General features: G+C 44.3%; 46 protein-coding genes, 2 tRNA genes and 3 rRNA genes (2 of these 51 only partly in view). 21 read left to right on the top strand and 30 right to left on the bottom strand.

The features are described from left to right. The 9 genes from O4M77_RS14250 to ahr form a co-directional block, all read left to right on the top strand. Nucleotides 1–542 carry the 3' portion of an FKBP-type peptidyl-prolyl cis-trans isomerase gene (locus O4M77_RS14250; protein ID WP_323713627.1) on the top strand. Its footprint begins 163 nt before the window's first position, so the window shows 542 of its 705 coding nt (coding positions 164–705); its start codon lies beyond the left edge, outside the window; its stop codon occupies nucleotides 540–542. A 48-nt stretch (nucleotides 543–590) separates the two neighbouring features. Beyond that, on the top strand, nucleotides 591–1,280 hold the full coding sequence (locus O4M77_RS14255) for an FKBP-type peptidyl-prolyl cis-trans isomerase (protein WP_005233205.1): 690 nt from the start codon (nucleotides 591–593) through the stop codon (nucleotides 1,278–1,280). A 163-nt stretch (nucleotides 1,281–1,443) separates the two neighbouring features. Next, on the top strand, nucleotides 1,444–2,178 hold the full coding sequence (locus O4M77_RS14260) for a dienelactone hydrolase family protein (RefSeq protein ID WP_312317804.1): 735 nt from the start codon (nucleotides 1,444–1,446) through the stop codon (nucleotides 2,176–2,178). Between the two features lie 79 nt (nucleotides 2,179–2,257). Next, nucleotides 2,258–2,617 carry an HIT family protein gene (locus O4M77_RS14265; protein ID WP_005233203.1) on the top strand — a complete coding sequence of 120 codons (360 nt, stop codon included), beginning with the start codon at nucleotides 2,258–2,260 and terminating at the stop codon, nucleotides 2,615–2,617. Nucleotides 2,618–2,784: 167 nt separating this feature from the next. Further along, the gene (gene mutY, locus O4M77_RS14270) at nucleotides 2,785–3,813 is read left to right on the top strand and encodes an A/G-specific adenine glycosylase (protein WP_125279707.1); all 1,029 of its coding nucleotides are present in this window, start codon (nucleotides 2,785–2,787) and stop codon (nucleotides 3,811–3,813) included. A gap of 90 nt (nucleotides 3,814–3,903) precedes the next feature. Continuing rightward, nucleotides 3,904–4,407, top strand: a complete 504-nt coding sequence (locus O4M77_RS14275; protein WP_171431287.1) for a M23 family metallopeptidase — start codon at nucleotides 3,904–3,906, stop codon at nucleotides 4,405–4,407. Between the two features lie 15 nt (nucleotides 4,408–4,422). Further along, nucleotides 4,423–4,668, top strand: coding sequence for a hypothetical protein (locus tag O4M77_RS14280; protein WP_180105007.1), 246 nt, complete (start codon nucleotides 4,423–4,425; stop codon nucleotides 4,666–4,668). A gap of 21 nt (nucleotides 4,669–4,689) precedes the next feature. After that, entirely contained in the window at nucleotides 4,690–5,271 is a 582-nt protein-coding gene (locus O4M77_RS14285; protein WP_034170752.1) for a DNA-3-methyladenine glycosylase I, read from the top strand. A 4-nt stretch (nucleotides 5,272–5,275) separates the two neighbouring features. Continuing rightward, a complete protein-coding gene (ahr, locus tag O4M77_RS14290) occupies nucleotides 5,276–6,298 on the top strand; it encodes an NADPH-dependent aldehyde reductase Ahr (protein ID WP_323713628.1) in 1,023 nt (340 codons plus the stop codon). 85 nt (nucleotides 6,299–6,383) lie between these two features. Here ahr and O4M77_RS14295 read toward each other — a convergent pair whose 3' ends face one another. After that, nucleotides 6,384–7,274, bottom strand: coding sequence for a LysR family transcriptional regulator (locus tag O4M77_RS14295; protein ID WP_323713629.1), 891 nt, complete (start codon nucleotides 7,272–7,274; stop codon nucleotides 6,384–6,386). A gap of 113 nt (nucleotides 7,275–7,387) precedes the next feature. Here O4M77_RS14295 and dkgB point away from each other — a divergent pair, with 113 nt between their 5' ends. Both dkgB and O4M77_RS14305 read left to right on the top strand, forming a co-directional pair. Then, nucleotides 7,388–8,194 carry a 2,5-didehydrogluconate reductase DkgB gene (gene dkgB, locus O4M77_RS14300; RefSeq protein WP_180179915.1) on the top strand — a complete coding sequence of 269 codons (807 nt, stop codon included), beginning with the start codon at nucleotides 7,388–7,390 and terminating at the stop codon, nucleotides 8,192–8,194. Between the two features lie 9 nt (nucleotides 8,195–8,203). Next, the gene (locus O4M77_RS14305) at nucleotides 8,204–9,379 is read left to right on the top strand and encodes an MFS transporter (protein WP_323713630.1); all 1,176 of its coding nucleotides are present in this window, start codon (nucleotides 8,204–8,206) and stop codon (nucleotides 9,377–9,379) included. A 50-nt stretch (nucleotides 9,380–9,429) separates the two neighbouring features. On the opposite strand, the gene O4M77_RS14310 is transcribed toward O4M77_RS14305, so the two are convergent. From O4M77_RS14310 to O4M77_RS14320, 3 genes are all read right to left on the bottom strand, one after another. Next, a complete protein-coding gene (locus tag O4M77_RS14310; RefSeq protein ID WP_034170748.1) occupies nucleotides 9,430–10,074 on the bottom strand; it encodes an START domain-containing protein in 645 nt (214 codons plus the stop codon). Between the two features lie 57 nt (nucleotides 10,075–10,131). Then, nucleotides 10,132–10,953: a 4-hydroxy-tetrahydrodipicolinate reductase gene (gene dapB, locus O4M77_RS14315; RefSeq protein ID WP_180033589.1), complete on the bottom strand. Its 822-nt coding sequence runs from the start codon at nucleotides 10,951–10,953 to the stop codon at nucleotides 10,132–10,134. A 539-nt stretch (nucleotides 10,954–11,492) separates the two neighbouring features. Next, nucleotides 11,493–11,690, bottom strand: coding sequence for a hypothetical protein (locus O4M77_RS14320; RefSeq protein ID WP_323713631.1), 198 nt, complete (start codon nucleotides 11,688–11,690; stop codon nucleotides 11,493–11,495). A gap of 856 nt (nucleotides 11,691–12,546) precedes the next feature. Here O4M77_RS14320 and O4M77_RS14325 point away from each other — a divergent pair. Then, on the top strand, nucleotides 12,547–12,732 hold the full coding sequence (locus O4M77_RS14325; protein WP_323713632.1) for a hypothetical protein: 186 nt from the start codon (nucleotides 12,547–12,549) through the stop codon (nucleotides 12,730–12,732). Nucleotides 12,733–12,903: 171 nt separating this feature from the next. Here O4M77_RS14325 and dnaJ read toward each other — a convergent pair whose 3' ends face one another. The 4 genes from dnaJ to O4M77_RS14345 form a co-directional block, all read right to left on the bottom strand. After that, nucleotides 12,904–14,019: a molecular chaperone DnaJ gene (gene dnaJ, locus O4M77_RS14330; protein ID WP_034703346.1), complete on the bottom strand. Its 1,116-nt coding sequence runs from the start codon at nucleotides 14,017–14,019 to the stop codon at nucleotides 12,904–12,906. A 103-nt stretch (nucleotides 14,020–14,122) separates the two neighbouring features. Continuing rightward, complete coding sequence (locus O4M77_RS14335; RefSeq protein ID WP_323713633.1) at nucleotides 14,123–14,500, bottom strand: hypothetical protein; 378 nt, start codon at nucleotides 14,498–14,500, stop codon at nucleotides 14,123–14,125. A gap of 130 nt (nucleotides 14,501–14,630) precedes the next feature. Further along, nucleotides 14,631–17,768: an efflux RND transporter permease subunit gene (locus O4M77_RS14340; RefSeq protein WP_323713634.1), complete on the bottom strand. Its 3,138-nt coding sequence runs from the start codon at nucleotides 17,766–17,768 to the stop codon at nucleotides 14,631–14,633. 2 nt (nucleotides 17,769–17,770) lie between these two features. Then, on the bottom strand, nucleotides 17,771–18,874 hold the full coding sequence (locus tag O4M77_RS14345; protein ID WP_323713635.1) for an efflux RND transporter periplasmic adaptor subunit: 1,104 nt from the start codon (nucleotides 18,872–18,874) through the stop codon (nucleotides 17,771–17,773). Nucleotides 18,875–19,022: 148 nt separating this feature from the next. Here O4M77_RS14345 and O4M77_RS14350 point away from each other — a divergent pair, with 148 nt between their 5' ends. The 4 genes from O4M77_RS14350 to O4M77_RS14365 all read left to right on the top strand — a co-directional run bounded on the left by O4M77_RS14350 (nucleotide 19,023) and on the right by O4M77_RS14365 (nucleotide 25,078). Continuing rightward, nucleotides 19,023–19,646 carry a TetR/AcrR family transcriptional regulator gene (locus O4M77_RS14350; protein ID WP_180012127.1) on the top strand — a complete coding sequence of 208 codons (624 nt, stop codon included), beginning with the start codon at nucleotides 19,023–19,025 and terminating at the stop codon, nucleotides 19,644–19,646. Nucleotides 19,647–19,796: 150 nt separating this feature from the next. Beyond that, on the top strand, nucleotides 19,797–22,481 hold the full coding sequence (gene ppc, locus O4M77_RS14355; RefSeq protein ID WP_323713636.1) for a phosphoenolpyruvate carboxylase: 2,685 nt from the start codon (nucleotides 19,797–19,799) through the stop codon (nucleotides 22,479–22,481). A 298-nt stretch (nucleotides 22,482–22,779) separates the two neighbouring features. Next, nucleotides 22,780–24,075 (top strand): solute carrier family 23 protein, encoded by a 1,296-nt coding sequence (locus O4M77_RS14360; protein ID WP_180025639.1) that lies wholly within the window; start codon nucleotides 22,780–22,782, stop codon nucleotides 24,073–24,075. A gap of 97 nt (nucleotides 24,076–24,172) precedes the next feature. Then, nucleotides 24,173–25,078 (top strand): LysR family transcriptional regulator, encoded by a 906-nt coding sequence (locus tag O4M77_RS14365; protein ID WP_302700641.1) that lies wholly within the window; start codon nucleotides 24,173–24,175, stop codon nucleotides 25,076–25,078. On the opposite strand, the gene O4M77_RS14370 is transcribed toward O4M77_RS14365, so the two are convergent. From O4M77_RS14370 to ilvD (O4M77_RS14390), 5 genes are all read right to left on the bottom strand, one after another. Next, nucleotides 25,075–25,812 (bottom strand): sulfite exporter TauE/SafE family protein, encoded by a 738-nt coding sequence (locus O4M77_RS14370; protein ID WP_323713637.1) that lies wholly within the window; start codon nucleotides 25,810–25,812, stop codon nucleotides 25,075–25,077. The genes O4M77_RS14365 and O4M77_RS14370 overlap by 4 nt on opposite strands. A 156-nt stretch (nucleotides 25,813–25,968) precedes the next feature. Then, nucleotides 25,969–26,256, bottom strand: a complete 288-nt coding sequence (locus tag O4M77_RS14375; RefSeq protein ID WP_004780403.1) for a chorismate mutase — start codon at nucleotides 26,254–26,256, stop codon at nucleotides 25,969–25,971. A 21-nt stretch (nucleotides 26,257–26,277) separates the two neighbouring features. Continuing rightward, nucleotides 26,278–27,558 carry a hypothetical protein gene (locus O4M77_RS14380; RefSeq protein WP_323713638.1) on the bottom strand — a complete coding sequence of 427 codons (1,281 nt, stop codon included), beginning with the start codon at nucleotides 27,556–27,558 and terminating at the stop codon, nucleotides 26,278–26,280. A 152-nt stretch (nucleotides 27,559–27,710) separates the two neighbouring features. Further along, the gene (gene ilvD, locus O4M77_RS14385; RefSeq protein WP_166137416.1) at nucleotides 27,711–29,396 is read right to left on the bottom strand and encodes a dihydroxy-acid dehydratase; all 1,686 of its coding nucleotides are present in this window, start codon (nucleotides 29,394–29,396) and stop codon (nucleotides 27,711–27,713) included. A gap of 189 nt (nucleotides 29,397–29,585) precedes the next feature. Then, the gene (ilvD, locus tag O4M77_RS14390) at nucleotides 29,586–31,415 is read right to left on the bottom strand and encodes a dihydroxy-acid dehydratase (protein WP_323713639.1); all 1,830 of its coding nucleotides are present in this window, start codon (nucleotides 31,413–31,415) and stop codon (nucleotides 29,586–29,588) included. A gap of 407 nt (nucleotides 31,416–31,822) precedes the next feature. Here ilvD (O4M77_RS14390) and fmt point away from each other — a divergent pair, with 407 nt between their 5' ends. Together fmt and rsmB are read left to right on the top strand one after the other, a co-directional pair. Continuing rightward, complete coding sequence (fmt, locus tag O4M77_RS14395; RefSeq protein WP_166137418.1) at nucleotides 31,823–32,785, top strand: methionyl-tRNA formyltransferase; 963 nt, start codon at nucleotides 31,823–31,825, stop codon at nucleotides 32,783–32,785. Continuing rightward, the gene (gene rsmB, locus O4M77_RS14400) at nucleotides 32,782–34,086 is read left to right on the top strand and encodes a 16S rRNA (cytosine(967)-C(5))-methyltransferase RsmB (protein WP_323713640.1); all 1,305 of its coding nucleotides are present in this window, start codon (nucleotides 32,782–32,784) and stop codon (nucleotides 34,084–34,086) included. The genes fmt and rsmB overlap by 4 nt, the downstream gene beginning before the upstream one ends. A 62-nt stretch (nucleotides 34,087–34,148) precedes the next feature. Here the strand turns inward: rsmB and zupT are convergent, their stop codons facing one another. From zupT to O4M77_RS14420, 4 genes are all read right to left on the bottom strand, one after another. Then, entirely contained in the window at nucleotides 34,149–34,964 is an 816-nt protein-coding gene (zupT, locus tag O4M77_RS14405) for a zinc transporter ZupT (RefSeq protein ID WP_323713641.1), read from the bottom strand. Nucleotides 34,965–35,047: 83 nt separating this feature from the next. Next, the gene (locus O4M77_RS14410; protein WP_004780392.1) at nucleotides 35,048–35,158 is read right to left on the bottom strand and encodes a methionine/alanine import family NSS transporter small subunit; all 111 of its coding nucleotides are present in this window, start codon (nucleotides 35,156–35,158) and stop codon (nucleotides 35,048–35,050) included. A gap of 10 nt (nucleotides 35,159–35,168) precedes the next feature. After that, nucleotides 35,169–36,644: a sodium-dependent transporter gene (locus O4M77_RS14415; RefSeq protein ID WP_125279821.1), complete on the bottom strand. Its 1,476-nt coding sequence runs from the start codon at nucleotides 36,642–36,644 to the stop codon at nucleotides 35,169–35,171. A 593-nt stretch (nucleotides 36,645–37,237) separates the two neighbouring features. After that, complete coding sequence (locus O4M77_RS14420) at nucleotides 37,238–38,686, bottom strand: aldehyde dehydrogenase family protein (protein WP_166137426.1); 1,449 nt, start codon at nucleotides 38,684–38,686, stop codon at nucleotides 37,238–37,240. A gap of 130 nt (nucleotides 38,687–38,816) precedes the next feature. Between O4M77_RS14420 and O4M77_RS14425 the strand changes: the two genes are divergently transcribed. Together O4M77_RS14425 and O4M77_RS14430 are read left to right on the top strand one after the other, a co-directional pair. Further along, complete coding sequence (locus O4M77_RS14425; RefSeq protein ID WP_323713642.1) at nucleotides 38,817–39,509, top strand: TIGR04219 family outer membrane beta-barrel protein; 693 nt, start codon at nucleotides 38,817–38,819, stop codon at nucleotides 39,507–39,509. 350 nt (nucleotides 39,510–39,859) lie between these two features. Then, the gene (locus tag O4M77_RS14430; RefSeq protein WP_179992893.1) at nucleotides 39,860–40,411 is read left to right on the top strand and encodes a type 1 glutamine amidotransferase domain-containing protein; all 552 of its coding nucleotides are present in this window, start codon (nucleotides 39,860–39,862) and stop codon (nucleotides 40,409–40,411) included. Nucleotides 40,412–40,469: 58 nt separating this feature from the next. On the opposite strand, the gene O4M77_RS14435 is transcribed toward O4M77_RS14430, so the two are convergent. The 11 genes from O4M77_RS14435 to tyrS form a co-directional block, all read right to left on the bottom strand. Next, nucleotides 40,470–40,793, bottom strand: coding sequence for an ankyrin repeat domain-containing protein (locus O4M77_RS14435; protein ID WP_323713643.1), 324 nt, complete (start codon nucleotides 40,791–40,793; stop codon nucleotides 40,470–40,472). A gap of 87 nt (nucleotides 40,794–40,880) precedes the next feature. After that, complete coding sequence (locus O4M77_RS14440) at nucleotides 40,881–41,810, bottom strand: DUF2971 domain-containing protein (protein ID WP_323713644.1); 930 nt, start codon at nucleotides 41,808–41,810, stop codon at nucleotides 40,881–40,883. A 111-nt stretch (nucleotides 41,811–41,921) separates the two neighbouring features. Next, nucleotides 41,922–43,271, bottom strand: a complete 1,350-nt coding sequence (locus tag O4M77_RS14445; protein ID WP_180131889.1) for an aromatic acid/H+ symport family MFS transporter — start codon at nucleotides 43,269–43,271, stop codon at nucleotides 41,922–41,924. 366 nt (nucleotides 43,272–43,637) lie between these two features. Further along, nucleotides 43,638–45,002, bottom strand: a complete 1,365-nt coding sequence (locus tag O4M77_RS14450) for an MFS transporter (protein WP_034171560.1) — start codon at nucleotides 45,000–45,002, stop codon at nucleotides 43,638–43,640. 327 nt (nucleotides 45,003–45,329) lie between these two features. Beyond that, nucleotides 45,330–45,444: ribosomal RNA gene (gene rrf, locus O4M77_RS14455) — 5S ribosomal RNA — on the bottom strand. 202 nt (nucleotides 45,445–45,646) lie between these two features. Next, a 23S ribosomal RNA gene (locus tag O4M77_RS14460) occupies nucleotides 45,647–48,538 on the bottom strand. A gap of 397 nt (nucleotides 48,539–48,935) precedes the next feature. Then, a tRNA-Ala gene (locus O4M77_RS14465) sits at nucleotides 48,936–49,011 on the bottom strand. A 46-nt stretch (nucleotides 49,012–49,057) separates the two neighbouring features. After that, nucleotides 49,058–49,134, bottom strand: a tRNA-Ile gene (locus tag O4M77_RS14470). 61 nt (nucleotides 49,135–49,195) lie between these two features. Then, nucleotides 49,196–50,733 (bottom strand): 16S ribosomal RNA (locus O4M77_RS14475). Together the 16S, 23S and 5S rRNA genes with 2 tRNA genes alongside form the textbook arrangement of a ribosomal RNA operon. Nucleotides 50,734–51,464: 731 nt before the next feature. Then, nucleotides 51,465–51,755 (bottom strand): hypothetical protein, encoded by a 291-nt coding sequence (locus O4M77_RS14480; RefSeq protein ID WP_180179784.1) that lies wholly within the window; start codon nucleotides 51,753–51,755, stop codon nucleotides 51,465–51,467. A 498-nt stretch (nucleotides 51,756–52,253) separates the two neighbouring features. Continuing rightward, nucleotides 52,254–53,486, bottom strand: a complete 1,233-nt coding sequence (gene tyrS, locus O4M77_RS14485; RefSeq protein ID WP_161792066.1) for a tyrosine--tRNA ligase — start codon at nucleotides 53,484–53,486, stop codon at nucleotides 52,254–52,256. A gap of 63 nt (nucleotides 53,487–53,549) precedes the next feature. On the opposite strand from tyrS, the gene O4M77_RS14490 reads away from it, so the two are divergent. Next, the gene (locus O4M77_RS14490; RefSeq protein ID WP_323713645.1) at nucleotides 53,550–54,677 is read left to right on the top strand and encodes an anhydro-N-acetylmuramic acid kinase; all 1,128 of its coding nucleotides are present in this window, start codon (nucleotides 53,550–53,552) and stop codon (nucleotides 54,675–54,677) included. A 107-nt stretch (nucleotides 54,678–54,784) separates the two neighbouring features. On the opposite strand, the gene O4M77_RS14495 is transcribed toward O4M77_RS14490, so the two are convergent. Continuing rightward, nucleotides 54,785–56,080 carry a lytic murein transglycosylase gene (locus O4M77_RS14495; protein WP_323713646.1) on the bottom strand — a complete coding sequence of 432 codons (1,296 nt, stop codon included), beginning with the start codon at nucleotides 56,078–56,080 and terminating at the stop codon, nucleotides 54,785–54,787. Between the two features lie 719 nt (nucleotides 56,081–56,799). Further along, nucleotides 56,800–57,671 carry the 3' portion of a 5-(carboxyamino)imidazole ribonucleotide synthase gene (locus O4M77_RS14500; protein ID WP_179993046.1) on the bottom strand. It continues 250 nt past the right edge of the window, so 872 of the gene's 1,122 nt are visible here — the last part of the coding sequence; the start codon falls outside the window, past its right edge; its stop codon occupies nucleotides 56,800–56,802.

Raw genomic sequence — 57,671 nt, forward strand, 5'->3', positions numbered from 1 at the left:
ATCAGACTCCTCCTGAGCTGGACATTAACAGTTTTGTGACCGGTGTACGTGAAGGACATGCGCGTTCTGCACCTGCCTATACGGAAGAAGAATTACAGGCAGCTTATGAGCAGTTCCAGAAAGAAATGCAACAAAAGCAGCTTGATAGTGCAAAACAGGCTCAAGCTTCAAGTGATACTTTCCTGACTGAAAATGCGAAAAAATCCGGTATTAAAACAACTGCTTCCGGCTTACAGTACCAAGTCACGAAAGAAGGTACAGGTAAACAGCCAAAAGCCTCTTCAATTGTGAAAGTACATTACACTGGTAAACTGGTAGATGGCACTGTATTTGACAGTTCAGTAGAACGCGGTGAACCGATCGAGTTTCCATTAAATCAAGTCATTCCAGGCTGGACTGAAGGTCTGCAGCTGATGAAAGAAGGCGGTAAGGCAACTCTATATATTCCGTCAAATCTGGGTTATGGTGAACAGGGTGTCCCTGGTACGATTCCTCCGCATAGCACTTTGATTTTTGATGTGGAATTAATCGAAGTAAAATAATACAAATAGGGAGAGCGACCAGCTCTCCTTTATTTTTGAGAATTGATAATGAAAATACAAATCAGTTTAATGGTTTTGCTGCTCAGTTCAGGCAGCCTTTTTGCTAAAGAGATCAATAATACAAGTAGTGAAGCTGAGAAGATTGGTTACAGCTTTGGTTATCTGATGGGTCGCAGTAATGCAGACACTTTAAAGGATCTTGATTTAGATGCATTTAGCCAGGGCTTAAAGACAGCCGCTGCTGGACAAAAATCCAGTTTAAGCGATGAAGAAATGACCCAAGTGCTGACTCAGTATAAACGTCAAAGTGATGCCAAAGAACTGATTGTGCTGAAACAGAAAGCTGAAGAAAATGCCAAAGCTGGCAAAGCATTCTTGCAGGAAAATGCGAAAAAGCCAGGCGTTAAAACTACCAAATCTGGTCTGCAATACCTGGTACTGAAAGAAGGTAAAGGGAAATCACCAAGTGCTAACAGTAATGTCCGTGTGCATTATGAAGGTCGCCTGATTGATGGTACCGTTTTTGACAGTTCGATTGCCCGCCAGCAGCCAGTCGATTTCCGTACCACCCAAGTGATTACTGGCTGGACAGAAGGCTTACAGCTCATGAAAGTCGGTGCTAAATACCGCTTCTTTATCCCCGCTGATCTGGCCTATGGACAGATTGGTTCGGGAGATATCATTGAACCAAATAGTACCCTGATTTTTGATATCGAATTACTGGAAATTATTAAATAAAAATTCCTTTAATTGTAAAAGTTAAAAAGAGAGGCAAATTATTTGCCTCTCTTTTTTTGTACTGATGAGAAACGAATTAGTTGGAGCTTTTCATGTATATTCATAGCAGTTTTGCTATTTTATAGTTTAATCAAAATATTCAACAACAATAGAGGACTTCAGTATGGCAGCAATCAAGACCCGCGAAATTCAATATACTGCGCAGGATGGCAGCACTTTGATTGGTTATTTTGCCGCACCGGAAACTGATGCACCTGTAGCCGGTGTTATCGTGGCACCCGAATGGTGGGGCCGCAATGACTATACTGAACAGCGTGCCCGTGAACTGGCGGAACATGGGTATGCCGCGCTGGCAATTGATATGTATGGTGACAAGAAAGTGACCACCAGCTCTGATCAAGCCTATCAATGGATGATGCAGACGTTTGAAGATCCAGACACTATTGTGAACCGTGCAAAAGCTGCTTTAGATACTTTAGCGGCACAGGATGAAGTCAATCCGGAAAAACTGGCGGCAATTGGTTTCTGTTACGGCGGTAAAGTGGCTCTGGATCTGGCTCGCTCAAATGCACCGTTAAAAGCTGTGGCTACTTTCCATGCCAACCTGTCTCCTAAAGCACCTGCACAAGAAGGCCAGGTACAGGCAGAAATTCTGGTTCTACATGGTGAAAAGGACAGTATGGTGAGCCTGGATGATGTCGCCAGCTTTAAAGAAGAAATGCAGGCGGCTAAGGTCGAGCATAATATAATTGTATTTGAAAATGCCAAGCATGGATTCAGTAACCCGCTTGCGGATGAGCGCGCCAAGGCCAATGGTGTCGATCTGGGCTACAATGCTGAAGCAGAGAAACAAAGCTTGGCTGCCATGTATGAATTACTGGCACGACAACTCGCCTAATAACAGATAAATTGATCCGGCTCATGATCGAGCTGGGTCATACATGAAAAAAATAAATTCAATGAAAGGAGCCAATATCATGACTGAAAATAACTGCCCGTACTGTAATTTTGACGAATACGATATTCTGGCTAAAAATGATTTTGCTGTCGTGTTACCTGAACCGAACTCGCTGTCCAAAGGACATTATGTAGTTACTCCATTACGTCATGTGGCGTCATTTTTTGAAATCACAGATAAAGAACGTAAGAGCATGATGTCCTTACTTGAACAGGCTCGTAATGAATTGCAATTACGCTATCAGCCTTCCGGTTTTCATGTCGGGTTTAATGATGGCGAAGTATTTCAGGAAAAATCAGAACATTTACACATTCATATTATCCCACGTTATGAAGGCAAGGTATTAAAGCTGGATGCACGCTGGGGCATTGAAGAATAAGAATTTAAATTTTTTTTCCCGAGTGAATGCTTTTCGAAGTGTTCACTTGTCCCTTCCATTTATTCATTTTTACTCTTTTTCAGTCTTGCTGTTTTAGCAGACTTTTCATCTTTTAGCTGGGTCTCTTCAGTTATACTAGGCCTCGTTTTCCAGTTTGTTCTATCTTCATGTTTGTATTTTCAGATGCCCTTTTAGAATGGTTTGATGTGCATGGCCGTCATGATTTGCCGTGGCAAGTGGCTGATGATCCCTATAAGGTCTGGGTCTCTGAAATCATGCTACAGCAGACTCAGGTCAAAACCGTGCTGCAATATTTTGAGCGGTTTATTCAACGTTTTCCGACAGTACAGGACTTAGGTACAGCTTCTTGGGATGAAGTCGCACCCTATTGGGCTGGGCTGGGCTATTATGCTCGTGCCCGCAATTTGCATAAGGCAGCCGGTATTGTAGCAAGGCAGGGGCATTTCCCGACGAGCCTGGAAGAATGGATCGCCCTGCCCGGCATTGGCCGCTCAACCGCGGGAGCCTTAATGTCTTTGGGTTTACGTCAGTACGGCGTGATCATGGATGGTAATGTCAAACGGGTGCTGGCACGATTTTTTGCGATCGAAGATGATCTGTCTAAACCGGTTCATGAACGTGCCTTGTGGGAGCTTGCTGAACAGCTTTGCCCGGTTGAACGGAATCATGACTATACCCAGGCGATTATGGATCTCGGTGCGACCGTCTGTACTCCGAAAAAGCCTTTATGCCTGTATTGTCCAATGCAGCAACATTGCAAGGCACATCAACAGGGTCTGGAAAATGAATTGCCCTTTAAAAAAGCCAAAAAGCCGGTACCGGTCAAAGCAGCTCAAGTGCTGTTGATCCAGTCAGGTGATGAATGGCTATGGCAGCAACGTCCTAATAGTGGTCTTTGGGGCGGGCTTTGGTGTCTGCCAATTATTGAAGACACTCATACATTTGAACAACTGTGCCAGCAACTGGGTCTGAAAAATCTCGTACAAAAGATCCAGATCAGCCACAGTTTCACCCATTTTACCTGGCAGCTTGAAGCCATGGTTTTTGCAGTCGATGCAGATCAGCAGGAACATCTGGCGATTGAGTTACAGGGCTTCTGGATGAACCCGGAAACTGCGGTCAATGCAGGTATTCCAACCGCCATGAAAAAATTGATTTCTACCGTAAATTTATGACATAGTCTGGAACAAGAAGAATCATACTGGCCTCATTTAAGGATAAATATTTTGCGCCATTCTCTTGCGTTTGTTGGGCTTTCTTTGGTGATGTTATTTCTGGTGGCGTGTAGTAGCGCACCGAAACATCCTTCTGCGGTTCAACTTAATCCGGCACTGGTCAAAAAACTGAATCATATGCGTATGCCCTCTTCTCTGCCGATTCCGGTAGATCGGGTTCAGGCTCGTGAATTGAAAGATACTTGGGGAGCTTCGCGTAGTAGTGGCCGTTTGCATGAGGGCATTGATATTCTGGCTCCACGTGGAACCAAGGTTCGTAGTGCGACGCCTGGTCTGATCGCGGATTTACGGAATAACAATTTGGGTGGTAAAGTAGTCTGGATTCTGGGTCCAGGTGGTGCCTGGCATTATTATGCACATCTGGATGGTCATAAGCGTGGCCTGAAAGTTGGTGACTATGTCAAAAAGGGCGATGTCATTGGTTATGTCGGTAATACTGGCAATGCCCGGCATACTGCGCCACATCTGCATTATGGTCTCTATTTAAATGGTAAGGGCCGTGGTGTTGTTAACCCTTATCCATATTTACGTTAATTTTAGGAAGTTTACATGTCAGAAGTGTTGATCAACCGTCTGGTCGAATTTGCTGAATCAGGCAATCAACAGAAAATCGTGCTCAATGGCCAGACCTATCAGGGCTGGATCATGGAAATTACCGAAGAGGCGCTTCTGATCAGTACTGGTTATGCCGATAAAAGTGGTAAGGATATGTGGATCCAGTTCAGTGATCTGCAGCAGGCAGAACTCTCCTACTGGGACAATCAGCAAGATCAGTGGACGACATTTAAATTATAAGATAATCAAAAGGAGCATCCCTTGACGATCCAACGCTGTGGCTGGTGCTCTGATGATCCTCTCTATACTGCCTACCATGATCAGGAATGGGGACAGGCGCTGCATGATGAAAAACGCCTGTTTGAAATGCTGTGTCTGGAAGGTCAGCAGGCCGGTTTAGCCTGGATTACCGTACTCAGAAAACGTGAATCTTATCGCAAACATTTCTTTCAATATTCGATTGAAACGATTGCTTCTTTTACAGATGAGCAACTCACCGCAAAACTGCAAGATGCTAGTCTAATCCGGCATATTGGTAAACTGACTGCAATTCGCGATAATGCCCGGGCCTGGCAACAGCTTAAATCTCAAGAGATTGATGTGGTCACATGGTTATGGTCCTTTGCCCAGCAGCCCCGGTTAAATAATGATGTGGCAGATTATCGTCAGGCTCCGGCACAAACCATTGAAAGCCAGAACATGTCCAAAGCCTTAAAAAAAGCAGGCTTTAAGTTTGTCGGTCCTACGATCTGTTATGCCTTTATGCAGGCAGTTGGCATGGTCGATGACCATGAAAATCACTGTCACTTTAAAACAATATCCTCCCATTCAAATAAGAGCTGAATCTATGTCCACTAATACTATTCAAGCCTATGCCGCAATGTCTGCCGGTGCTGCTCTGGAACCTTATCAATTTGATGCAGGTGAACTTCAGCCGCATCAGGTCGAAGTGAAAGTTGAATACTGCGGCCTATGCCATTCTGATATTTCAGTACTCAATAATGACTGGGGATCTTCAGTATATCCTGTGGTGGCCGGACATGAAGTCATTGGAACCATTACACAACTGGGTTCTGAAGCCAAAGGTCTAAAAGTAGGTCAACGTGTCGGTATTGGCTGGACTGCGGAAAGCTGCCAACATTGCGATCCTTGTATTTCAGGCCAGCAAGTGCTGTGTACCGGTGGTCAGGTTGCAACCATCGTCGGTCATGTAGGCGGTTTTGCAGATAAAGTCCGTGCTGGCTGGCAATGGGCAATTCCCTTACCCGAAGATCTGGACCCAGAAAGTGCTGGCCCCCTGCTCTGTGGCGGGATTACTGTATTTGACCCGATTCTAAAACATCAGATTCAGGCCATTCACCACGTCGGTGTCATTGGTATTGGCGGTTTGGGACATATGGCGATCAAGCTGTTGAAAGCGTGGGGTTGTGAAATTACCGCCTTTACTTCAAATCTGGATAAAACCGATGAGCTGAAAGCCATGGGTGCAGACCATGTAGTGAATAGTCGTGACCCAGCAGCGCTTAAACCGCTTCGTGGTAAATTTGACCTATTAATGAGTACTGTCAATGTCACACTAGACTGGCAGGCTTATTTATCAACACTGGCACCAAATGGTACTGTACATATGCTGGGCTTACCACTGGAACCCATGCAAATTTCTGCAGGTTCACTGATTGGTGGTGCTAAATCTGTGACTGGCTCGCCGACAGGTTCACCAGCAGCTTTACGTCAATTACTAAAATTTGCGGCACGTAAAAATATTGCGCCACAGATTGAACTGTTCCCCATGTCGGAAATTAATGCTGCGATTGAACGTCTGCACTCAGGCAAAGCCCGTTACCGGATTGTACTGAAAGCCGATTTCTAATTTTTACTAATCATCAGTAAATCTAGATCTGCCCTAGCATCATGTTAGGGCAGATTTTTTATGGCTATATTTACATATAATTGGTTTATAAATATTTAGCCAGCTTCTGAGCCAGAAATTCAATAAATAGATGTACCCGTTTAGGCAGATGCTCCTGACGGTAATAGACTGCATGAATTTTTTGATAATGTAGCTCAATCTGATCTTCAAATAACGCCTCTAAACGACCCGCCTGCAAATCGTCCTCGACCAGAAAGCGTGACAGACAGGTAATACCTACCCCGTATAAAGCTAATTGACGGACAGTTTCCCCATTGGGTGCTCGAATCTTTGGCTTTACAATGATAGGTTCGCCATCCAGCCGAATCGGCCAGGTGTTCAAATGTGTAGGCTGACTAAATCCCAGCAAAGTGTGCTCCGATAAATCTGCCACTGATTGCGGTCTGCCTTTCTGCTGTAAATATTCAGGACTGGCCACAATATACAAACGGCTGCGGCATAATAATCTGGCATGCAGGCTGGAATCATGCAGTTCTCCAAAGCGGATTGCGACATCGGTTTTATGTTCCAGCAGATCAATCACCTGATCATGATTATTTAGTTCAATTTCGATGTGGGGATAACGCTGCATAAACTCCTGAATTAGCGGCACGATTACATGCAGCACAAAAGGTGTCGCTGAATCGACCCGAATCAATCCTGACGTATCACTATCTGATTTCAGTAAGGCATCTTCAGCTTCTGCCAGATCATTGAGAATTTTGCGCGCCTTTTCTAGAAATAGCTGGCCTTCTTGAGTCAGTTTCAGCTTACGTGTGGTTCTTTCTAAAAGAGTAACATTTAACTTATTTTCCAGACGTTGCAATGCCCGACTGACACCCGAAGTGGTTTGTCCCAAACGCTCTGCCGCCATGACAATAGAACCACTATCCACAATAGTGACAAAAGCCTGTAATTCTTCAATCGTCGATTTCATTTGTCACTCTTTTATTGATTTTCGGTCAATAATATTTTGCAAATTCAGCTATTTTTTCGCAACAATAAAAAGCACAAAATACTCAACATCGAAAATACTTAAAGATTAAAGCTATGAATATTGTTCCTCAATTTGGTGTCGGTACCTTTCGCCTGTCTGGACAGACCGTCATTGATTCAGTCAAAACAGCCCTGGAAGTCGGTTATCGCGCCGTAGATACGGCACAGATTTATGCCAATGAAGCGGAAGTGGGTCAGGCTATTGCAGAAAGCCAAGTTAATCGTAACGAGCTATTCATTACCACCAAAATCTGGACAGATCATTACGCACCAGACAAATTAATTCCAAGCCTCAAAGAAAGCCTGCATAAACTACGTACCGATGCAGTCAATCTAACGCTCATTCACTGGCCTGCACCTCGTTTAGGCGTTCAAATTCCTGAGCTGATGCAGACTTTATTAGAAGCCAAACAGCAAGGTCTGACTGAGCATATCGGTGTGTCCAATTTCAATATTGAGCTGACCCAACAAGCCATTGATACGATTGGTCTGGAGCATATCGCAACTAACCAGATTGAACTGAGTCCTTATCTGCAAAATCAGCGTCTGGTCAATTTCCTACAATCTCAGAAGATTGATGTCACCTCTTATATGACACTAGCTTATGGCAAAGTGCTGAATGATCCTGTCCTGCAAGGGATTGCTGCCCAGCATCAGGCTTCGACTGCACAAATTGCACTGGCTTGGGCCTTACAAAAAGGCTTTGCAGTGATTCCATCTTCAACCAAACGTGAACATCTACTTGCCAATCTGGCAGCGCAGGAGATACAGCTGACTCAAGAAGAAATGGCCTTGATCAGCACCCTGGAGCGCAATGGCCGCGAAGTTGATCCGGACCAGCTTGCGCCTATCTGGGACTAAGCAGAAACCATGAAAATTAATTTTCCTTTGCTTGCACTGGCGGTTGGCGCCTTTGCAATTGGTACCACTGAATTCTCTCCTATGGGTTTTCTGCCAGAAATCGCCCGCGATCTGGAGATTTCGATTCCTCGTGCCGGGATGCTAATCAGTGCCTATGCCTTAGGGGTGATGTTGGGTGCACCGCTAATGACCCTCTGGTTAAGCCGTTATTCCAAACGTAAGTCTCTCATTTTACTGATGGCGATTTTTACGATTGGCAATATTCTGGCGACATTAGCGCCTAATTATCTGGGGCTGATGGGGGCACGCATCATCACCAGCCTGAACCATGGTGCTTTCTTCGGAATTGGTTCGGTTGTCGCGGCCAGTGTCGTTCCGAAAGATAAACAGGCCAGCGCCGTAGCCATGATGTTTATGGGCCTGACCATTGCCAATATTGGCGGGGTGCCACTAGCAACCTGGATAGGACAACATATCGGCTGGCGTATGGCTTTTCTGGGTATTTCCCTGCTTGGTTTGCTAACCATGTTCTCCTTATGGAAAGCCTTGCCTGAAGGCCAAAGCAGCCAGAAACCAGATGTAAGGCAAGAACTACAAGTATTGACCCGCCTGCCCGTTGTTTTAGCTTTATTGACCACTGTGATGAGTGCGGGGGCCATGTTTGCCCTATACACTTATATTGCGCCAAGTCTGCAAAGCTTTACTCAAGCCTCACCGGCATTAATTACCCTAATGCTTGTGCTGATTGGAGTAGGTTTCTCGATTGGTAATCATCTGGGTGGCAAGTTTGCAGATCTATCCTTAGATAAAACCCTGATTGGCTTTTTAATCTTGCTCATGCTGATGATGCTGCTCTTCCCGATTCTGGCAAGCACAGCTGTTGGCGCAGGTCTGGCATTAATCATCTGGGGTGCTGCTGCCTTTGCCGTAGTTCCACCTTTACAGATGCGAGTCATATCCGTGGCTTATGATGCGCCTGGACTGGCTTCTTCGGTAAATATTGGTGCCTTTAACCTCGGTAATGCTTTGGGGGCAATTGCGGGTGCCAGTGTGCTAAATCTAGGACTTAGCTATAGTGCGGTTTCATTTACCGGTGCTGGGCTCAGTGCTGTTGCTTTGCTTCTGGTCGTGATTCAAATGAAACTGGCTCCACAGCAAGATATGACTACGCAGCAATGCTCTTAAAATTTCCTTCACAAAAAAGTCCGCCTGATGCGGACTTTTTTATTGGCTATTTAGCGTAAAGCTTCAGGTAACACAGGCGTTGCCACAGGTTTAGCCAGTTCGGTTTTCATCTTTTGCAGCATCTGATAAGGCTGCTGCTGCACAAACATATTCACAAAGGTTAAAGGAATCGAACCTTCAGGATTGGCATAGCCATAAGTCGATACCTTAACCTTGTTATTCGCCAGTTTCTGGAAGGTCCAGTCTCCCTGATAATCAGTCAAACGTACATAATTCGGATTTAGGGCATACCCGGTCTGAATCGCTTTATTCTTAATGGTGATCTGGCCATTGGCATCCTTAATCATTTTACCCTGCACAATCAGATCACGGTCTTTTAAAGGGAATGGAAAATCCAGCACCATATACAAGGTGAAATCGCCTTTTTTATCATCACGCGACAGCACCTTGATACTGCCCATATAAGGCACCCATTTCACTGCATGATCAACATCCAGAATTAAAGAGACGGCATTCTCAATCGGGACATTGTAGGTGGTTTCGGCTTTATAGAGAAAAACGGGATTCCGCTCATCCTGATAGGTCCAGACTTTAATATTATTTTTATTAATGCTGAGTTTGGCATTCTGCACAGAGGTCGACTGTGCTGTAGCGGCAAAGGCTACAGCACACGCCATTAATATTAATTTCTTCATTCCATTGTCATCTTATTTTAGTTTTAAGTTATTTTTATATAGGATTTTGACGAAAATTTATACTTGAATATCGTTAAAACCAAGTACATCCTTCATGTCATATTTACGTGCATCACGACCAACGACCCAAGCTGCGGCACGTACAGCACCCGCTGCAAAGTTCATACGGTTGGTAGCTTTATGCGTAATTTCAACACGCTCGCCTTCGCCAATAAACATTGCAGTATGTTCACCGACGATATCACCGCCACGAATGGTCTGAAAACCAATACTTTTACGTTCACGAGGACCCGTATGCCCTTCACGATGATATACCGCATCTTTTTTCAGATCACGACCCAGTGCTCCAGCAATCGCCTCACCCATCATAAGAGCTGTACCTGATGGCGCATCTACCTTATGACGGTGATGCGCTTCGATCACTTCAATATCGACCGTATCACCAAAGACTTTAGAGGCAAGTTCTAACAGTTTGATCGAAACGTTCACACCAACTGAATAGTTCGCTGCATAGACCACTGGTGTTTCTTTTGCAGATTCATCCAGATAAGCCTTTTGTTCGTCATTCATACCCGTAGTACCAATCACGATCGCAACGCCATTTTCACGGCAGATTTTAAGATGATTCACTGTCGCAGCAGGCGCAGTAAAGTCGATCACTACGTCACAGTCTTTGACCACTTCTTCAAGATGGCCGACAACCTTTACACCCAAGTTCCCTACGCCAGCCAGTTCACCGGCATCTGCACCAATGAGTGAGCTTTCAGGGCGCTCAACAGCTGCTGCCAATTGGTAACCGGCTTCTTTCACCGCCTGAATAAGGATGCGTCCCATACGGCCGCCTGCACCTAAAATCCCAATGCGTGGTGTCGCTGACATAACATAGTCCTGATGTTGATTCGAAATTGCTCTTACTATAGCAAAACTCGCTCATAACACTAAGATTGATCGCATAAAAATCAATGAAAAGAATTAAAGAAGGTCATGAGGGATTTTGATATGCAGTCCATATAAACAATATTTTATGGACGAGTAAAAAGAAAAATAATTCTGTTAGAGAAATAATGATTAAATGCTTAGTCAGAGATAAACTTATTTAAAGAAAATTCTAGTTAATAAGAATTAATTTTAAATTATAAATAATTGAATTTAATAAGATAAAAAATATTTTTCTATAATACGTATGATCTTGATTTTTCATATTTAGATCATTTGCATTTAAGGGAAATATATTGAAAATCCAGTTTGACCGCCTCAGCAATATAAGTACCACTGATATTATTGAACTAAATACCCATCATCGCGTACTGAAGCATATGCCTTTAGCGCATGGCATTATTTTCGATGAAACACGATGGATTGCTTGGGTAAATGGAAGTGTAAATCCATACTTTTTTAAATTTAGGAATGTTTAAGGATCACGCATCAAGTAGTTGACCGACTTCCAAGCTGGTATATCCACGTTCTTTAAAGATCAAAATAATCGCTTTTTTATAATCTTCACAAATAGATGTTTTATATTTAGTGATGAGTTGAATCTCGGAATTCAGCTCCAGGTCATTTTTTAAGATCAAGACTTCGGTAGAGATCTTATTAAAAATCTTTAAATTGAACATACAGGCACCTGTTATCAGTTGTAGCGGCCCGACTACAACAAATACCTGCCTTAGCTCAGCTAGACACCCTTGGTCGCAAGGATTACAAATTAGAAAAAGTTCTGCAAGTTTTGAGGAATCGACAGATTAAATAACCTTCTAAATCCTGCCTATTTAGCAAGATTGTCAGCCTAAAAATTAATTTTATATATCAAATTCTTAATAATCTCATGATTGCTAAAAATTTAATAGGAACCAGTTTTTGTAACAATTCTTTTAATATTCCAGATTATTCATAATATTTTATTAGTCAAATGAATGGAGAGATCATTAACTCAGGATTTTCATATCCTGATGATGCGGTTTTAAAAGACAAAGTATTTTTCTCTGTCTGGCAAAGGCAAGAACCAGACTCTTTGTACGCTTTGGCTCACATCAATCTCGGCCTTTTGCTGCTATCCAGAATACTGGAAGTTTCCTATGATGAATTCATCAGGAACAGGAAGTTCCAAACAAGAATAACAATAGATCAGCACAAGGACAGTAAAGTACGACAGGAGTTATACCGAGCGAATCCATACGAAAAACCCCGGCAGGATGCTGGGGTTTTTCTTTTAGTATTTAAATTAAATTTCATCCTTTAAATGTGCAAATATGTGACATACATCACATTAACAAATCCATTTTCTTATATATTTTGCCACTTGCTCAATTTTATGAGATTAATGATTAATCTTATATTTCAGTTATTTAAATAACATCAAACTACATTAGTAAACATAAGTACATACAAAAAAACATCAATATCTACATTTTATGTCAACATTTTTGCCAAGTGTACTGAGTAGTACACTATTTTTAATACAAGGAAATTTATATGAAATTAGTTCAATTAACTTTTGCCGGGGTAGCGTTAATTGCTGCATCACAAACTTTTGCTGCTGAAAAAGTAGCACAAACAGCTCCTGCTGCAACTGAAACAGCTGCGTCTGAAGTTCAAGCTGCTGAAGCACCTGCAAGCGAAGCTCCAGCATCAGAAGCTCAAGCAACTGAAGCTCAATAATATGACAGGATTTATATTTCTCTGCGTGAGGGGTATAAATCCTTCTTAAAAAGCCAATATCATTAAAAGAATAATTTTCTCATTATTTTTATCTAATAATTAACTTATACATCTTTTCCGAATTTAAGCTATAAAAAAGGACGCCTGAGCGTCCTTTTTTATCTATCCAGATCAGTCAAACAACCGATCAAAGAAAGATTTTTTCTTTGGAGAAGACTGGCTGCCCTCATCTTCCATGGTCGCTTGCAACTCTTTCAACAGTTCACGTTGACGTGCAGTCAGGTTCACTGGTGTTTCTACAACAACACGGCAAAGCAGATCACCTTGCATGGTTGAACGTACTGGTTTCACGCCCTTACCACGTAGGCGGAACAGTTTACCGGTTTGCGTACCTTCAGGAATTTTCAGGCTGACACGACCATCTAATGTCGGAATCTGAACTTCTTTACCCAAAGCTGCATCCGCAATTGAAATTGGCACATCCATATACAGATCTGCACCGTCACGCTGGAAGATTTCGTGTTCACGTACCACGACTTCAACGTATAGATCACCTGATTGGCCATCACGAATCGCTTCACCTTTACCAGTCAAACGTACGCGGTCGCCATTGTCCACACCGGCTGGAATAGTAACTTCCAAAGTTTGCTGACGGTCAGATACACCTGAACCATGACATTTATTACATGGATTCTTGATAATCTTGCCCTGGCCACGACAGGTACTACAGGTTTGCTGTACCGAGAAGAAACCTTGCTGCATACGTACCTGGCCGGCACCATGACAGGTTGGACAGGTTTCAACATCGTTCGGATTTTTAGAACCTTTACCATCACAGGCGTCACATGGCGCAGGTGCAGTAAAAGTAATGGTTTTCTTAACACCTTTGACTGCTTCTTCAAGCGTCAATTCCATCACATAGCGTAAGTCTGAACCACGGCGTTGACGTTGCTGGCCACGGCCACCCCCACCAAAGGCTCCACCGAAAATATCCCCAAATTGGCTGAAAATATCTTCCGCACTGAAACCACCGAAGCCGCCAGCACCACCGCCCATACCACCTTCAAAGGCTTGATGGCCCATACGGTCGTACATGCTACGTTTCTCGCTGTCTGACAGAACTTCATACGCTTCTGAAGCTTCTTTAAACTTCTCTTCAGCTTCAGGATTGTCCGGGTTACGGTCTGGATGATATTTCATCGCCAACTTACGGTAGGCTTTTTTAATTTCATCATCACTAGCGGTTTTAGAGACACCCAAAACCTCATAATAATCACGTTTAGCCATGTCTGGCGATGCTCCTCACGGAATTCTATTTAATATTGACTGTGGTCTAAAATTGGGGTTAAACCCAGCTTTACAAGGGGAATTCTGAAAAAAAATTGAAAGCTTAGAATACGGCTTTGTTTTGAGAAAATTTGAAGATGCCTTTGAACCAGGCATTAATGAGGAAAATAATGGCAATAAAGCTGAATATCACACCTGCGACTGTGCAGGCTTTCACCCAAAGCTGGCTATCCCAGGCGAAGAAAAATAATGGAATAAACCAGAGCGCAGCAAAAATCGCGAGTACTGAATAAATCACAATATTGCGCATAATCCAGAGTGCCTGCGCCTGCAGCCATACTTCAGCATAATCAATCTGGGTAATTTTACGTGCATACCAGTAGGCGAATATGCCGCTCACCACTGTAAATAAGGCAAAAAACATGAAGACATAAGCCATCGCCACGGAACGTCGCATCTTGGTGAGTGTGTCTTGAGTCATGTTTAATCAACCTTAGTGTGCGGCCCAGCACAAGCGAGTTCCGCAGCAGTATGTCTTTTTTGAATTATTAAAAAATCAGGTAGTACTATATTGAAATTTTCAATATTTCGCACCTGAAATTATGACAAATTTAAACAGAATTTAAACTTTTTTTCACTTTAAACCATTGTGCATATAAGGCTGGCAGGAAAAACAGTGTTAATAGCGTTGCAACAATCAATCCTCCCATAATCGCGACCGCCATTGGCCCGAAGAAAATGCTTCTGGATAAAGGAATCATGGCCAGAACCGCAGCCAGTGCAGTCAGGACAATCGGACGGCAACGGCGCACTGTGGCATTGATAATGGCATTCCATTGCGATTCACCTGCCTGAATATCCTGTTCAATCTGGTCAATGAGAATCAACGAGTTACGCATGATCATGCCTGACAAAGCAATTGTGCCCAGCATGGCCACAAAACCAAAAGGTTTATTGAAAATTAACAGGAATAAGACCACGCCAATAATGCCCAATGGCGCCGTCAGGAAGACAATAAAGGCACGTGAAATACTTCTAAGCTGGATCATCAATAAAGTCATCACCACTGCCAGGAACAATGGCATACCCGCATTCACTGAATTCTGACCTCGCGCTGATTCTTCGACTGTCCCGCCTACCTCTATTAAATAGCCACTTGGCATTTCTGATCTAAGCTGCGCCAACTGATCTTTCAGCTCGTTGACCACAGTTGCCGGTTGCAGTTGCGTCCGGATATCAGCCCGTACCGTAATGGTCGGCAAGCGGTTTCGATGCCAGATCAGGCCTTCTTCAAAGCTGTATTCGATCTTGGCAATCTGAGCCAGAGGAACTGAACTCCCATTCGTGGTTGGTACAGCCAGACTACTCAGTGAACCGACATCGACACGTTCAGCCTGATCACCCCGTAAACGGATTTCAATCAGTTCACGTTTTTCACGGTATTGATCAATCGCAGTTCCAGAAATTGAACTATTCAGGAAATTGGCCAAATCGCGACTACTCACGCCAAGCTGACGGGCGCGGTCCTGATCGATATCCAGTTTAATCACTTTACTTGGCTCGCCCCAGTCCAGATGCACATTAGTAGTATTCGGATTATCTCCGACCGTTGCTGCAACTTTCTGTGCCCATTGACGGACTAATCCCAGGTCTTCACCCGATACTCGGAACTGTAATGGATAGCCGACGGGTGGGCCATTTTCCAATAGAGATACCCGGGTACGGGCTTCTGGTAACAGCACCCGAATCTGGTCGCTTAAGGATTTACGGATTTCATTGCGGTCTTCAAGTGATGAAGCCAAGACCACAAACTGGGCAAAGCTGGCTTGCGGCAATTGCTGATCTAGAGGTAAATAAAAACGCGGTGAACCGGTACCGACATAGACCACATAATTATCAATCCCCTCTTGTTTGGACAGGAAGTTTTCAACTTTTTTCACTGCCGCTTCAGTCGCTTTTAATGAAGCGCCCTCTTCCAGTTTCAGATCCACCAGAATTTCGGCACGGTTCGATGGCGGGAAGAATTGTTTAGGCACCAGATTAAACATCAAAATGGATAGCACAAAAATCCCGACAGTCGCCGCAATGACCGTTTTACGATAGGTGACACAGATATTTACCCAGCGACGAAAGCCCTGATAAAACTTAGTCTGATAAGGATCATGATGTTCACCGGCATGATGCACCAGCGGCTCCGGTTCAGGGCGTTTGCGTAAACGCGCCCAGAGACGCTGATACCATGGCGCTCTCTGTACCAGATCCTTATTGAAATCTGGCAGGAGTTTGTCACCCAGATAAGGCACAAACAGCACTGCGGCAATCCAAGATACTAATAGCGCCAGCGTCACCACCTGGAAAATCGAGCGGGTATATTCCCCGGTACTCGACGCTGCTGTCGCAATCGGCAGGAAACCGGCAGCAGTAATCAGGGTTCCAGTCAGCATTGGAAAAGCAGTCGTCCGCCAGGCATGACCGGCCGCCTGTAAGCGGCTAAAGCCTTGCTCCATTTTGATTGCCATCATTTCAATGGCAATGATCGCGTCATCTACCAACAGGCCAAGTGCCAGAATCAGGGCACCCAGAGAAATTTTATGCAGGCCAACATCAAATAATTGCATCCCGGCAAAAGTCATCGCCAGTACCAGCGGAATCGAGAAGGCCACCACCAGACCGGTACGAAAACCGAGTGAGAAAAAACTCACCAAGAGAACAATAATCACGGCCTCGGCCAGAACTTTCATAAATTCATTAATACTGCGTTTCACCGCTACCGGCTGATCGGAAACTTTTTGCAGATCCATTCCTAAAGGCAAAGTTTTCTGCAATCGGGCAAATTCCCGTTCCAGATTTTTACCCAAGGCAATGATGTCACCGCCTTTACGCATCGATACAGCAATGCCGATGCCATTTTCGCCCATAAAGCGCATACGCGGTTGTGCCGGATCAGTAAAGCCACGATAAACCTCCGCCACATCGCCAAGCTGGATGGTCTTGCCATTCACCAGTAAAGGTAGCTGCTGCAGTTCTTCGACATTATTCAGCGCACCACTGACCCGCACCTGAATCCGGTCAGAACCGGTTTCAAAAAAGCCCGCCTGAGTCATGGCATTTTGCTGCTGCAGTGCCTGCTGAATGGCAGTGACCGGAATACCGAGCTGGGTAGCTTTGGTGTTGGAGATTTCGATCCAGATTTTCTGGTCCTGCAGACCGATCAGTTCAACTTTGGCGACATCCTTGACCCGTTGCAGCTGTAACTGTAAACGGTCGGCATATTCTTTAAGCGTCGCATAATCGAAGTCATCGCCTTTAATGACATAGATGTTACCGAAGGTATCACCAAACTCATCATTGAAGAATGGACCTTGTACGCCTTGCGGCAATTCATGGCGAATATCATTGATTTTCTTACGGACGTTATACCAGACATCTGAGACATCCTTGGAAGCCAAGGAATCCTTGGCAATAAAAGTCACCATGGATTCCCCCGGACGGGAATAGGCCATGATCCGGTCATACTGTCCGGTAGTCATCAACTCTTTTTCAATCCGGTCGGTGACCTGTAAGGACATTTCTTTAGCACTGGCACCCGGCCAGTAGGTCTGGATTACCATCACCTTAAAGGTAAACGGCGGATCTTCACTTTGTGACAGTTTGGAATAGGACACGATACCTACCAAACCGAGCAGGATCATGAAATACAGTACCAGACCTTTATTCTTTAAGGCCCATTCAGACAGGTTAAAGTTCATGTTTAACTCCCTGCCTGAATTTTCACACTACGGTTTTCACGGTCAATCGGATTGATTTTTTGCTGATCACGCAGAAGATGCACCCCACCAATCACCACATAGTCATTAGCCTTTAAACCACTGAGGACTGGCACAGAATCACGGCCATAAGCGCCGAGCTGAACCGGCACTTTACGAATGGTATGATCCGGCTTGACTATCATCACATAAGCCTGCTGATCGGTCGCTGAAACGCTGGATAAAGGAACGCTAAGGATATTGTCCTGACTGTTCTGAAAGAACACCCGGGCACTCTGGCCGAGCTGAATCTGGCTATTACCCTCGCGTAAAGCCACTTTCACCCGGAAGGTACGCGATTGATCTGCTGCAGGTGAAATCTCACGAACAAAGGCGGCGAATTTTTCATTCGGTTTGGACCATAAAGTGACCCAGGCCGGCTGACCGGTTTTAATTTCGGAAATCGCCTGTTCAGGAACCCCAATCACGACTTCACGCTCACCAGCTATCGCCAGTTCAAAGGCAGCCTGCCCTGCTGCAACGACCTGACCAATTTCGATATTACGTGCAGTAATTACCCCACTTTTATTAGCAATGAGCTGGTTATAAGCGGTCTGGTTTTTAGCCGTATCATAATTAGACTGGGCCTGTTTCAGATTTGACGCGGCTGCCTTATATTGGTTTTCAATCGCATCATATTGCGAACGGCTCACGGCATTGGTGGGTAACAGCTGCTTGAAACGCTGTAATTCATCCTGAGCAATTTTACTGGCCGATTCAGCACTTTCCAGCTGGGCACGTGCTGCATTTAATTGAAGTTGAGCATCTTTCACATCTAGGGTCGCCAAGACCTGCCCCACTTTTACCTGATCGCCCACATCGACAAAGCGCTGGGTGACCTGCCCGCCTACCCGGAATGCCAGTGCTGTTTGCTGACGTGCCTGGACATCACCGGCATAGCTTTTCAATTCCTGATGTGAAGTTTTCGGTGTGGTCACCATGACAAATGGAACTTCCTGTTCTGCTGCAGCGCTGTCCTTGCTACATCCTGAGAAAGCCATACTGCATAGGACGATCATGCCAGCCAGTGCGCTCTGTATCGTGCTCATTATTGTTCGCTCTTATCTAATCATCATTTTTAGGGCAAAATAGGTAGATATATAAATTGCTTATTTTTTAATTAATATACCATTCGGTACACTAATTAGGATTCTGCAGTTAAAACAATGACCATATTGATTTGTTTTGGATGAAATTGTGCAAATACCGGTTGGACGGCCCAAGGATCTGGAAAAACGCCAGCGTATTCTGAACGCAGCGAAACAGCTGTTTTTACAGCATGGTTATCATGGTTCCAGCATGAACCAGATTGCGCTGGAAGCCGGGGTGACCAAACTCACTGTCTATAATCATTTTCAGGATAAGGCCACGCTGTTTAGCTGTGCGGTTGAAGAAACCTGTGAGGCAATTCTGCAAGAATCTCCTAAAGTTCTGCAGCCTGATAGTGATTTTCAGCAGGAGCTGTATCAGATCTGTCTGCGCTCATTCAATATTGCCAATCTGCCGGAAGCTCTCAAACTGGACCTGCTCATCATGCAACTGGCCTATGAAAAAAATCCGTTGGCGGAACGTTTTTATACAGCCTCACATATCAAGCTGAATCAGGCCTGGCATGATTTCTTTGAGCAGGCGCAGCAACATCAATTTATCCAGACTGATGATCCGCAGCATCAGACCGAACTGATGGTGTCCTTACTGTTAGGTATGCGACATCACAAAGTCTTACTGGATTTAAGCCCGTTACCTGACATGCAGCAACGCCATCAGATCATTCAGCAGGCCATCGAGATCTTTATGCTGAAATATGCAATTTCCCGTTAAATTTCTTCTATCTGGCCTGATCCTTGCAACAGCGTAAGGACTAAAATTCATCCAATTATCAACAAATGATATTCAACTTTTGTCTGCAAAAGACTTGGATTGTCATGCAGTCGGGGTATAGTCAAAGGAAGAATCGGAGGGATATAAAAAATGGTTCAACAGATTGATGCACCTCTACGCGAAGACGTACGTTTACTGGGTAATTTGCTGGGAGAAACCCTGAAGTTACATGCGGGTCAAGATTTGTTTAATCAGGTCGAGCAAATTCGGGCCTTATCGAAAGGTGCTCGCGATGGACAGGTTGAAGCAGAAAAACAGCTGGAACAATTATTCCTGACTTTAGAAGATCATGAAATCCTGCCATTAACCCGTGCCTTCACCCATTTCTTAAACTTTGCCAATATTGCCGAACAGTACCATGTGGTACGTCGTCGCCGTCAAAGCGAATTTGAGGAAAGCACAGAATCTCCAAATCCTCTGGTTCCTTTATTTGAAAAATTCAAACAGCAAGAAATTTCTGCAGAAACCTTATATCAGCAAATCTGTGAATTAAAGATTGAACTGGTGCTGACCGCACATCCAACAGAAGTCAGCCGACGCACCCTGATCCAAAAATATGATGGCATCAATAATGCCCTGTCCAAATTTGACCAGCAGAAACTGACCCCGCGTGAACGTCAGGCAGTTTTGGCTGACTTAAAACAGCTCATCAGTTCTGCCTGGCAAACTGATGAAATCCGTCAACATCGCCCAACCCCGGTGGATGAAGCCAAATGGGGCTTTACGACAATCGAACAGACCCTCTGGAATGCGGTTCCTAAATTCATCCGTGAGCTGAACGGCATGGTTGAGGAACAATGTGGCCAGACTTTGCCGCTAGATGTTGCTCCGGTACGTTTCGCTTCCTGGATGGGTGGCGACCGGGATGGCAACCCGAATGTGACGCATAATGTGACTCAGGAAGTATTGTGGTTGTCACGCTGGAAAGCAGCTGATCTGTATCTGCGTGATATTGAAAACCTGCGCTGGGAACTTTCTATTCAGCAATGCAGTGATGAAATTACACAGGCGTTAGGCCATCAACATCCTGAACCGTACCGTGAATATTTACGCGATATCCGTGAACGTCTAAAAATTACCCGGGCTTGGCTGGCCGAAAAACTACATGGCAAAGATGCGGATAATAGCCGGGTGATTAAAAGTAAATATGAGTTATTAAAACCTTTACTGACCTGCTATCGCTCATTGATGGCGTGCAATCTGGCAGAACTTGCCAATAGCAGTCTGCTGGACCTGATTTACCGGGTCAACTGTTTCGGAATTGAACTCCTCAAACTGGATATTCGCCAGGAATCTGGTCGTCATCGTCAGGCCATTTCAGCCATTACTGAATATCTGGGTCTGGGTAATTTCGAAACCTGGACTGAACAGGCCCGTCAAAACTTCCTGTTGCAGGAACTGCAAAGTAAACGGCCTCTACTACCTAAACACCTGAATGAACCAGCGGGTAGCCTGATTGAACATCCGGATGTACGGGAAGTGTTTACCACCATGCGCACATTGGCCGAACAGCCAAGTGAGTCTCTGGGCGCCTATATTATTTCCATGGCCGAATATCCAAGTGATGTGTTGGCTGTCTTGCTGCTGCAAAAAGAAGCCGGGATTAAAAAGCCTTTACGGGTAGTACCTTTATTTGAAACCTTAAAAGATCTCGACGGCGCTGCTGACACCATGTCGACACTCTTTAATATGCATTGGTACAAGCAGCATATTCAGGGTAAGCATGAGGTCATGATTGGTTATTCGGATTCAGCCAAAGATGCCGGCTTTATGTCAGCCAACTGGGCACAGTACCGTGCGCAGGAAGAATTGACCGCAGTTGCTAAACAGCATGGTATACAGCTGACCCTGTTCCATGGTCGTGGCGGCTCGATCAGCCGCGGCGGTGCACCCACCCAACAAGCCTTGTTCTCGCAACCGCCGGGTTCGATTTCAGGGGCCATTCGGGTGACTGAACAAGGTGAGATGATTCGCTTTAAATTTGGTCTGGAAGAAATCGCGCTACAAAATCTGGAAATTTATACTGCAGCGACTCTGGAAGCGACTTTATTACCGCCACCCGAACCGAAATCTGAATGGCGTGATCTGATGCATAAGATGACCGATCTATCGGTACAGGTCTATCGTCAGACAGTACGTGAAAATCCGCATTTCGTGAAATACCTGCGTACCGTGACCCCAGAACTGGAATTACAAATGTTGCCGCTTGGTTCACGTCCGGCCAAACGTAAGGTCAGCGGCGGGATTGAATCCTTGCGTGCCATTCCCTGGGTTTTTGCCTGGACTCAAATTCGTTTGATGTTACCAGCCTGGCTGGGTACCGGTGCCGCATTAAATGAGGTACTGGATCAAGGGCAACGTACAATTCTGGATGAGATGCTAACCGAATGGCCTTATTTCCAGACCCTGATTGATATGCTGGAAATGGTACTCTCCAAAGCAGATAGTAATGTTGCGCTCTATTACGAATCACATCTGACTCAGGATGAAGACCTGAAAGAGCTCGGCACGGAACTGCGTCAACGCTTGCAGGATGCCATCCAGACCCTACTCACTTTAAAAGGTGAATCAAAACTGCTGAGCAGTAATGGCGTCTTGGACCAGTCCATGACCGTGCGTAAACCTTATCTGTTGCCGCTCCATTTACTGCAAGCCGAATTGATGAAACGTCGTCGGTTATATCTGGAACAGCAGCAGGCTGAACACACTCCGGTCGATCATGCCTTGATGGTCAGTATTGCCGGCATTGCCGCCGGTTTACGAAATACCGGTTGATTTTTTTCTCTTCCATTTAAAGCACATCTACACGATGTGCTTTTTTATTGATCAGTCAATAGCCAAAAAAAGCTTTATTTATATATCAAATTAAAATTACTTATAGATGTTGAATATGAATTGTCCGGGAATTAATCCACTGATTTAACTTTAGTTTTGATTTAAAAAACTTTTACCGCACGGTAAAATCTCAAATAAAGTCATAGAATTAATTTGAACAAAAATTTTGTTTCAGTGATTAAATCTTCTAAAAAACAAGAGTATGATGTGCACAATTTATCTTTTGAGTGCTCATTTTATGTCCAATTGGTTTCCCAAGTGGCGCCCTTATGAGGGTAGTATCGATGCACGACCAGTAGGTACCGCAGAGTATTTACCGCCTGCCCAGACCCTGATCTTGGGGGTACAACATGCCTTTGCCATGTTCGGTGCGACGGTACTGGCGCCATTTCTAATGGGTTTTGATCCCAATCTGGCCATTTTAATGTCGGGGATCTGTACCATCCTGTTCTTCCTGATCACGGGTGGTCGTGTACCAAGTTATCTGGGTTCAAGCTTTGCGTTCATTGGGGTAGTGATTGCGGCAACCGGTTATGCAGGTGCTGGCGGACTGAATCCCAATATTGGTGTCGCCGCTGGCGGGATTATTGCCTGTGGTGTGCTTTATGCCTTGATGGGTGTTCTGGTCATGGCAACGGGAACCCGCTGGATTGAAAAATTGATGCCGCCTGTCGTGACCGGTGCGGTGGTGATGATTATTGGTCTGAACCTGGCCCCTGTGACTGTGAAAAACGTCATGGGCAATACCTTTAATATGTGGATGTCACTGGTGACCGTGCTGTGTATGGGTTCCATTGCGGTGTTTACCACAGGTCTGGTACAGCGTTTATTGCTCTTGATCGGTTTATTGCTGGCTTACTTCATTTACTACATTTTAAGTAATGTAATGGGCTATGGGACTGCAATTGATTTTGCGCCCATTCAGCAAGCTGGCTGGTTTGGTGTTCCGAGCTTCCATGCACCTGTATTTGATACCAATGCCATGCTGATCATTGCGCCAATTGCCTTGATTCTGATTGCAGAAAACCTGGGACATATTAAAGCGGTGGGTGCCATGACCGGGGAAAATCTGGATCCGCATATTGGTAAAGCCTTTGTGGCAGACGGGATTGCTACTACTCTGGCAGGTGGTGTGGGCGCACCGGGTATGACCACCTATGGTGAGAACATCGGTGTGATGGCAGTTACCCGTGTCTATTCAACGATTATCTTTGCTGTTGCGGGTGTATTTGCGGTATTCCTCGGTTTATCACCGAAGTTTGGTGCGATTATTCATACCATTCCGACGGCGATTTTAACCGGTGCCTCTATTGTGGTCTTTGGTTTGATTACTATTGCCGGTGCGAAAATCTGGATCGAAAATAAAGTCGACTTTTCACAGAACAAAAACCTGATGGTGGCAGCAGTAACGATTATTCTGGGTACGGGTGACTTTGCCCTGACCTTCGGTAACTTTAACCTAGGTGGAATTGGTACAGCGACCTTTGCTGCACTGTTCCTGAACTGGTTCTTTAGCCTGGTCGATAAAAAATAATGTGAAGACTTAAATTTTCAAGCAGCCTCCGGGCTGCTTTTTTTATATCGCAAGAATTGTTTAAATAGGCCTGATCTTTTATATGAGCATCCTGCCGATGCGTCTGGATTTTTTTGATTTACGTCTTTTTCTCAATATAGTCGACACAGGTAGTCTGACCAAAGGTGCTGAACGCTCTGCTATTTCCTTACAGGCAGCCAGTGAGCGGATTAAAAAGCTGGAACAGCAATATCAGGTCAGTCTGTTCAGCCGCCATTCTGCTGGGGTAAAAATGACTTTTGCGGGACAGGTCTTTGCTGAACATGCCCAAGCCCTGTTGCAACAGGGACAACAGTTGTCTCAAGCCATGGCCGGCTTTAGTGAAGGACTCAATTCCAATATCAGCTTATGGTGTAACTCTTCAGCACAAAGTGAGTACCTTCCCCTATTATTGCCCCAGTATCTGGTGAATAATCCAAATATCCAGATCGACCTCAAAGAAGCAGAGAGCAATGACATCATTGCGGCTTTGGCGAGTGGTACTGCCAAGCTAGGACTTATTTCCAGCTTTTTTCCTGCACCACAATTACAGACTCTGGAATTTTCAGATGATCCTTTAGTGCTGATCTGCCCTGAACAGCATGATCTGGCAGCTAATCAGGCATTAACATTAGCAGACTGTCTGAGTTATCCCTTTGTTGGTCTGATGCAATATCACTCTTTGCAGCAGTCGATTGAAACCCAGGCTCGCTTGCTGAACTGTGAAATTCAATACCGCTTACGCTTACCAAATTTTGCCGCCATTGCCCAGGTTGTGGCCAATGGTGTAGGTATCGCGATCATGCCAAAACGTGCTGCACAACGTTTGTCGAAGCTCTATGCATTTCAGCAAATCCAGCTGACAGGAGATTGGGCCAACCGCAAGTTATTGTTAGCTGCAAAGAACTTTGATGAACTAAGCACGGCCTATCAGCACTTTAGCCAGTTCCTCATTTCTGCGGATGTACAAAAAATCCTGAATTAAATCCAGCCGAATTGATATAGCATCATATAGCTGCCTAAGGCGATCAGGCCGATAAAAAATACTGTCCGGAATTTCTGTTCAGGGATACGGGAACGGATTTTCTTGCCGAACCACATCCCGATCAAAGCTGGAATCAGTGCAATCGCCGACATGGCATAATCAATCGGCATATCTTCCACCGGGTTTCGGTGCAGAAAAACTGCCAAACACACCGTTGAGGTAGTAAATACCAACCCTAAGGCCTGAACCAGATCATCACGTTTTAAATGCAGGGTTTGCAAATAAGGCACCACTGGAATTACCACTACCCCAGTTGCCACGGTCAAGGCCCCCCCGAGATATCCCATAATCGGAGAAAGCCACTTTTCATGCGGGCTTAAATCTGGCATCCGTTTTGCCAGTAAACCATATAGGCCATATAGAGCAAGCATCCCGCCCAATAAAGCTTCACTATAAAATTCAGAATGACCTAAAGTCGGGAAAATACTCCAGACTGAACCCACGATAATGCCTGCTAGCAACAGCCAGAAACGGCGAATCAGTTTCAGTACATGACCTTCGGCAAAAAGTTGCCAGAAATTGGTCAGCATCGAAGGTACTATCAGTAAAGTTGCTGCCTGAAATGGACTCATAAATATGGTCAGCAAACCCATGGACACCGCAGGCAAACCTAATCCAATGGTGCCTTTAATCAGACCAGCCGAAGCAAAAATAACAATAACAAAAGCAGTCATCTGATGACCCTAAATTGATTTAAGCCCATGCTATAGAAATCACGAATAGAGTAAAATCAGGGTTTTAAGAAGGAAGCCTCAAGTAAATATTGAGGCTTTAGATGGATGTGCTGAAACTCATCAGATTCATCAGCAAAAATCGGATTTAAAAGTCGTTTAAGGACGGAACTCTTTCAGTTCACGCTGAATGAAATACTGGAACATTTCCCGGTACAAATGCTCAATGAAGGCCTGATCCACGCCCTGCTGTTGTGCCAAGGCTTTGACATTTTCCACAATCTGCTCCATACGCTCCGGTGATTGCAGATCAGTTTCAGTTTTTTTAAAACGGGTGGTTTGATCAACATAAAATTGACGCGCAGCGATCAGCTCAACTAAAGCTGTATCAATGGCATCGATCTGTTGACGTGCATGTTGTAATGATTCAGCTTTGATTTTTTCCATGTTTATTCAGTCACTTTCAGTTTAGTTATCACTCTTATACTTTTCTTCTAACACATTACTGAAAATACTTTCAATCATCCAGACACGATATAAGCTATTAAATGTATAACTTTGCCCATCAATACGCAGTTCCAGCACCGGTAAATTCGGCTGGGACTTCATTTCACATAAGGTGTCATTATCCTGCAACTTGGCCAGAACGTCTTCCTGGGTCAGTTCAGTAATATTCAGTTCCTGCTGCATACGCTTGAAATGCGCTGCATAAGACAGATCATAACCACGAGTCCAGACCGCTTCCAGAATCTGGTACATGGCTTCAATCCGCCGCTCTTCCGGACAGCTATAAAACAATTGCGCCATCGGCATCACGGCCTGCTCGGTTGGTCGGCAGAATGGGGTAAATTTGACTTCAGTCCGCTTGGATAAGCGTGTCGCCAGACTCCAGTCAAACCAGTCCCGTCCCTGATAAGACAGCGGATAGACATTCAACTGGATATTATAAAAATCAGCCAGCTCTTCCTTAATATAGGCCAGCAACAACCAGGAAATCGGATCTTCCAGAGCGATATACAAATCCAATTCAGGATCCATGGACTGGATTTCATTCAGCTCTTCGGCATCACTGATCAGATGCTCGCGCCATTCAATATGATTGATCAGGAAAATCGGGTTGCCGGTCAGTAATCTCTGCTGTTTCAGGCGACGGGTCAGACGTAACAGATCATCTACCGCCTGATACTGGCGTCCGCCAAACTGGAAATAACTGGCCAGAATCGGACTATGCTCAAAAATTCGTTCCGGAAAATTCTGCGGCGAATGATGACGGCTGGCCATCGCATATAAAGTGCGTAATTTTCCGTTCTGTTTTTGCCAGAGCATATGAAAGACATCTTCCAGCAAATACAGAAAATCCTGTCCGCGTAACGGTGTATTTCTCAGGATAGTTTCTGCCTGCTTTAAGGCTTCAGCTGTCGGTAATTCTGGGGTCTCATGAAAGCTGAAACGATGCTGTTTAGATAAAATTTTGGCATCATTCAGGCAATAGTGCTGCCATTCATCAAAAGACATCTGATTAGGCGGCTCAGCCCGCTGATCTGAAATGATGACTTTGAGTGGCTTCAGTTCCGGACTGAGAATTTCTTCCAGTTGCGGTAACTGTTGTACCGCCAGATAACTATAAACATCATCCAGTCTTAAATGGATGCTCAAGCCATCTTCAATAGATAACACCGTTTGACGAACTGGTTTCTGGTAAAACCAACTCGATCGGATTGGATCAAACCAACGGCGTAGCAGGGACATGAGAGGTGCCTCGAAAAGATTTTGTCATGCCAGCCCTTGCCAGCAGGATCGTTTTATTCAACATCCTATTATGAGGATGTTTATGACCTGATATAAGTCTTGTGCAAAACTTATATCAAGTCAGCAACAAATGTTCAATGTTTTCTAGGACTTTAGATTTCAAGATTTAGGTCAGTCACGGCCCCGGTCTCCGCCCCAGAGGTCAGTTTGGCGAATTTCGCCAGTGCCCCGTGAGTGTAATTCGGTTTCGGTTTCACCCAGGCCGCCTGACGTGCAGCAAGCTCTTCATCCGAAATATGCCAGGTCATTTCACGGGTTTCCGCATTAATGGAAATTTCATCGCCATTTTGCACCAGACCAATCGGGCCACCCTCATAGGCTTCCGGTGTGACATGACCAATCACAAAACCATGACTTCCGCCTGAGAAACGGCCATCAGTAATCAGTGCGACTGAATCCCCCAGACCTTTACCAATAATAGCAGAAGTCGGTTTTAGCATTTCCGGCATGCCCGGTCCACCTTTAGGACCTACACCGCGAATCACGACTACCTCACCTGGCTGAACTTCGCCATCCAGAATCCCGCGCATCGCACCCTGTTCGCCTTCAAACACGCGGGCCGGTCCTTTGAAATATAGACCTTCTTTACCGGTAATTTTGGCCACAGCCCCATTCGGTGACAGGTTGCCTTTCATAATGATCAGATGCGAGTCTTTTTTCACAGGTTGGTCGAATGGCAAAATAATCTGCTGGTCTTCAGGATAATCTTCTACATCTGCCAGGTTTTCTGCCAGTGTTTTTCCGGTCACAGTCAGGCAGGAACCATCTAGCATGCCAGCATCCAGCATGCGTTTCATCAATGGCTGGATCCCACCAATGGCAATCAGTTCCGACATTAGATATTTACCGGATGGACGGACATCGGCGACTACAGGAATTTCTTTACCAATTCGTACAAAGTCATCTAGGCTCAGCTCAACACCCGCTGTATGCGCCATGGCTAACAGATGCAGCACTCCATTGGTTGATCCACCCAATGCAATCAATACTTTAATTGAATTTTCAAAAGCCGCTTTGGTCATGATGTCACGTGGCTTGATATCCAGACGCAGTAGATTCATCACTGCTTCACCAGCACGGGCACAGTCAATCTGCTTGTCTTCAGACACCGCTTCCTGTGCGGATGAGCCTGGCAGGCTCATGCCGAGAGCTTCAATCGCAGAGGCCATAGAATTGGCGGTATACATCCCCCCACAAGAACCCGGCCCTGGCAAAGACACTTCTTCAATATGTTTCACCTGAATCGCATTAATTTCGCCTTTGGCATGCTGACCCACCGCTTCAAATACCGAAATCATGTCGGTATGCCCTTCACCCGGCTTGATGGTGCCACCATAAATAAACAGACCTGGACGGTTTAAACGTGCCAAGCCCATGATGCAGCCCGGCATGTTTTTGTCACAACCGCCAATGGCAATCACGCCATCATAGGCCTGACAACCGACCACCGCTTCAATCGAATCGGCAATAATTTCACGCGACAGCAAGGAGTATTTCATCCCCTCAGTTCCGTTGGAGATCCCGTCGGAAATAGTGATGGTATTGAAGATAATGCCCTTACCACCAGCAGCATTCACGCCCTGCTCGACTGTACGTGCCAGGCCATCAATATGCATATTGCAAGGGGTCACATTGGCCCAGGTCGACGCGATCCCGATAAACGGACGAGTAAAGTCTTCATCCTGAAAACCGGTGGCACGCATCATGGATCGGGCCGGTGCATTTTCGATGCCTTCATAGACGGGAGCAGAATGTTCTCGGATATTGTCTTTACTCATTTTAATCGTCCTGGATGTAATTCTTGTGAAGCTTAAAAGCTGTCTAGGTTTTATTCGATTGTATAGAAAGCGATCTTTAGATAAAAGTAAGACTCTGTGTATCTGATTCGGTTATTTGAGGCAGTGCAATTATTAAAAATAAAAAAGCACCCCATCTGGAGTGCTTTTTTGCGCTATAAAATTTACAGCTTAGATTTCACGTACCGCTCCTTTTGCAGCACTTGTGGTATGCATGGCATAAGCTTTCAAAGCTTTAGAAATCTTACGTGGACGGTCTTCTACTGGATACCAGCCTTTTTCATCTTGAGCAGCACGACGAGCGGCCATAGTCGCATCATCCACAGCTAGGTGAATGGTACGGTTTGGAATATCGATTTCGATACGGTCGCCATCTTCAACCAGACCAATAGCACCACCTTCAGCCGCTTCCGGAGAAACGTGACCAATCGACAGACCTGAAGAACCACCAGAGAAACGGCCGTCAGTCAGAAGTGCGCACTCTTTACCAAGACCTTTAGATTTCAGGTAGCTGGTTGGGTACAGCATTTCCTGCATACCAGGGCCACCACGTGGACCTTCGTAACGAATCACAACTACATCACCTGCTGTGATTTTACCACCCAGAATCGCGTCTACCGCAGAATCCTGGCTTTCAAATACACGTGCAGTACCGTTAAATTTCAGGATTGATTCATCTACACCGGCAGTTTTGACGATACAGCCATCAAGTGCGATGTTGCCATAAAGTACAGCCAGACCACCGTCTTTAGAGAAAGCATGTTCTGCATTACGGATCACACCATTTTCACGGTCGCCGTCCAGACGTGAGTAGTAACGATCTTGTGAGAATGCAGTTTGAGTCGGTACACCGCCTGGTGCTGATTTAAAGAATTTATATACTTCTTCATCTTCAGTACGGATGATGTCCCACTTGTCCAAAGCATCTTTGAGGGTTGCTTCGTGAACCGTACCGACAGAGGTATCTAACAGGCCTGCACGATCCAGCTCGCCGAGGATCGACATGATCCCGCCGGCACGATGCACGTCTTCCATGTGCACGTCATTTTTCGCAGGAGCCACTTTACATAGTACTGGTACTTTACGAGACAGACGGTCAATGTCATCCATAGTGAAGTCCACACCCGCTTCGTTTGCAGCAGCTAATAAGTGCAGAACAGTATTGGTTGAACCACCCATTGCGATATCCAAAGTCATGGCATTTTCATACGAAGCTTTAGTCACCATTGAACGTGGTAATACGCTATAATCGTCTTGTTCATAATGACGTTTTGCCAGTTCAACAATGAGAGAACCAGCGCGTTCGAACAGTTTTTTACGGTTCGCATGAGTTGCCAAAGTTGAACCGTTACCTGGAAGTGATAGACCCAATGCTTCAGTCAAACAGTTCATTGAGTTCGCAGTGAACATGCCTGAACATGAACCACAGGTTGGGCATGCAGAACGTTCGTATTCCGCAACTTCTTCATCAGTATAGTTATCATCTGCAGCGACGATCATCGCATCGATCAGGTCGATCGCTTTGTCATTACCACGGATTTTTACTTTACCGGCTTCCATCGGACCGCCAGACACGAAGACCACTGGAATGTTCAGACGCATTGCTGCCATCAACATCCCCGGAGTGATCTTGTCACAGTTCGAGATACACACCATGGCATCGGCACAGTGTGCGCTGACCATATATTCTACCGAGTCAGCAATCAGGTCGCGTGAAGGCAGTGAATACAACATACCGTCATGACCCATCGCAATGCCGTCATCAACAGCAATGGTATTGAATTCTTTTGCTACACCGCCTGCCTGTTCAATCTGACGTGCCACGAGCTGGCCTAGATCTTTAAGGTGAACATGACCCGGTACAAACTGGGTGAATGAGTTCACCACTGCAATAATCGGTTTACCGAAGTCTTCATCCTTCATCCCAGTTGCGCGCCATAAGCCACGCGCACCCGCCATGTTTCTTCCGTGTGTCGATGTTTTTGAACGATAGTCAGGCATTTTATATTTCCAACAAAGTTTGAGCTTGAAATGAACCGAAAAAGGTTCACTCTGGCTAGATCATACTGACAATGAGCTTAAATCAGTCGAATGTTAGACCTATCATACTACAAGCCATTGTTTTACAAGATGACCTATTCGTTGTAGATGCAGACAAAAATGTCTATAGAGAGGTCTCGGTGAGCTGACAATAAAAATCTCTTAATAAAGCTACTATACCGCCATCATGGATCGGACAATACAAAACTTTCATGAATAATTTTTAGAATTTGCATGAGTTTTTTTTATATAAAATTTAATTAAAAGTAGGAATCTATAATCGCTGTAACAGTTAAGTGCATTGTAGATTAGGCGGCCATTTGGCTTTTAGCTTATAATAGCTGCCAAGTTTATTTGGAATTTCATGTGTGAAAATCATATTTGCAGGCACACCAGAATTTGCAGCAACTGCATTGGCTGCGCTTCTCAAAACCGATCATGAAATTGTGGCGGTCTATACTCAGCCGGACCGTAAAGCCGGTCGTGGTCAGAAACTTACCGCTTCTGCTGTGAAACAGCTGGCGCTTGAACATGACATTCCGGTATATCAGCCACTTCATTTCAAGTCTTCAACTGAAGAAGGTCTTGCTGCTCAGGCTGAGTTAAAAGCGTTGAATGCTGATGTGATGGTTGTAGCTGCCTATGGTCTGATTTTGCCGCAAGTGGTTCTGGATACGCCTAAATATGGTTGCCTGAATATTCATGGTTCACTGCTGCCACGCTGGCGTGGTGCTGCGCCGATCCAACGTGCAATTGCAACAGGTGATCACGAAACTGGCGTGACCATCATGAAAATGGCTGCCGGGCTGGATACTGGTGACATGATGTATAAAACCTTATGTCCAATTACTGCAGAAGATACCTCAGCCAGCCTGCATGATAAACTAGCTGCTCAAGGTGCTGAAGCAATTGTAGCGGTACTGGAATCTGAAGAAAAATTACAACAGTATTTAGCTGCCCGGGAAGTGCAGGACGAAGAACTTACCGTCTATGCTCATAAGCTGTCTAAGGCAGAAGCCCGAATTGACTGGAGCTGTACTGCCTCTAATATTGACCGTAATATCCGTGCCTTTAATCCTTGGCCAGTCGCTTTTATTCCTCTGGATGAAAATAACAACCTGCGGGTTTGGGGTTCGGTACTTTCAGAAAAAAATGCACACTGTCATGTCGCTGGCACGATTCTAGCGATTGATAAACAGGGTGTACATGTGGCCTGTGGTGATGAAAAAGCAGTGTGTCTCACTTCACTACAATGGCCGGGCGGCAAACCGCTCAATCCGGTACAAATTAACCAGACCCAAAAATTACATGTAGGACAATTATTGGCATGAGTCATTCTGAATCAGGCACATCTCACCTTAACTTGCGTGCCCAAGTGATTCGTACCTTACTTGCTGTACAGCAAGGACAATCTCTGGCCAGTATCTTGCCGCTGCATTTAAAGAAAGTGGCCGACCGTGACCGTGCCCTGTTCCATGAACTGGTTTTGGGTACTTTGCGTCAATGGTATGCGCTTAAAAGCATTACCTTGCCTCTGCTGGTGAAGCCTTTAAATAATGATACGGTCGAAACTTGTCTCTATGTCGGTTTATACCAGTTACTGGAAACCCGGATTGCACCACATGCTGCCATTTCTGAAACCGTGACTGCAGTAAAGCAACTTGGTTATCAGGCTTTAAGTGGTGTAGTCAATGCCATCCTGCGCCGTGTTTCACGTGAAACATCGGAATTTCAAGCAGCATTGGATCAAGCTCATGGTTTGCCAAGCTGGCTCTTTAAACGCCTGAAAAAAGACTGGCCAGAACAGCTTACTGAACTGAGTCATGAGTTAAAGCAGATTGCTCCACTGACCTTGCGCGTAAATGAACGTCAGGTTAGCCGTGAAGACTATCAGGAAATTCTGGAAGAGCACGAAATTCCTGCCCATGCCTGTGCTGTTTCCAAAGTCGGGATTATTCTTGATGCCAATGTGCAAGTGCCTGATTTACCCGGCTTTGATGTCGGCGGTTTTTCGGTACAGGATGAACATGCCCAGCTCTGCGCTACCTTGTTGCCAAATCTGGATGACAAGTATGTTATTGATGCCTGTGCAGCACCGGGTGGTAAAACGGCGCATATCCTAGAAAAATATCAGCCGCGTAAACTAATTGCGCTTGATCAGGATGCCAAGCGTTTAACACGTGTCACTGAGAATCTTGAACGTCTGTTACTTGAAGGCGAACACGTTGAAATTAAAGCCGCAAATGCCATCACCTGGCAGGCACCGGAACAGCCGGACTGTATCGTACTGGATGCGCCATGTTCAGCTATCGGTGTAATGCGTCGCCATCCCGATATTCGTCTGTTACGTCATTCAACTGATATTACCCAGACAGTAGAGCTGCAAAAGCAGATTCTGGAAAATATGTGGCAGCAACTGAAAGTCGGCGGTACCCTGCTCTATATCACCTGTTCAATTCTTAAAGCGGAAAATGAACAGCAGATGGTCGAATTCTTTAGCAAGCATGCAGATGCTAAGGAAATCAAAATTGAAGCCGATTGGGGAATTGAACAGATCCATGGTCGTCAGCTACTCCCTAAAACCGGTCAAGGCGATGGCTTCTTCTATTGCCGGATTGAAAAAACTGCTTAAATGATATTGCTAAAAGAGAAGGTAGCTTGGGCTGCCTTTTTTATTGTTTTGACTCGAGATTACTATTGTACAAATTTAAAAATCACTAGACTGGTCGCCAGTGCAGCCATACCGCTGACTAGACCATACACGGTTTCATGACCTTTGGAAAAACGTTTCGCAGTCGGTAATAATTCATCTAGTGCCAGATAAACCATCACTCCACCGATAATCCCAAACACCATGCCATAAATAGTATGGCTCATATACGGCGCCAGAATGAAATAGCCCAATGCTGCTCCCAGAGGTTCAGCAAGGCCTGAAACTAGACTGGCCACAAGTGCATAATCTTTACGGCCTGTTGCACCATAAACCGGTAATGCAATCGCAACACCTTCAGGGATATTATGAATCGCAATGGCGACCGCTAGAGGTGCACCCAGTGCAGGGCTTTCCAATGTCGCAAAAAAAGTGGCCAATCCTTCTGGCAGGTTATGCGCACTAATCGCAAATAAAGTCAGCAGGCCGGTTCTTAGCAATTGCGGCTGACTCAGATCCTGTTTCGCTTGTGCCTCAATGGTTTCATGCGGATTAGGAACGAATCGATCCAGCAATAAAACCAGTACCACACCCAATAAAAAGGCAAAGGTGCCATAAGCAAAACCAGATTTTTCATCAAAGGCCAGGCTAAATGAACTGATCGATTTGTTTAAAATTTCTGTGAGCGAGACATAGATCATTGCTCCGGCAGCAAAGGCCAGTCCAAAGGCTAAAACCCGATAATTCGGTTTTTTCAAGAACAGCACTAATCCCCCACCCACCAGGGTAGCCAGACCTGCCAAAAATGTCACTGCAAAAGCAGTATAGACTTGTGCATCGGTAACGGGAGCAATTCCCATAAGTCTGCCCATTAAAAAAGTCATTATCAGCAAAGATGATAATGACTTTCATTTACAGCAACAATGTGTTTATGTGAAGATTTTTAGTCTTCTGGTTCTTCTGGATTTTTTGCCAGATGCATAACAGCCAGTGCCAGACCACCCCATAATAAAACCATGGAGAAAATCATCATAATCAATGCAGATGTATTCATATTCGTTCTCCTAACTATGACGATCTTTAACTAGACTGAACAGAATGGCACCCAGAATAAAGAATGCAATCGTGCCCCCACCAATCATCCATAGCGTACTTGCAGGATAATCACCATAACCTTCTGCCATGATTGATTTTAAGGTTAAACCCAATGCCGATAATAAAGATAAGGGCGTGATCACAGTCAGCATGAATTTCCAGCTGCCACCCAGTTTCAGACTGGCAAACTCGTTCACATGTGTTTCCAGCTGTTTCATCAATGGACGACGGAACCAGGACAATAAAATAATCGAGAACAGACCACCACCCACAATACCAATGTTGTTAGCGAAGTAGTCAATGATGTCGACAAAGGTAATGGCACTATGCGTTGAGAACATCAAGGTGGATACAACTGCTGAACCACCCGCAATGATGGTCACTGACTTATTCTTCGACCAGCCAAGTTTGTCCTGGAATGCCGCAATTGGCACCTGCAGGATACTCACCATGGAGGTAATACCTGCCACTGTTAATGAACCGAAGAACAGGAAGCCGAACAGGTCACCACCTGCACCTAAACTGGAAATAATTTTCGGGAAGGCAATAAAGGCCAGACCGATACCACCAGAGACCACATCTTCAACCTTCGCACCTGAACTGAACGCCATAAAACCAAGTGCTGCAAAAACCCCAATACCTGCTAGGATTTCAAACGACGAGTTAGCCAATGCCACCACGACACCTGAACCGGTCAGGTTAGTTTTACGTTTCAGGTAAGAGGCATAGGTCAACATAATCCCGAAACCTACTGAAAGTGAGAAGAAGATGTGACCGAAAGCAGCCAGCCAGACTTTATAATTGGTCATGGCTTCCCAGTTTGGGGTAAAGAAGGCATTTAAGCCATCGACTGCACCCGGTAAACGTACTGCCTGAATCACCAGGATTGTGAATAAAATCACCAGCAAAGGCATAAAGATTTTATTCGCCAGTTCCACCCCACGGCGTACCCCACCGTAGAGAATCAGCATCACGGCTGCCCAAACGATCACCAGACCAAAGAACAGTACAGGGACGAAACCGAAGGTTAGGCCCTCACCATTTTGCAGGTAGCTATTGAAGAAAAAGGCTTGTGTATCTGTGCCCCACTGCTGTCCAAAAGAATAAATCATATAGCTGCCGGCCCAAGACAGGACACTGGCATAATAAATCCCGATGATCAGAGTCACCATGACCTGCCACCAACCCAGAGATTCTGCATTCATGAGTTTTTTGTAGGCCATTGGTGGTGCTTTGCGGAACTTATGTCCGACTGCATAATCTAAAAATAATAAAGGTAAACCTGCTGCAAAAATCGCAATCAGATACGGAATCAGGAATGCCCCGCCACCGTTTTCATAGGCAACGTATGGAAAACGCCAAATATTCCCCAAACCAACGGCAGAGCCAATGGCTGCAATAATAAATCCTGATCGTGCCGACCAATTCTCTCGAGTATCTGTCATAGAACACCTAAACTTTAAACTTCATTCAATACTGCTTGTTATGGTTATGTCGCGAGCACTAAAGAAGCATTTCAATTATTTCGGGTGTTTGAATTAGAGTTATACCTTTTGGGCATCGAATTCTAATATACAAACAGGTCAGCTAGCCGGACAGCTTGCTTAAAGCCTGAGCAGAAAGCCGACCTTGTAGATGGTTCAACAATACTGACTTTTTCAAATTTTTTCTGTAATTTCTGCTTAAAACATTCTTTTTTTATAATCTATTCTTATCAAATGCTCAATAATTCTACGCTGATCCCTTGATTTTATTGGTTATATGTATATAAACTTTTTGGAATATATTGTTTTTAAGTTTTACTACAGTTTTCAAGCTATTTTTCGCTCTTAATTCATCAAGTATTAAATAGAGATTGAAAAAGTGTTTTTAAATCTTCTTCGTTCATTTTCTTCTGAATAAAAACAGAGCTGTGTCTTAGTTTATTCAGCTTATCTTTTCTATCTAGCCTGCTACCTTTTTAAGCAATAAAAAGCAAAATTCCACAACCGACCTGCCTTATGCCGATTGTGGAATAGTACTGATTGATTCGGTCAGCTTAACATTTGATGACAAGCATACGTTCTTCCTGCATGTCACGAATCGCAGACTGAATGCCTTCACGGCCCAGACCGGAATCCTTGACACCGCCATAAGGCATATTATCAACACGGAATGATGGAATATCATTGATAATCACACCGCCGACATGCAGATGATCCCAGGCATACATCATCTTCTGCAGATTCTGGGTATAGATGCCGGCTTGCAGACCAAAGCGACTGCTATTAATACAGGCAATTCCTGATTCAAAATCGCTATAAGCCTCAATAATAGCGACCGGACCGAAAACTTCATTACGATAAATTTCCAGTTGATGATCTACCTTTTCCAACAGGATCGGTTCAAACATCGCACCCTTCACTTCACCACCAGTCAGTACATTGGCACCTTGCGCTACGGCATCTTCCATCCAGCGATGCAAACGTTTAGCTTCAGCTTCCTTGATCATTGGCCCTAGCAAAGTTGTTTCCAGATCGGGATCACCGGCTTTCAGATGTTGTAGTTTCTGAACCAGCTTGTCTTTCAGTTCTTCAAAAATATCCTGATGCACCAGAATACGTTGCACACTGATACACACCTGCCCTGCATGACCATAAGCGCCACCAATCAGACGGTCAATCAGCTGTTCACTGAGTTCAGTATCTGGCTCAATCATCACTGCGGCATTGCCACCGAGTTCCAGAGTAACTTTTTTGCGGCCGGCACGGGCTTTCATATCCCAGCCCACGACATCGGAACCGGTAAAGCTTAGCAATTTAAAACGGTCATCTGTAACCAGTACATCTGCAAGATCGCGTGGACACGGCAGAACTGAAAAAGCATTCTTCGGTAAATCAGTTTCTGCCAGAATCTCGGCAATTTTTAAGGCTGAAACTGGAGTCAGACTCGCCGGTTTCAACACGAATGGACAACCTGCAGCAATTGCCGGCGCAATTTTATGTGCAGTCAGATTTAATGGAAAGTTAAACGGACTAATCAGGGAAACAGCGCCAATCGGTACCTGTTTCACCATGCCCTGATAACCGGAAGCTGCGGCGGTGACTGCCAGAGGCAAAATACGCCCCTGATCCATTTGGGTGACCGCATCTGCCGCAATCTGGAAAGTATTGATCAGACGTTCTACTTCTGCGCCAGCTGCTTTACGTGGCTTGCCACCTTCCGCAATCAGGATTTCAGTCAGTTCTTCACGGATTTCATTAAACCGCTTCACACAATGCAGCAGAATTTTTTGTTTCTGGAAAGGTTCCAACGCTGCCATTTCTGCTTCTGCCTCAGTCGCAGACTGAATCGCCTTTTCTAAAGTTTCAGCATCTGCCAGCGCGACACGTGCATAAAGCTCCTGACTATATTTATGTTTGACCTCCAGCCATTCACCCGTTTGTACCGGCTGTCCTGCCACATATAATGGATAGTCTTGATGATGTTGTGCTGCTGTCGATCCCATTATTCTGCCCTTCACATTAGCATATACATTTTAGAAATTACCTATATCATGCACCTACTGATTACGTTTAAGAAGATGTATTTAGGTAACAAAATCGCTCAATTTAAAGAAAGCGTAAGGAAAATTAGAAATGCGTACACAATTATTCACTGCATTATTACTAGGATTAGGGCTGAGCAGCATAGGCCATGCGGATGTGATTGGTCTTAAAGCAGATGCCAGCTACTGGAATTTTGACGGTTATAGCCAGTCTGCCAATGCCAGCAAACAGGACCTGGATCGCCAAGGCACGGCACAACTCTCTGTCGCATTTGAACATCCAGCACCACTACTGCCAAATGCCAAAATCAAATATGTGAATCTGGACAGCAATAGCGAACAAAGCACCCCGCTGAATGCTGCCGATATCGAACTTAATAATATCGACTATATTCTGTATTACGAACTGCTGGATACCATTGTGCATGCTGATATCGGTGCTGGTCTGACCAATCTGGATGGTACAGTCAGAAATCTGAATGCAGGTGCCCTGACTCAGTACGATCTAGATGAATACAGTCCATTACTCTATGCTACAGCTGGGGTAAAACTGCCATTTACTGGCATGAGTGCTAAAGCTGAAGCGGTTTACAGTCATGGTAGCGATATTAAAAAGACTGATGTTCAGGCTGAACTGCAATATGACTTTATTGATAACCTGCTGGTCGATGTAGGGGCTAAAGTCGGCTATCGCATCATGAATATTGATGCCGAACAAAATAATGCGCCAGATTTGGAACTGGAATTTAAAGGTCCTTATATCGGCTTAGATATACACTTCTAAATAATATAATGACTTATGAAAATTAGTCTTCACCCTGTAAGCCCAGACGTACAAAGATAGATGTCATCGACGTCTATGCCAGTTTTTAGGTTCAGACTATTCTATAAACATACAAAGCAGGAAGCTCAAATACCTAAAAACAAGAAGAATAAAGCAGTGCACCAGGACGTGAGGTACGACAGGAGTTATACCTAGACACGAGATACGAAAAAAGCCCCAACAGGATGTTGGGGCTTTTTTTATCTATAAATTCTTAGCATTGTTTAACAGTTCCGAGCTAAAAATCCAACATTGTAAGAATCACTTTGTTGTTAATCTGAAAATCCTCACATTTTTTGGGAACAGCAATCATGGTAAAAAAGGTCCTCTTTATTACTTCAAACCAAGGCGTTGAACATGATGAACTGGTCGAGCCTTTAAATTTTCTAAAATCCAAAGGATTTGAAGTGATTCATGCGGCAGAAAAAAATGAGGAGGTGGCAACAGTAAAAGGCGATACTAAAGCTGCTACCTCATATACGCCTGATACCAGTTTTGATCATGTCACACTGGATGATTATGATCTCTTGGTTGTTCCTGGTGGCACTGTGAATGCAGATACGCTAAGAATCAATGAATCTGCCCAGAAAATCGTGCAGCATTTTGCTGACCAGCACAAACCGATTGCCGCAATCTGTCATGGGCCATGGGTTCTGATTGATGCACAGCGAATTAAGGATAAAAACCTGACCTCGTATAAGAGCATCAAACTGGATCTGGAAAATGCCGGTGGTAAATGGGTCGATGAACAGGTTCATCGCTGCAATACCGGTGACTGGGTTCTGATTACTTCACGTAATCCGGATGATATTCCTGCTTTCAATGACGCCATCTTAAAAGAACTGGAAGGCGATGCTGCCTAAGTTCAAACCATAAAAAGCCTCCAGATGGAGGCTTTTTATTTTCTTGATCTTATTTTATTTAAATGCCGCCTTTCAGGCTTTTTAGATAAGCCACTACATCTTTATTACCGGCCATTTCTGCCAGTTCCAACGCGGTATAGGTACTGCGATGATCGACATCTGCGCCTTTGCTAACCAAGAGTTTGACTACTTCCAGATGATCGTTTTCAGCCGCGGCTTGCAAAGCGCTATAGCCTTCTTCATCGGCAGAATTGACGTCCAGACCTTCCAGCAGACCCTGCTCAACCTGATCAACATCACCGATTGAGGCCCAGTACACCAGTTCAGGAAGATGCAGCTCGTCATCATCTTCAGGGATTGGGGAGAATGAGTTCAGTTTCATATTTTCAAACCTTTTAATATAACGTAACCGCTATAAAATTATACTGTGGAAAACAATTGCTTTAAGTAAATAAAAATTAAATTAATTCTACCTATTTTTAGATATTTCCCTAAAACCCTCAATATAATCATCAAGTAAATTATAGTGGGCAAGCATTCTAAAAGCATTTCGATTCGCGGCATCTTGTCTATGAGCTTCCGTAATACTGCAAATTTCACATGTCTCAGATTCAGTATTTGATAAAGGCTGGGGACATTCTTTACAAACTTTATGAGCTAAAATAATTTCTTTTTTATCAAAAATATAAGATCTATTATCTAAATCTGTAAAAAATGGAGAAGAAGAAGTCTTACTAATATTAAGATAGTAAACCTTAATATTATACTTCTCTGAGATTTCCAATAATTTCGTTTTATTTGAATCCGATATATTTTTTCCTAAAACAATAGATTTAATAGCCTCAATAGGAATAAAGAGAAGATCATTTATACCTATTTTTTCAATGTAATCCCCTGTAGCTACAAATCGACATTCTTGTTCATAACTCCATTCTTTATATTTGGAAAAATATGCATTGTATCTTACTGTTTCATATAAAAATCCTAAGTATCTAGGTTTCCCAATTCTAGAAGCCATTTTTAAAATTTCTGCAATATTTTTATCAGGCTCTGAAATGTACTTTACATCCTTGATAGAAGCCTCTGCAAAATGTTGTTGTAATACCTCAAGATCAAATTCGATAACATAGCCCGCATGATTACTTGCATAATGTGCCCACATTGGTAATGAGAGTAATGATCTTGAGAAACAAGTAGTTGGAATCTGTGGAATTTTTTGTATTACATCATAATAAAAAGCTAGATCTTGAGTCTCTACAGAAGTATCTAATCCTAAAAATAATTCGTATGGATCATTGTAATCTTGAGGCAAAGTGCACTTTACAGCACAAAAATCATCTCTAATAAAAATCTTCTCAATTAAATCATCATCTTTTGGAAAAAATTTGAATAGTGACATAGCTAAAACATTCGTTGATTAAAAGTTAAATTTTTTCTCTTAAATTATATTATAAATTAATAGCATATAAAAAAGCCCCCTTTCGGGGGCTTCTTATTTCAAACTTAATATTTAAGCTTTTGCAGGAATCGTATCTGCTGAACCAATCTTTTCAGATTCATCATCATGCATGATCAGAGCAACTGCAATCGCTGTAATCAGTACCGGTAAACCCACTGCCATAAAGTTAAAGTGTGCAGGCAGGTTCATACCCAGTAAGCCACCAATCAGGATCGGGCCAACAATCGCGCCCATACGACCAATCGCAGATGACCAGCCAATACCTGTTGAACGTACTGCTAATGGGTAGAATTGTGCAACATAGCTGTATAGCAACATTTGCGAACCGATTGATGCTGCACCTGCTAAGAACACCAGGATGTAAAGCAGGAACTGGTTAGATGCAAAGCCCATTGAGCTCATCACAATCGCACCCATCATACCGAGGAACATCAATACCGGTTTCAGGTGGAAACGGTCAGCCAAAATACCACCACCGACAATGCCAACCACTGCACCTACGTTCATCGCCATCATGAACATCAGGCTGTTGTCCATTGAGTAACCCGCTGCCATCATCAGCTTCGGTAACCAGCTGCTCAGCGCATACATAGTTAGTAGACAAGTAAAGAAAGCAACCCAGAACAATAACGTATTTACCGCACGGCCACGACGGAACAGGCTCACCACGTTTGCTGCTTCAGGTACATTTTCCTGTGGTAGTTTAAAGGTGGTAGTGTCTGTAACGCTTAGATTTGGAGCCAAACGACGCACAATTTGACGTGCTTTTTCCTGTTTGTTGTCTTTGACGATAAAGGCTAAAGATTCAGGCAGGAATTTCCAGATCACAGGCAATAAAAATAATGGAATACCTGCGATAAAGAACATGATTTGCCAACCAAAACTTGGGGTAAACCATGAACCCAATAAGGCAGCCATCACACCACCTACCGCATAACCACTGAACATGGTCGTCACTAAGGTACTACGCATTTTTTGTGGCGCATATTCAGAGGTCAGTGCCACCAGGTTTGGCATTACACCACCAATGCCCAGACCGGCAAGGAAGCGTAAAATACCGAACTCAGTCGGGTTTGAGGCAAAACCACCGGCAAAGGTCAGACCACTAAATAATACGATACAGATCATGATGACTTTTTTACGGCCAATTTTATCTGCCAGAGAACCAAAGATCATCGCACCAAACATCATGCCGGCAAGCGCAGTACTGGCAAGCATTCCCGCTTGAACGGCACTTAAGCCCCAGTCCTGCATTAATAAAGGTAAAACAACACCATTGATTGCTAGATCGTAGCCGTCAAACAAGATAATGAGTAAACACCAAGCAACTACATTGAAGTGAAAAGGCGTAAATTTCGCATTATCGACTACAGAATTTATATCTACTGTTTCCGTTGTCATCGTTCTCATCTCCCATGAGTACTTGTCCATAAAATCCTTTTGAATATCTAGGGGAATATTCAAGTTTTAGCAATATACGCAAGTGGGATTTAGTGCACAATAAGACCAAATGATGGAGCAATTTCAGCCATAAAATAGCGGCTATTTGTGTGATTTATCACATTTTTATAAAACTAAATAATTGAATAATTAGACATTTATTATTCTCATTAAAATGCTTATATAAATAGTCTATAGACCAATGATTTTTTGATTTATTCAATTTTTTATGAATGATTTTTATACTTTAAACAAAAAATCCCTTTCTTATGAAAGAGATCTTTTGACTTAATTCAGATTTATAGCAAGTGGATTGGCAAAAAGTGACTAGGTTTTAATAGAATTCAGCTTCTGTTTCGCCAGTAAGGTCTCAGCATTTCGTTCTGCATTTAGATCTTTACGTACAATCATCGCCACTGAAATCGCGCCAATAATGGCTGGAATCGCAACTGCCAGGAAGTTCATTTTATGTGGCAGCTCCATACCCAACAGGAATCCAATAATAATTGGACCAACAATTGCCCCTACCCGACCGACTGCAGACGCGCAACCAATACCAGTAGAACGGATTGCCAATGGATAGTACTGAGCCACGAAACTATAGAGCAGAATACTGCTACCAATTGCCGAAGCACCTGCAGCAGCGACCAGCAGATAGATCACAGCTTGTGGAGAGTTAAAGCCTAATCCAACTAATGAAACTGCACCCAACAGGAACATGCCAATAATGACGGGTTTCAGATGGAAACGATCCGCCAGAATACCACCACCAATGGTTCCAACCACTGCACCAATATTCATGGCCATCAGGAACATCAAACTGTTACCCAGAGAATAACCCGCTGCCATCATCAGTTTTGGTAACCAGCTACCCAATGCGTAGACCATAAGCAGACACATAAAGAAGCAGCACCAGAATAATAAGGTACTCATGCTACGGCCCTGCTTAAATAAAGCAGCAATTGAAGCATCGGGTGCATGCACTTCATTCAGTACAAACTGGGTACTTGCAGTGACATTTTGCTCAGGACTGATCTGCTGAACAATTTTACTGGCCTTCTCATTTTGCTGTTTTTTTACCAGGAAAGTTAAAGATTCCGGTAAATACAAATACAGTATAGGCAGCATCAATAATGGAATACCTGCGATATAGAACATGATTTCCCAACCAAAACTTGGGGTAAACCAGGCACCTAATAACGCCGCCATAATCCCGCCGACTGCATAGCCACTAAACATGGTAGTGACTAAAGTGCTGCGCATTTTTTGTGGCGCATATTCAGAAGTTAATGCGACCAGATTCGGCAATACACCGCCAATACCTAAGCCGGCAATAAAACGCAGGATGCCAAATTCAGTCGGACCAGAGGCAAAACCGCCCCAGAACGTAAATCCACTGAATAAGGTCACACAAATCAGGATGACATTTTTTCGTCCAATTTTATCTGCCAGCATACCGAAGAGCATGGCACCAAACATCATGCCGGCCAGAGCGGTACTTGCAAGCATTCCGGCCTGAACTGCCGTCATATTCCATTCTTGCATCAGTAGGGGTAAAGCAACACCGTTGATTGCCAGATCATAACCGTCAAAAATAACGACAAATACGCACCAAAGTACGATCTTTAAATGAAAAGGTTTAAACTTTGCTTCATCCACTACAGCATTCACATTCACTGTTGTTGCTGTCATTTTTCCTCACCTCCAATTGTGAGCTTTTTTATTCTATGAAAAAATGAACGTTCATTCACTTTTGTATATAAAATGGATGATTCTTTAAACCTTGTCTACTGCAAAACTTACCAAGTTAGATTTTTTTAATAAAATTTAGGCTAAAGTCGTAGATCGAATATTTTTTAGACAGACCAATAAGAAAATAAGGCTAATTGAATTAATTATATTTTTCACGTTATTTATATTTTTATTATTTAGGCATGATTAGGAGGTTATTTACTTCTTTTCCTAAAACCCCACGCATAAAAAAGCCCCCTGCGTGAGCAGAGGGCTTTTGGAATAATGAGCTGGCGATGACTTACTCTCACATGGGAGACCCCACACTACCATCAGCGCTAAGAGGTTTCACTTCTGAGTTCGGGAAGGGATCAGGTGGTTCACTCTTGCTATGGTCGCCAGCACAACTGGTATGCTTACTCGCTATGGTCTTATCTACGTTGCTTGCGCTTCGTTTGCCTAGCTTTCTTCAAATAGAATGCATTAACAGATGTATCTGAGTCGTAGTAGTTTGTTCGATTAGCTTAACTAAATCAAGGCTTCGTCTGATCGTTAGATCAATATGAAATCAATTGATGCTTTATATACAACTGCTTGGGTGTTGTATAGTCAAGCCTCACGAGCAATTAGTATTGGTCAGCTTCATGCATCACTGCACTTCCACATCCAACCTATCAACGTCGTAGTCTTCAACGGCTCTTTAGGAGACATAAAGTCTCGGGGAAATCTTATCTTGAGGTAGGCTTCCCGCTTAGATGCTTTCAGCGGTTATCCCTTCCGAACATAGCTACCCGGCGATGCGACTGGCGTCACAACCGGTACACCAGAGGTTCGTCCACTCTGGTCCTCTCGTACTAGGAGCAGATCCTCTCAAATTTCCAGCGCCCACGGTAGATAGGGACCGAACTGTCTCACGACGTTCTAAACCCAGCTCGCGTACCTCTTTAAATGGCGAACAGCCATACCCTTGGGACCTGCTTCAGCCCCAGGATGAGATGAGCCGACATCGAGGTGCCAAACACCGCCGTCGATATGAACTCTTGGGCGGTATCAGCCTGTTATCCCCAGAGTACCTTTTATCCGTTGAGCGATGGCCCTTCCATACAGAACCACCGGATCACTAAGACCTACTTTCGTACCTGCTCGACTTGTGGGTCTCGCAGTTAAGCGCGCTTTTGCCTTTATACTCTACGCGTGATTTCCGACCACGCTGAGCGCACCTTCGTACTCCTCCGTTACTCTTTAGGAGGAGACCGCCCCAGTCAAACTACCCACCAGACATGGTCCTCGCTCCCGATCAGGGAGCAGAGTTAGAACCTCAATATTACCAGGGTGGTATTTCAAGGACGGCTCCATGGCAACTAGCGTCACCACTTCAAAGCCTCCCACCTATCCTACACAAGTAAGATCAAAGTTCAATGTCAAGCTGCAGTAAAGGTTCACGGGGTCTTTCCGTCTAGCCGCGGGTACACCGCATCTTCACGGCGAATTCGATTTCACTGAGCCTCTGCTGGAGACAGCGCCGCCATCATTATGCCATTCGTGCAGGTCGGAACTTACCCGACAAGGAATTTCGCTACCTTAGGACCGTTATAGTTACGGCCGCCGTTTACTGGGGCTTCGATCAAGAGCTTCGCTTACGCTAACCCCATCAATTAACCTTCCAGCACCGGGCAGGCATCACACCCTATACGTCCACTTTCGTGTTTGCAGAGTGCTATGTTTTTAATAAACAGTTGCAGCGGCCTGGTTTCTGAGGCTGCCAACAGCTCAAGGAGCAAGTCCTATCACCGCCGGCAGCGTACCTTCTCCCGAAGTTACGGTACCATTTTGCCTAGTTCCTTCAGCAGAGTTCTCTCAAGCGCTTTGGTCTACTCGACCTGACCACCTGTGTCGGTTTCGGGTACGATTCCAGTGTAACTGAAGCTTAGAGACTTTTCCTGGAAGTATGGTATCAGCCACTTCACCAGTAAACTGGCTTGCTATCAACTCTCAGCATAGAGTACCCCGGATTTGCCTAAGATACATGCCTACAGTCTTCCACCTGGACAACCAACGCCAGGCTGACTTAACCTTCTCCGTCCTCTCATCGCATTACACTGAAGTATTGGAATATTAACCAATTTCCCATCGACTACGCCTCTCGGCCTCGCCTTAGGGGTCGACTCACCCAGCCCCGATTAACGTTGGACTGGAACCCTTGGTCTTTCAGCGAACGGGTTTTTCACCCGTTTTGTCGTTACTCACGTCAGCATTCGCACTTCTGATACCTCCAGCATGCTTCTCAACACACCTTCATCGGCTTACAGAACGCTCCCCTACCACTTGCAATAAATTGCAAATCCGCAGCTTCGGTACATAGTTTTAGCCCCGTTACATCTTCCGCGCAGGCCGACTCGACTAGTGAGCTATTACGCTTTCTTTAAAGGGTGGCTGCTTCTAAGCCAACCTCCTAGCTGTCTATGCCTTCCCACATCGTTTCCCACTTAACTATGATTTAGGGACCTTAGCTGGCGGTCTGGATTGTTTTCCTCTTGACTACGGACGTTAGCACCCGCAGTCTGTCTCCCGGATAGTACTCATTGGTATTCGGAGTTTGCATCGGTTTGGTAAGTCGGGATGACCCCCTAGCCGAAACAGTGCTCTACCCCCAATGGTATTCGTCCGAGGCGCTACCTAAATAGCTTTCGGGGAGAACCAGCTATCACCGAGTTTGATTAGCCTTTCACCCCTATCCACAAGTCATCCCCTGGCTTTTCAACGACAGTGGGTTCGGTCCTCCAGTTAGTGTTACCCAACCTTCAACCTGCTCATGGATAGATCACCCGGTTTCGGGTCTATACCCAGCAACTAAACGCCCTATTAAGACTCGATTTCTCTACGGCTCCCCTATTCGGTTAACCTCGCTACTGAATATAAGTCGCTGACCCATTATACAAAAGGTACGCAGTCACCACACAAAGTGGCTCCCACTGCTTGTATGCATGCGGTTTCAGGATCTATTTCACTCCCCTCACAGGGGTTCTTTTCGCCTTTCCCTCACGGTACTGGTTCACTATCGGTCAGTCAGGAGTATTTAGCCTTAGAGGATGGTCCCCCTATATTCAGACAAGGTTTCACGTGCCTCGCCCTACTCGACATCATCATATCAGCCCTTTCGTGTACAGGACTATCACCCACTATGGTTGCACTTCCCAGAGCATTCCACTAAAACTGATATGACTTAATGGGCTGTTCCCCTTTCGCTCGCCGCTACTGAGGGAATCTCAATTGATTTCTTTTCCTACGGATACTGAGATGTTTCACTTCTCCGCGTTCGCCTCATAAACCTATGTATTCAGTTTATGATACCGACCTTATAGCCGGTGGGTTTCCCCATTCAGACATCTCCGGATCACAGGATATTTGCCGCCTCCCCGGAGCTTTTCGCAGGCTATCACGTCTTTCTTCGCCTCTGACTGCCAAGGCATCCACCACATGCACTTAATTACTTGACTATACAACCCCAAACAGTCGTTTATCCCACAAGTAGGATAAACAACATAATCAACCAATCACTCAGTTAATTACACAGTTAGAGTCTCGTGAACTTAATCACTGTACAGCTTCAATTAGATTCATATACCAAAACGCTTGATTCAGTTAATTTCGCTAGTTCTCATTCAATCACTTCAACAGTCAATCTTGCGATCTCTCGTTTCCGCTCTTTCATGAGTATGAACAAATTATTTCAACTCAAATATATTCTGTTAATGATTTAATGCATCCTCGTCGGATTGCATTACTGTGATAAATCACAGAGCTTAATAACAATGCCGCGCATTATACGCCGCTTTCTTACTAAGCTCTATAAGCTATCAAACCGTTTGCTTATTACGTATTCGAACGAATACGTGGTGGAGACTAGGAGAGTCGAACTCCTGACCTCCTGCGTGCAAAGCAGGCGCTCTACCAACTAAGCTAAGTCCCCAGCTTATCAATAAGTCAATGTTTCTGTTTTTCTGTTTTCTGGCAGATGGTGGGTCTGACAAGACTTGAACTTGTGACCCCACGCTTATCAAGCGTGTGCTCTAACCAACTGAGCTACAGACCCTCAGATACATCGTCATGAAGAACAACTTGTTGTGGATTCTTACCAATCGTCAATCTTTCGTTAAGGAGGTGATCCAGCCGCAGGTTCCCCTACGGCTACCTTGTTACGACTTCACCCCAGTCATCGGCCACACCGTGGTAAGCGTCCTCCCTAAGGTTAGACTACCTACTTCTGGTGCAACAAACTCCCATGGTGTGACGGGCGGTGTGTACAAGGCCCGGGAACGTATTCACCGCGGCATTCTGATCCGCGATTACTAGCGATTCCGACTTCACGCAGTCGAGTTGCAGACTGCGATCCGGACTACGATCGGCTTTTTGAGATTAGCATCTGCTCGCGCAGTAGCAACCCTTTGTACCGACCATTGTAGCACGTGTGTAGCCCTGGCCGTAAGGGCCATGATGACTTGACGTCGTCCCCGCCTTCCTCCAGTTTGTCACTGGCAGTATCCTTAAAGTTCCCACCCGAAGTGCTGGCAAATAAGGAAAAGGGTTGCGCTCGTTGCGGGACTTAACCCAACATCTCACGACACGAGCTGACGACAGCCATGCAGCACCTGTATCAGAGTTCCCGAAGGCACCAATCCATCTCTGGAAAGTTCTCTGTATGTCAAGGCCAGGTAAGGTTCTTCGCGTTGCATCGAATTAAACCACATGCTCCACCGCTTGTGCGGGCCCCCGTCAATTCATTTGAGTTTTAGTCTTGCGACCGTACTCCCCAGGCGGTCTACTTATCGCGTTAGCTGCGCCACTAAAGCCTCAAGGGCCCCAACGGCTAGTAGACATCGTTTACGGCATGGACTACCAGGGTATCTAATCCTGTTTGCTCCCCATGCTTTCGCACCTCAGTGTCAGTATTAGGCCAGATGGCTGCCTTCGCCATCGGTATTCCTCCAGATCTCTACGCATTTCACCGCTACACCTGGAATTCTACCATCCTCTCCCATACTCTAGCTAACCAGTATCGAATGCAATTCCCAAGTTAAGCTCGGGGATTTCACATTTGACTTAATTAGCCACCTACGCGCGCTTTACGCCCAGTAAATCCGATTAACGCTTGCACCCTCTGTATTACCGCGGCTGCTGGCACAGAGTTAGCCGGTGCTTATTCTGCGAGTAACGTCCACTTATCCCGGGTATTAACCAGGTAAGCCTCCTCCTCGCTTAAAGTGCTTTACAACCAAAAGGCCTTCTTCACACACGCGGCATGGCTGGATCAGAGTTGCCTCCATTGTCCAATATTCCCCACTGCTGCCTCCCGTAGGAGTCTGGGCCGTGTCTCAGTCCCAGTGTGGCGGATCATCCTCTCAGACCCGCTACAGATCGTCGCCTTGGTAGGCCTTTACCCCACCAACTAGCTAATCCGACTTAGGCTCATCTATTAGCGCAAGGTCCGAAGATCCCCTGCTTTCTCCCGTAGGACGTATGCGGTATTAGCGTCCCTTTCGGAACGTTGTCCCCCACTAATAGGCAGATTCCTAAGCATTACTCACCCGTCCGCCGCTAGGAATCAGGTGCAAGCACCCTATCCCCGCTCGACTTGCATGTGTTAAGCCTGCCGCCAGCGTTCAATCTGAGCCATGATCAAACTCTTCAGTTAAAATCATTTCGAACTTTATAAGTAAAGCTCTTAAACTTGGCTCATCAATTTTCTGACTTAAATTTCGCTCAAATAAACTTCGAGTAATTCAAACCAATCAATCAATGAAAATAATTTCGATCAATCAACCAGTAAAAATCCACACAAGTTGTTCTTCATAATCTCTTAATGATCTTTCTAACATCTCGTCAATGCCAGAAGCTGGACTTCGATAAACTTAACAACTCAACGCTTCGTGTTTCGTTCGTTTCCGTCTATCTCGTCGGTATGGGTGCATTCTAGAGGATTTCAGAATCATTGCAACCCCCAATTCACTATATTTTTCACGTATGTATCTTTTTTCTACGAATTTCGTTAAAAAATCGCTTTTTTATCTAAATTTTGAGCATTTTTCTTCTAAAAAACCGTATTCATTGCAATTCAATTTAAAAAAGTAGAATTTATTAAGACCTGATAACTATCAAAAAACTGTGACTTTTGAATAAGACCGTAAAATTTAAGGGCTGTATCCAGAATTTTCCGAAATTTTCTTATATCAGCTTACATATTTTGCTGTTTTCTATCCGACTTATATATATGGAGCTTTTTGTAAGGTCAAAATCCTTGCTGTATACAGGTTTTTTCTTAACCCTGCTTTTAAGAAGCAAAAATGAGGATATGATCTTTCTAGATTTCAGATTATCCAGAAAGCTTATTTAAGCGCAGAAGAATAAGCAGAAGATTAAAATCGATTAAGCCACATTTGAGTATCTATCTTTTACCCAATGCTGCATCACTTCCTCAATCACTTCTTTCTTGCCGTTGTAATCTTCAGCAGCAAACAATAATTTGGCCCGACGTGGCAGACGTTCTTTGACTAATGAAAAGAGTAAATAGTGGGAGGCAAGATCTAATTGCTGAAATAAGGTCTGTGCCTGATCAAAAGATTTTTGTTTCTGCTCAGCAGACTCATATTCGAAGAGAAAACGCAAAATGAAATTGATGTCTTCATCAAACATCTGTTCAGTCTGGTATTGATACACCTTATTTACCTTTCTTTTTATAGATGGATTGAGATTCAAAGATGATTCATTCATCTCACCATGGATTTAACCCGAATCCAAGTTGATTCACCCATCTTTGTTTTGAATTTATTGAAGATTGAACATATAGCCAGACAACACCAATAAAAAAGGAAGAGATCTCTCCCAAAATCTCTTCCTTAGAATTGAATCTTTACCCGATCCATTATGTCATTATTATAGTTATTCACATTATATTAACTTGTCTCTTTACTTAGAGACCTGATCAATTATGGAGTTGTCTGTTATTGATCATTACCCTCTAGATATGCTTTTCACGGAATCTCTAGACGAATAAATCTTATACACAAAAAACCAGAAATGCAAGCCAAATGGCAAAATTTAAATGTTGTTTTTATAAGGTTTTTTTTGAATTTCTATATTTATATAATTCATATACAGCTTAAAAAATAAAAGCAGGCCGAAGCCTGCTTTTATTTCAATAACTTAGAACCAGCCTTAGTCAACGAAGGTCACTTTTGCAATTGCTTTTTTGCTGGCCTGAATAATTAAAGTTACGTTCTCTTTCACAGAAAAAGACGCATCAACCGGTTTCCAGTCCACTTTTACAGTGCCGCGGCCTAAGGCATCTTTAGCTTGAGCAGCATTTTTGGTTAAGCCAGCTTCACGTAAAATTGAAGTAATGAAGATCTCACCACCAAATTCGCCACGTGAAATAGTCACTTCTGGCGTACCTTCAGGCAGTTCACCTTCAGTAATGATATTACCTGCACCTTTATGGGCGTGAGCGGCAGCTTCAGCACCATGGAAACGTTCCACCAGTTCCAGCGCAAGAATGCGTTTCACTTCCTGCGGGTTACGGCCTTCTTCGATTTCTTTCAGTAAGCCTTGGATTTCTTCTATAGACTTGAAGCTGAGCAGATCGAAATAACGCTCAATCAATGAATCTGGCATAGACAGTACTTTCTGATACATCGCGCCCGGTGCATCAAATACACCAATATAGTTGCCTAAAGATTTAGACATCTTGTTCACGCCATCCAGACCTTCAAGAATTGGCACAGTAATACATACCTGCGCTTCCTGGTTATAACGGCCTTGCAGGGTACGGCCCATCAACAGGTTAAAGGTCTGGTCTGTACCCCCTAACTCCACGTCAGCTTCTAAAGCAATTGAGTCATAACCTTGAACCAGTGGATATAAGAATTCGTGAATCGCAATCGGTTGCTGATTGTTATAACGCTTGGTGAAGTCATCACGCTCTAACATACGTGCAACTGTTTGTTGTGATGCCAATTGAATCAGGTCAGCTGCAGTTTTTTGTGCAAACCATTCCGAGTTAAACACGACTTTGGTTTTGTTTGGATCAAGAATTTTAAATACTTGTTCTTGATAAGTTTTTGCGTTTTCTAGCACCTGCTCACGTGACAATGGCGGGCGGGTTGCGCTCTTACCCGTTGGGTCACCGATCATCGCAGTGTAGTCGCCGATCAGGAAGTACACTTCATGACCCAGGTCCTGGAATACTTTTAATTTATTGATTAAAACTGTATGACCTAGGTGCAGGTCCGGTGCAGTTGGGTCAAAACCCGCTTTAATTTTTAAAGGACGATTCTGCTTTAATTTCTTCAGAAGGTCTTCTTCAGAAATAATTTCGTGGGTGCCTCGTTGGATGAGGGCAAGTTGTTCTTCAGCCGGCAAGAAATTTGACATCACAAAATCCAAATACATCAGTTATTCAATTTGTGCGATATACTAACACTTTTTTAGCACATTGCAGGCTTAAGAATAATCATGACAGCGATCTATATTGGGGTAATGACCGGCACAAGTATGGATGGTGTCGATATTGTTGCTGCTTCTTTTGATCCACTTCAGCTTCATGCCACCCTCACCTTGCCTTTTGATCCCGATCTTCGTGATGAACTGATGGCACTGACTTTGCCAGATGACAATGAAATCGACCGCATGGGCAAAGCTGATGTCGCATTGGCACAAATGATTGGTCATGGCATCAATATGCTGATTAAAGAAAATAATTTAGATCGATCTCAAATCAAGGCGATTGGCTCGCATGGTCAGACCATCCGCCATCGCCCCGAACATGGCTTTACCCTGCAAATTGGTGATCCAAATATTATTACCGAAATCACCCAGATTCCGGTTATTTCCGATTTCCGTCGTCGTGATCTGGCTGCTGGCGGCCAAGGCGCACCTTTGGTTCCCGCTTTCCATCAGGATGTGTTCCAGCATGAAAGCATTCATCGTGTAATTCTGAATCTAGGCGGCATTGCCAATGTCAGCATTCTACCGGCAGGCCAGCCAGACAAGGTTTATGGGTTTGATACCGGCCCTGCCAATATCCTGATGGATGCCTGGTGTGAACGCTATACCGGCCAACCTTATGATGAAAATGGCAACTGGGCGGCTTATGGCACCCCGATCCGCAGCCTGCTGGATCGCCTACAGGAACACGAATATTTTTCCAAAGAGCCGCCAAAAAGTACCGGCCGTGAAGACTTCAACCTGGAATGGCTGGATGAACAGATTGCTGACTGGCGCAATGATCTTCAATATGATGAACTTGAAGATACCCCAGAAAATGTTCAGGCAACCTTAATGAAGCTCACGACCCGTGCAATTAAAAAAGCCATTTACCGTTCTGGTCTGGATACCGGTGAAGTCTATGTCTGTGGCGGTGGTGCTTATAATTCGTATTTACTGGAACAGTTGCGCTGGCGTTTGCGTAAACATCACTGGAGCGTACAAACCACAGCCGATCTTGGCTTAAATCCGACTTGGGTAGAAGGCACAGCTTTTGCCTGGCTGGCGATGCGTTTTATGAATCAACTCAGCGGCAATCTGCCGGCTGTGACAGGTGCATCAGGTTATCGTGTTCTGGGTACAATTACCTCTATATAAGAGCAGCTTTAAGCTCACTATATAGTCATAAAAAAAGGTCTGCATATTTGCAGACCTTTTTTTATAATGAAGAATTATATTTAGATCATGTCTAAATATAGTTCTTCCTAACGCATCATGAGTTTGGCATTTTCATTTCTAAATGCACGCAGGATTTGCTGTCCTGCCCGACCGGTCGGGCTTAAACCCAAACGGTTCTGTTCCTGACGAATCGCCTGACGGGTTTTATCCCCAATTAGACCATCTACCTCACCAATATCATAGCCACGGTTTAACAGGAATTGCTGGATCTCGCGACGTTCCGCACGTGACGTACCCGGATCATCGGTTGGCCAAGCTGCCTGGATGCTTCCTTTACCTTGTAAGCGGTCAGATAAATGTGCAATCGCTAAAGCATAACTTTCTGCTGCATTATAGCTATAAATGGCATCAAAATTCTTAAAGACTAAAAATACCGGGCCATTTTCACCTGCAGGTGCCAATAAGCCAGCCTGAGAAGATTCTGATAAATTGCCCTGCAATAGCGAAGTACCGTCAGCGCGCACCACATCACGGTTCATCCAGCTACTCAGTGATTTTTTATTGCGTCGGCCTTCGCCTGCAACAGACATGCCTTGTGGAATTTTTACTTCAAAGCCCCAAGGTTGGCCAGTCTGCCAGCCACGTTTTTTCAGGAAATTGGCTGTAGAAGCCAGTGCATCAGGAATACTGCTGACTAAATCACGACGACCATCCCCATCAAAATCTACCGCCAGTTCATCATAGGTTGATGGCATAAACTGGGTGTGACCAAATGCGCCTGCCCATGAACCTTTGAGCTGGCTTTCATAGACATCGCCACGCTGTAACAGTTTCATAGTGGTGAAGAACTCACCACGGAAATAACTTTGACGACGACCTTCACAACTCAAAGTACCCAAGGCCTGTAATAAAGGATACTTCCCGGAAATATCACCAAAATTACTTTCTACGCCCCATACGGCTACGATGGTTTCTGCCGGTACTCCATAGGCTGTGCTAATCCGGTTTAATACCTCACGATGTTGCTGCAGTTTTTGTCGACCCAGTTGTACACGTTCTTCATCCACCAGTCCGGACAGATAATCCCAGATCGGAGTCGAAAACTCAGGCTGATAATTCAGCTTTTCAATCACAGAATAATCGGGTGTTAAATTTTGCGTATAACGATCGTAGGTTGAACCACTTACGCCTTGTGCAATCGCCTGACTGCGCAAATTGGCAAGACAATTCTGAAAATTATTTTGGGACGCATAATTGACGGGGCTGCTCGGAACAGAGGATATATCCGTTGATGTCACACGCTGACCATTAATAATCAGTTCTGCCTGTGCCTGTGTAGCAGCTAAAACCAAAGAACCAACAAAAAGTGCAAGCCGTTGCATAAGACCCTTAAATATTTAGATTTTGAATTATGTTTCTACCTTAGCAGCTCATGACGAAAATTAAAGCGCCAATGCGTAAATTTAAATTCATAATTCCTACACTTTTGAATTCATTTTGTAGCTTTTAAATTTAAAAACTTATCCACAAGTCCATTTTAAATTCAAATCAGGCTCATTTTTTTAAATTTAAATTCAAAACTCAGGAAATTACTTTTGAATTTAAAAATTTATTGTGGATAACTTGTCTTTAGATTAGGACTGCTCAATCAGCCAAAGGCTTCTGGTATATAGTATTTCTATTTTAAATTCATTTTTATTAGAAGTAACTATATTTAAATTCAGAACTTTGAATTCATTGATCAGCTTTTAAATTTGAATTCATATTTTTGAATTTAAATTTAAGCAGCGAAGTTTAAATTCAAAGTTCATTTTTAAATTTGAATTTATTTTTATGAATTTAAATTCAAAATCTATTTCCAGTTTTAAATTCAAACTCAATATTAAGTTTATCCACAAGTGAATAACCCAGAATTCAGCCCAAAATAGCAGCGAATTAAATTATTATATTTATACTCAATTGATCAGTTTATAAGCAATTGATTTTAAAAATGATCCGACCAATGGCAGGGGATTTTTAAAGAGGCGCAATCATGCCTGAATCTGGACAAATAAAAAAGCGATCACCGAAGTGATCGCTTTTTTTATCAGCAGCTTAAAGCTTAGATGGTCATATCTTCGCTCAATGCCAATGGATTCGGTAAAATCTTCGCCAGTTGACGGCATAAAGTGGTCAGCTGAGCGCTGTCTGTGGGCATCAAAGTGATGTGACCAATCTTGCGACCTTCACGTTCTGTTTTATTGTACAGATGCAGGTGTGCGCCTTCTAAAGTCAGGACATCTTCAGATTTGGGATGCTGACCGATAATGTTCACCATCACGGTTGGACGCACCACTTCAGTTGAACCCAGTGGCAGACCTGCGACCGCACGAATATGGTTTTCAAACTGCGAGCAGACAGCGCCTTCAATCGACCAGTGACCTGAGTTATGCACACGTGGTGCCATTTCATTTGCATACAGGCCTTTGTCTGTCACAAACAGCTCAAGGGTCAAGACACCCACATAATTCAAGTGATTGAGCAGGCGAGTGATGTAATCCTGCGCGACTGGCTGCAGATCCGCACTATTGGGTGCCGGAACGATGGAATGCGACAGGATGCCGTTATGGTGATGATTTTCAGCCAATGGCCAGGTTTTGACATCACCATTTTGACCACGTACCGCAATGATGGATACTTCACGCGAGAAAGTCACAAAACTTTCGGCAATCAATTCACCAGCAGGGCCGAGTTCCGCCCAGGCCTGATCAATCTGATCTGCTGAACGTAGAACGAACTGGCCTTTGCCGTCATAACCACCACGAGAGGTTTTTAGCACGATCGGTAAGCCAAGCTCAGCAACGGCCGCCTGCAAGCTTTCGACTGAAGTCACCGCTTTATATGGTGCAACCGGAATTTCCAGTTCATCAAATAGTGCCTTTTCAGACAGACGATGTTGTGCAATAGCTAAAGCCTGACGAGGCGGATGCAGAT

This window comes from Acinetobacter sp. YWS30-1 (genome assembly GCF_033558715.1).
In the GTDB taxonomy this organism is placed as follows: domain Bacteria; phylum Pseudomonadota; class Gammaproteobacteria; order Pseudomonadales; family Moraxellaceae; genus Acinetobacter.

Excerpts from the sequence above, each read along its gene's own strand:
- O4M77_RS14255 (WP_005233205.1), top strand. The coding sequence starts at position 591 with ATGAAAATACAAATCAGTTTAATGGTTTTGCTGCTCAGTTCAGGCAGC.
- O4M77_RS14260 (WP_312317804.1), top strand. The coding sequence starts at position 1,444 with ATGGCAGCAATCAAGACCCGCGAAATTCAATATACTGCGCAGGATGGC.
- O4M77_RS14265 (WP_005233203.1), top strand. The coding sequence starts at position 2,258 with ATGACTGAAAATAACTGCCCGTACTGTAATTTTGACGAATACGATATT.
- mutY (WP_125279707.1), top strand. The coding sequence starts at position 2,785 with ATGTTTGTATTTTCAGATGCCCTTTTAGAATGGTTTGATGTGCATGGC.
- O4M77_RS14275 (WP_171431287.1), top strand. The coding sequence starts at position 3,904 with ATGTTATTTCTGGTGGCGTGTAGTAGCGCACCGAAACATCCTTCTGCG.
- O4M77_RS14280 (WP_180105007.1), top strand. The coding sequence starts at position 4,423 with ATGTCAGAAGTGTTGATCAACCGTCTGGTCGAATTTGCTGAATCAGGC.
- ahr (WP_323713628.1), top strand. The coding sequence starts at position 5,276 with ATGTCCACTAATACTATTCAAGCCTATGCCGCAATGTCTGCCGGTGCT.
- O4M77_RS14295 (WP_323713629.1), bottom strand. The coding sequence starts at position 7,274 with ATGAAATCGACGATTGAAGAATTACAGGCTTTTGTCACTATTGTGGAT.
- dkgB (WP_180179915.1), top strand. The coding sequence starts at position 7,388 with ATGAATATTGTTCCTCAATTTGGTGTCGGTACCTTTCGCCTGTCTGGA.
- O4M77_RS14305 (WP_323713630.1), top strand. The coding sequence starts at position 8,204 with ATGAAAATTAATTTTCCTTTGCTTGCACTGGCGGTTGGCGCCTTTGCA.
- O4M77_RS14310 (WP_034170748.1), bottom strand. The coding sequence starts at position 10,074 with ATGAAGAAATTAATATTAATGGCGTGTGCTGTAGCCTTTGCCGCTACA.
- dapB (WP_180033589.1), bottom strand. The coding sequence starts at position 10,953 with ATGTCAGCGACACCACGCATTGGGATTTTAGGTGCAGGCGGCCGTATG.
- O4M77_RS14320 (WP_323713631.1), bottom strand. The coding sequence starts at position 11,690 with ATGTTCAATTTAAAGATTTTTAATAAGATCTCTACCGAAGTCTTGATC.
- O4M77_RS14325 (WP_323713632.1), top strand. The coding sequence starts at position 12,547 with ATGAAATTAGTTCAATTAACTTTTGCCGGGGTAGCGTTAATTGCTGCA.
- dnaJ (WP_034703346.1), bottom strand. The coding sequence starts at position 14,019 with ATGGCTAAACGTGATTATTATGAGGTTTTGGGTGTCTCTAAAACCGCT.
- O4M77_RS14335 (WP_323713633.1), bottom strand. The coding sequence starts at position 14,500 with ATGACTCAAGACACACTCACCAAGATGCGACGTTCCGTGGCGATGGCT.
- O4M77_RS14340 (WP_323713634.1), bottom strand. The coding sequence starts at position 17,768 with ATGAACTTTAACCTGTCTGAATGGGCCTTAAAGAATAAAGGTCTGGTA.
- O4M77_RS14345 (WP_323713635.1), bottom strand. The coding sequence starts at position 18,874 with ATGAGCACGATACAGAGCGCACTGGCTGGCATGATCGTCCTATGCAGT.
- ppc (WP_323713636.1), top strand. The coding sequence starts at position 19,797 with ATGGTTCAACAGATTGATGCACCTCTACGCGAAGACGTACGTTTACTG.
- O4M77_RS14360 (WP_180025639.1), top strand. The coding sequence starts at position 22,780 with ATGTCCAATTGGTTTCCCAAGTGGCGCCCTTATGAGGGTAGTATCGAT.
- O4M77_RS14365 (WP_302700641.1), top strand. The coding sequence starts at position 24,173 with ATGCGTCTGGATTTTTTTGATTTACGTCTTTTTCTCAATATAGTCGAC.
- O4M77_RS14370 (WP_323713637.1), bottom strand. The coding sequence starts at position 25,812 with ATGACTGCTTTTGTTATTGTTATTTTTGCTTCGGCTGGTCTGATTAAA.
- O4M77_RS14375 (WP_004780403.1), bottom strand. The coding sequence starts at position 26,256 with ATGGAAAAAATCAAAGCTGAATCATTACAACATGCACGTCAACAGATC.
- O4M77_RS14380 (WP_323713638.1), bottom strand. The coding sequence starts at position 27,558 with ATGTCCCTGCTACGCCGTTGGTTTGATCCAATCCGATCGAGTTGGTTT.
- ilvD (WP_166137416.1), bottom strand. The coding sequence starts at position 29,396 with ATGAGTAAAGACAATATCCGAGAACATTCTGCTCCCGTCTATGAAGGC.
- ilvD (WP_323713639.1), bottom strand. The coding sequence starts at position 31,415 with ATGCCTGACTATCGTTCAAAAACATCGACACACGGAAGAAACATGGCG.
- rsmB (WP_323713640.1), top strand. The coding sequence starts at position 32,782 with ATGAGTCATTCTGAATCAGGCACATCTCACCTTAACTTGCGTGCCCAA.
- zupT (WP_323713641.1), bottom strand. The coding sequence starts at position 34,964 with ATGGGAATTGCTCCCGTTACCGATGCACAAGTCTATACTGCTTTTGCA.
- O4M77_RS14410 (WP_004780392.1), bottom strand. The coding sequence starts at position 35,158 with ATGAATACATCTGCATTGATTATGATGATTTTCTCCATGGTTTTATTA.
- O4M77_RS14415 (WP_125279821.1), bottom strand. The coding sequence starts at position 36,644 with ATGACAGATACTCGAGAGAATTGGTCGGCACGATCAGGATTTATTATT.
- O4M77_RS14420 (WP_166137426.1), bottom strand. The coding sequence starts at position 38,686 with ATGGGATCGACAGCAGCACAACATCATCAAGACTATCCATTATATGTG.
- O4M77_RS14425 (WP_323713642.1), top strand. The coding sequence starts at position 38,817 with ATGCGTACACAATTATTCACTGCATTATTACTAGGATTAGGGCTGAGC.
- O4M77_RS14430 (WP_179992893.1), top strand. The coding sequence starts at position 39,860 with ATGGTAAAAAAGGTCCTCTTTATTACTTCAAACCAAGGCGTTGAACAT.
- O4M77_RS14435 (WP_323713643.1), bottom strand. The coding sequence starts at position 40,793 with ATGAAACTGAACTCATTCTCCCCAATCCCTGAAGATGATGACGAGCTG.
- O4M77_RS14440 (WP_323713644.1), bottom strand. The coding sequence starts at position 41,810 with ATGTCACTATTCAAATTTTTTCCAAAAGATGATGATTTAATTGAGAAG.
- O4M77_RS14445 (WP_180131889.1), bottom strand. The coding sequence starts at position 43,271 with ATGACAACGGAAACAGTAGATATAAATTCTGTAGTCGATAATGCGAAA.
- O4M77_RS14450 (WP_034171560.1), bottom strand. The coding sequence starts at position 45,002 with ATGACAGCAACAACAGTGAATGTGAATGCTGTAGTGGATGAAGCAAAG.
- tyrS (WP_161792066.1), bottom strand. The coding sequence starts at position 53,486 with ATGTATTTGGATTTTGTGATGTCAAATTTCTTGCCGGCTGAAGAACAA.
- O4M77_RS14490 (WP_323713645.1), top strand. The coding sequence starts at position 53,550 with ATGACAGCGATCTATATTGGGGTAATGACCGGCACAAGTATGGATGGT.
- O4M77_RS14495 (WP_323713646.1), bottom strand. The coding sequence starts at position 56,080 with ATGCAACGGCTTGCACTTTTTGTTGGTTCTTTGGTTTTAGCTGCTACA.